At 49.1% G+C, this 57,671-nt stretch carries 47 protein-coding genes and 1 other RNA gene (2 of these 48 only partly in view); 13 read left to right on the top strand and 35 right to left on the bottom strand.

Features of this window, described 5'->3' with window-relative positions; genetic code table 11:
- The 10 genes from GYMC10_RS01525 to GYMC10_RS31695 form a co-directional block, all read right to left on the bottom strand.
- Positions 1-1,764 carry the 5' portion of a pectate lyase gene (locus GYMC10_RS01525; protein WP_012818513.1) on the bottom strand. The gene continues 288 nt to the left of window position 1, outside the view, so only the first 1,764 of its 2,052 coding nucleotides appear in the window; its start codon is at positions 1,762-1,764; the stop codon falls past the left edge of the window.
- 390 nt (positions 1,765-2,154) lie between these two features.
- Positions 2,155-2,949, bottom strand: coding sequence for a sensor domain-containing protein (locus tag GYMC10_RS01520; protein WP_012818512.1), 795 nt, complete (start codon positions 2,947-2,949; stop codon positions 2,155-2,157).
- 198 nt (positions 2,950-3,147) lie between these two features.
- Positions 3,148-3,513, bottom strand: coding sequence for a hypothetical protein (locus GYMC10_RS01515; RefSeq protein ID WP_036672764.1), 366 nt, complete (start codon positions 3,511-3,513; stop codon positions 3,148-3,150).
- 172 nt (positions 3,514-3,685) lie between these two features.
- Positions 3,686-4,282: a hypothetical protein gene (locus GYMC10_RS01510; protein ID WP_012818511.1), complete on the bottom strand. Its 597-nt coding sequence runs from the start codon at positions 4,280-4,282 to the stop codon at positions 3,686-3,688.
- A 165-nt stretch (positions 4,283-4,447) separates the two neighbouring features.
- Positions 4,448-5,305, bottom strand: a complete 858-nt coding sequence (locus GYMC10_RS01505) for a hypothetical protein (RefSeq protein ID WP_012818510.1) — start codon at positions 5,303-5,305, stop codon at positions 4,448-4,450.
- Between the two features lie 666 nt (positions 5,306-5,971).
- Positions 5,972-6,577, bottom strand: coding sequence for a response regulator transcription factor (locus tag GYMC10_RS01495; RefSeq protein WP_012818509.1), 606 nt, complete (start codon positions 6,575-6,577; stop codon positions 5,972-5,974).
- On the bottom strand, positions 6,578-7,750 hold the full coding sequence (locus tag GYMC10_RS01490) for a sensor histidine kinase (protein WP_012818508.1): 1,173 nt from the start codon (positions 7,748-7,750) through the stop codon (positions 6,578-6,580). It lies immediately after the preceding gene.
- Positions 7,751-8,494 carry an ABC transporter permease gene (locus tag GYMC10_RS01485; RefSeq protein WP_012818507.1) on the bottom strand — a complete coding sequence of 248 codons (744 nt, stop codon included), beginning with the start codon at positions 8,492-8,494 and terminating at the stop codon, positions 7,751-7,753. It abuts the gene before it with no gap.
- A gap of 26 nt (positions 8,495-8,520) precedes the next feature.
- Positions 8,521-9,426 carry an ABC transporter ATP-binding protein gene (locus GYMC10_RS01480; RefSeq protein WP_012818506.1) on the bottom strand — a complete coding sequence of 302 codons (906 nt, stop codon included), beginning with the start codon at positions 9,424-9,426 and terminating at the stop codon, positions 8,521-8,523.
- A gap of 791 nt (positions 9,427-10,217) precedes the next feature.
- Positions 10,218-10,679: an HNH endonuclease gene (locus GYMC10_RS31695; protein ID WP_012818505.1), complete on the bottom strand. Its 462-nt coding sequence runs from the start codon at positions 10,677-10,679 to the stop codon at positions 10,218-10,220.
- A gap of 255 nt (positions 10,680-10,934) precedes the next feature.
- Here GYMC10_RS31695 and GYMC10_RS01470 point away from each other — a divergent pair, with 255 nt between their 5' ends.
- Positions 10,935-11,726 (top strand): nucleotidyltransferase domain-containing protein, encoded by a 792-nt coding sequence (locus tag GYMC10_RS01470; protein WP_012818504.1) that lies wholly within the window; start codon positions 10,935-10,937, stop codon positions 11,724-11,726.
- Positions 11,727-11,984: 258 nt separating this feature from the next.
- Here GYMC10_RS01470 and GYMC10_RS01465 read toward each other — a convergent pair whose 3' ends face one another.
- Positions 11,985-12,251: a DUF6809 family protein gene (locus tag GYMC10_RS01465; RefSeq protein WP_012818503.1), complete on the bottom strand. Its 267-nt coding sequence runs from the start codon at positions 12,249-12,251 to the stop codon at positions 11,985-11,987.
- A gap of 150 nt (positions 12,252-12,401) precedes the next feature.
- Between GYMC10_RS01465 and GYMC10_RS01460 the strand changes: the two genes are divergently transcribed.
- Together GYMC10_RS01460 and GYMC10_RS01455 are read left to right on the top strand one after the other, a co-directional pair.
- Entirely contained in the window at positions 12,402-12,638 is a 237-nt protein-coding gene (locus tag GYMC10_RS01460) for a helix-turn-helix domain-containing protein (RefSeq protein ID WP_012818502.1), read from the top strand.
- A gap of 98 nt (positions 12,639-12,736) precedes the next feature.
- The gene (locus GYMC10_RS01455; RefSeq protein ID WP_012818501.1) at positions 12,737-16,183 is read left to right on the top strand and encodes an ATP-binding protein; all 3,447 of its coding nucleotides are present in this window, start codon (positions 12,737-12,739) and stop codon (positions 16,181-16,183) included.
- Positions 16,184-16,502: 319 nt separating this feature from the next.
- Here the strand turns inward: GYMC10_RS01455 and GYMC10_RS01450 are convergent, their stop codons facing one another.
- The 12 genes from GYMC10_RS01450 to GYMC10_RS01400 all read right to left on the bottom strand — a co-directional run bounded on the left by GYMC10_RS01450 (position 16,503) and on the right by GYMC10_RS01400 (position 36,289).
- Positions 16,503-18,059, bottom strand: coding sequence for a TIR domain-containing protein (locus GYMC10_RS01450; protein ID WP_012818500.1), 1,557 nt, complete (start codon positions 18,057-18,059; stop codon positions 16,503-16,505).
- A 483-nt stretch (positions 18,060-18,542) separates the two neighbouring features.
- Positions 18,543-20,213, bottom strand: a complete 1,671-nt coding sequence (locus GYMC10_RS01445; RefSeq protein ID WP_012818499.1) for a reverse transcriptase domain-containing protein — start codon at positions 20,211-20,213, stop codon at positions 18,543-18,545.
- 552 nt (positions 20,214-20,765) lie between these two features.
- Positions 20,766-21,130, bottom strand: a transfer-messenger RNA (tmRNA) gene (ssrA, locus tag GYMC10_RS31690).
- 310 nt (positions 21,131-21,440) lie between these two features.
- A complete protein-coding gene (gene smpB / locus GYMC10_RS01440) occupies positions 21,441-21,920 on the bottom strand; it encodes an SsrA-binding protein SmpB (RefSeq protein ID WP_009593386.1) in 480 nt (159 codons plus the stop codon).
- A gap of 151 nt (positions 21,921-22,071) precedes the next feature.
- The gene (rnr, locus tag GYMC10_RS01435) at positions 22,072-24,702 is read right to left on the bottom strand and encodes a ribonuclease R (RefSeq protein WP_012818497.1); all 2,631 of its coding nucleotides are present in this window, start codon (positions 24,700-24,702) and stop codon (positions 22,072-22,074) included.
- A 192-nt stretch (positions 24,703-24,894) separates the two neighbouring features.
- Positions 24,895-25,125 carry a preprotein translocase subunit SecG gene (gene secG, locus GYMC10_RS01430; protein WP_009593367.1) on the bottom strand — a complete coding sequence of 77 codons (231 nt, stop codon included), beginning with the start codon at positions 25,123-25,125 and terminating at the stop codon, positions 24,895-24,897.
- Between the two features lie 303 nt (positions 25,126-25,428).
- Entirely contained in the window at positions 25,429-25,878 is a 450-nt protein-coding gene (locus GYMC10_RS01425) for a PaaI family thioesterase (RefSeq protein WP_012818496.1), read from the bottom strand.
- 98 nt (positions 25,879-25,976) lie between these two features.
- Positions 25,977-27,653: a long-chain-fatty-acid--CoA ligase gene (locus tag GYMC10_RS01420; protein WP_012818495.1), complete on the bottom strand. Its 1,677-nt coding sequence runs from the start codon at positions 27,651-27,653 to the stop codon at positions 25,977-25,979.
- Between the two features lie 101 nt (positions 27,654-27,754).
- On the bottom strand, positions 27,755-29,545 hold the full coding sequence (locus GYMC10_RS01415) for an acyl-CoA dehydrogenase family protein (protein WP_012818494.1): 1,791 nt from the start codon (positions 29,543-29,545) through the stop codon (positions 27,755-27,757).
- A gap of 588 nt (positions 29,546-30,133) precedes the next feature.
- Entirely contained in the window at positions 30,134-31,324 is a 1,191-nt protein-coding gene (locus GYMC10_RS01410) for an acetyl-CoA C-acyltransferase (RefSeq protein ID WP_012818493.1), read from the bottom strand.
- Positions 31,325-31,670: 346 nt separating this feature from the next.
- Positions 31,671-34,112, bottom strand: coding sequence for a 3-hydroxyacyl-CoA dehydrogenase/enoyl-CoA hydratase family protein (locus GYMC10_RS01405; RefSeq protein WP_012818492.1), 2,442 nt, complete (start codon positions 34,110-34,112; stop codon positions 31,671-31,673).
- A complete protein-coding gene (locus tag GYMC10_RS01400) occupies positions 34,109-36,289 on the bottom strand; it encodes a heterodisulfide reductase-related iron-sulfur binding cluster (RefSeq protein ID WP_012818491.1) in 2,181 nt (726 codons plus the stop codon). The genes GYMC10_RS01405 and GYMC10_RS01400 overlap by 4 nt, the downstream gene beginning before the upstream one ends.
- 483 nt (positions 36,290-36,772) lie before the next feature.
- Here GYMC10_RS01400 and GYMC10_RS01395 point away from each other — a divergent pair, with 483 nt between their 5' ends.
- From GYMC10_RS01395 to GYMC10_RS01385, 3 genes are all read left to right on the top strand, one after another.
- On the top strand, positions 36,773-37,363 hold the full coding sequence (locus GYMC10_RS01395; protein ID WP_012818490.1) for a TetR/AcrR family transcriptional regulator: 591 nt from the start codon (positions 36,773-36,775) through the stop codon (positions 37,361-37,363).
- Positions 37,364-37,401: 38 nt separating this feature from the next.
- Positions 37,402-38,169 (top strand): electron transfer flavoprotein subunit beta/FixA family protein, encoded by a 768-nt coding sequence (locus tag GYMC10_RS01390; RefSeq protein ID WP_009590186.1) that lies wholly within the window; start codon positions 37,402-37,404, stop codon positions 38,167-38,169.
- A 273-nt stretch (positions 38,170-38,442) separates the two neighbouring features.
- Entirely contained in the window at positions 38,443-39,420 is a 978-nt protein-coding gene (locus tag GYMC10_RS01385) for an electron transfer flavoprotein subunit alpha/FixB family protein (protein ID WP_012818489.1), read from the top strand.
- A gap of 167 nt (positions 39,421-39,587) precedes the next feature.
- Here GYMC10_RS01385 and GYMC10_RS01380 read toward each other — a convergent pair whose 3' ends face one another.
- A complete protein-coding gene (locus GYMC10_RS01380; protein WP_012818488.1) occupies positions 39,588-39,905 on the bottom strand; it encodes a MazG nucleotide pyrophosphohydrolase domain-containing protein in 318 nt (105 codons plus the stop codon).
- Positions 39,906-40,119: 214 nt separating this feature from the next.
- Here GYMC10_RS01380 and GYMC10_RS01375 point away from each other — a divergent pair, with 214 nt between their 5' ends.
- On the top strand, positions 40,120-40,698 hold the full coding sequence (locus GYMC10_RS01375) for a TIGR00730 family Rossman fold protein (protein WP_012818487.1): 579 nt from the start codon (positions 40,120-40,122) through the stop codon (positions 40,696-40,698).
- Positions 40,699-40,877: 179 nt separating this feature from the next.
- On the opposite strand, the gene GYMC10_RS01370 is transcribed toward GYMC10_RS01375, so the two are convergent.
- From GYMC10_RS01370 to GYMC10_RS01355, 4 genes are all read right to left on the bottom strand, one after another.
- Positions 40,878-41,621, bottom strand: a complete 744-nt coding sequence (locus tag GYMC10_RS01370; protein WP_012818486.1) for an SDR family oxidoreductase — start codon at positions 41,619-41,621, stop codon at positions 40,878-40,880.
- Between the two features lie 290 nt (positions 41,622-41,911).
- Positions 41,912-42,514, bottom strand: coding sequence for a TetR family transcriptional regulator (locus GYMC10_RS01365; protein ID WP_012818485.1), 603 nt, complete (start codon positions 42,512-42,514; stop codon positions 41,912-41,914).
- A gap of 275 nt (positions 42,515-42,789) precedes the next feature.
- On the bottom strand, positions 42,790-43,503 hold the full coding sequence (locus GYMC10_RS01360) for a hypothetical protein (RefSeq protein WP_012818484.1): 714 nt from the start codon (positions 43,501-43,503) through the stop codon (positions 42,790-42,792).
- A gap of 98 nt (positions 43,504-43,601) precedes the next feature.
- A complete protein-coding gene (locus tag GYMC10_RS01355) occupies positions 43,602-44,000 on the bottom strand; it encodes a hypothetical protein (protein WP_260871477.1) in 399 nt (132 codons plus the stop codon).
- A 79-nt stretch (positions 44,001-44,079) separates the two neighbouring features.
- Here GYMC10_RS01355 and GYMC10_RS01350 point away from each other — a divergent pair, with 79 nt between their 5' ends.
- Entirely contained in the window at positions 44,080-44,841 is a 762-nt protein-coding gene (locus tag GYMC10_RS01350; protein WP_012818482.1) for a kanamycin nucleotidyltransferase C-terminal domain-containing protein, read from the top strand.
- A gap of 160 nt (positions 44,842-45,001) precedes the next feature.
- Positions 45,002-46,750 (top strand): M28 family peptidase, encoded by a 1,749-nt coding sequence (locus tag GYMC10_RS01345; protein ID WP_012818481.1) that lies wholly within the window; start codon positions 45,002-45,004, stop codon positions 46,748-46,750.
- Positions 46,751-46,871: 121 nt separating this feature from the next.
- On the opposite strand, the gene GYMC10_RS01340 is transcribed toward GYMC10_RS01345, so the two are convergent.
- Positions 46,872-47,318, bottom strand: coding sequence for a DUF3888 domain-containing protein (locus GYMC10_RS01340; RefSeq protein WP_012818480.1), 447 nt, complete (start codon positions 47,316-47,318; stop codon positions 46,872-46,874).
- Positions 47,319-47,550: 232 nt separating this feature from the next.
- Here GYMC10_RS01340 and GYMC10_RS01335 point away from each other — a divergent pair, with 232 nt between their 5' ends.
- Positions 47,551-48,483, top strand: a complete 933-nt coding sequence (locus GYMC10_RS01335) for an alpha/beta hydrolase (RefSeq protein ID WP_313958354.1) — start codon at positions 47,551-47,553, stop codon at positions 48,481-48,483.
- 312 nt (positions 48,484-48,795) lie between these two features.
- Positions 48,796-49,005: a hypothetical protein gene (locus tag GYMC10_RS01330; RefSeq protein ID WP_012818478.1), complete on the top strand. Its 210-nt coding sequence runs from the start codon at positions 48,796-48,798 to the stop codon at positions 49,003-49,005.
- A gap of 205 nt (positions 49,006-49,210) precedes the next feature.
- Here GYMC10_RS01330 and phnX read toward each other — a convergent pair whose 3' ends face one another.
- The 5 genes from phnX to GYMC10_RS01305 form a co-directional block, all read right to left on the bottom strand.
- Complete coding sequence (gene phnX / locus GYMC10_RS01325) at positions 49,211-50,029, bottom strand: phosphonoacetaldehyde hydrolase (RefSeq protein WP_012818477.1); 819 nt, start codon at positions 50,027-50,029, stop codon at positions 49,211-49,213.
- Positions 50,026-51,120: a 2-aminoethylphosphonate--pyruvate transaminase gene (gene phnW, locus GYMC10_RS01320; protein WP_012818476.1), complete on the bottom strand. Its 1,095-nt coding sequence runs from the start codon at positions 51,118-51,120 to the stop codon at positions 50,026-50,028. Before phnW ends, phnX begins: the two co-directional genes overlap by 4 nt.
- Positions 51,121-51,142: 22 nt before the next feature.
- The gene (locus GYMC10_RS01315) at positions 51,143-52,135 is read right to left on the bottom strand and encodes an extracellular solute-binding protein (RefSeq protein WP_012818475.1); all 993 of its coding nucleotides are present in this window, start codon (positions 52,133-52,135) and stop codon (positions 51,143-51,145) included.
- 283 nt (positions 52,136-52,418) lie between these two features.
- The gene (locus GYMC10_RS01310) at positions 52,419-54,035 is read right to left on the bottom strand and encodes an ABC transporter permease subunit (protein WP_012818474.1); all 1,617 of its coding nucleotides are present in this window, start codon (positions 54,033-54,035) and stop codon (positions 52,419-52,421) included.
- Positions 54,028-54,780, bottom strand: a complete 753-nt coding sequence (locus GYMC10_RS01305) for an ABC transporter ATP-binding protein (RefSeq protein WP_012818473.1) — start codon at positions 54,778-54,780, stop codon at positions 54,028-54,030. Before GYMC10_RS01305 ends, GYMC10_RS01310 begins: the two co-directional genes overlap by 8 nt.
- Before the next feature lie 251 nt (positions 54,781-55,031).
- Here GYMC10_RS01305 and GYMC10_RS01300 point away from each other — a divergent pair, with 251 nt between their 5' ends.
- Both GYMC10_RS01300 and GYMC10_RS01295 read left to right on the top strand, forming a co-directional pair.
- Positions 55,032-55,796, top strand: a complete 765-nt coding sequence (locus tag GYMC10_RS01300) for a DeoR/GlpR family DNA-binding transcription regulator (protein ID WP_041621909.1) — start codon at positions 55,032-55,034, stop codon at positions 55,794-55,796.
- 314 nt (positions 55,797-56,110) lie between these two features.
- Positions 56,111-57,169 (top strand): hypothetical protein, encoded by a 1,059-nt coding sequence (locus tag GYMC10_RS01295; RefSeq protein ID WP_012818471.1) that lies wholly within the window; start codon positions 56,111-56,113, stop codon positions 57,167-57,169.
- 164 nt (positions 57,170-57,333) lie between these two features.
- Here GYMC10_RS01295 and GYMC10_RS01290 read toward each other — a convergent pair whose 3' ends face one another.
- Positions 57,334-57,671, bottom strand: the final stretch of a protein-coding gene (locus GYMC10_RS01290) for a GNAT family N-acetyltransferase (protein ID WP_012818470.1). 547 nt of this gene lie beyond the right edge of the window; 338 of the gene's 885 nt are visible here — the last part of the coding sequence; its start codon lies beyond the right edge, outside the window; its stop codon occupies positions 57,334-57,336.

Genomic DNA, 57,671 nt, shown 5'->3' with positions numbered 1-57,671 from the left:
ATCGCTTGCTAATCCGGACGTTGTAAAGTTGTGAACTTGTTCTCCGGTGGACGGTTCTGGTTCCGGCTCCGCCCCGGTTGAATTCCCGCCTACGGATACAAGCCCGCTGGTGTAGCTGCTTATTTTAGCCATAAGAGCTGTATTGAGTGTATAGGATGTGTCGTCTACGGCATCATTGAATTCCCAAGTGAAGTCCCCGTTATTCAGGCGTCCGGCTTGTGCGGTAACGATCTGTTCCACATCGCTCACGTTATCGATGTCGGCGCTATTTACTCCCGTATCGACGGTTGTATCGAAGTTATTATAAGCCGTTCCTCCCACGAATGCTTTGTATGAGCTTGGTACGGTTTCATTTCTTGATGAAGCCAAGTATGCATCGAATGAGGTTGCATTTGCCGGAGCTGTTCCGGTATTGGAGTTTGCATAAATCAGACTGTCCGCATCTACGATCCTATTGTTATAGGCCTTAATCACGCCTCCGTCTTCGCCCGAAAAGGTCCCTTCCCCTAAAGCATCCGTACCTTGCAAGGAACTCAACATCGGGTATTTGGCATGTCTAAAGTAATTGGATTCCACAAAGGCCGAAGCTCCCGTTGTCACACCGACCCCATATTTTGAGACTCCGTCATAGAAGTTATTATAGATATGAACCGATGCCAATCGGATTCGCGGATGGCGGGAGTCCGAGTGATCAAACCAGTTATGGTGGAAGGTGACAAAGAATTCCTCCGATTCACTCAAACCGACCAAAGCCGCTTTTCCCGAATCCCAGTAGTGATTGTAGGAGATGGTAATATAGGTCGATCCTTTTTTCAGATCCGTTGAACCATCGCCCTTGGCCTGGTCGGCATCTCCTCCTGCGGTTCCATAAAATAGATCGTTATTATGCACCCACACGTTGACGTTTCCTGTATCCATGGAAATTCCATCATCAGGAAACAACATGAGCCCGAGGTTTCTTACTTCCACATTCCCTACGTATCTAAGGAGCAATCCCCACCCATAAGCATAAGCGTCGTCTCCGATCCCTTCGATCGTCATATTCATTTCCGAGTAATCGTTCTTGCCTTTTACTTGAAGGTAGCCGCTGCTATTCAGTTGTCCGTTCATGTCGTCATCGGTAACTTTTCCAATAAACCGGATCGCAAGAGGGGTTGTATCGTAGCCTTTTTGTCTTAGCGTCAAAATATCGCCGATCCCCACGCCCGTTTGAACCCCGCCTGAGCTGTTGATTTTCACATCAAGGGTTACGGTTCGTGCCGTCTCGGAGGTCACATAAATAACTTGTGCACCATCTTTAAGCGTACCGTCATCATTGTAGGCACCCGAGCCAGTCCCGTATGGCGAGTCTGAGGAAAAAGCAAATCCGGATCGATCATGCGGCGCTACGGATAGGTTATTCGAAACGACACTTACCGTTGAACCGTCCGACAGCCTGGCTTCAACCTTCATCACATAATTTCCTGCTGCAAGTCCAACGGCATCTGCTCTCCAATAGGAAGGGTATTGCCGGATCAGCTCATTATCCATTTGTTGATAGCTGGAATCCGGCGCATTGGCGTGTTTCACGTAGACATTGTATCCCTCCGCATTACTCACGGGTGACCATTCTATATACGCCGTTTCATTCCAGCCCCCGCCGCCGATAATCGAAAGACCGGCAGCATGGACCGTTGTCTTATTCACCCATCCTCCCGCTATGAGAGATAGCGCCAGAGAAAACAACACCACCATGCCGGTTACCTTTGCAACGCTGTTCTTCATTTCATCTCCTCCTTTTTTTATTCACTTGTGCTTTGTAATCGCTTGCAATAATTTGGAACTTTCTTATCAGCCTCCTCGCTTTATGGACCATGTCTGTCAAAACCAAAGTCCTTGTTTAAAATCAACAAATTTTGGAATTCCACCCACAGCTTATCAGCTGCGAAAACAGTTCCGAAACAATCATTTTGTTATAACCTGCGCATTCCGCGATATTCTGAGTTAATGATTATAGGTCGGGGAAATGACACTTCCTCTTGGACAACATCCATCCGGGATGGTCGTGAACGGCTGAAATCTGTAGATACAAGGCGTAGATCGGGCTATATTTCAGGCTTAAACCGGACGCAAAAACGAAAAAGCGACCGGTTAAGGTCGCTTTGGGGAGATCTTCTAAAGATCTCTATGGGCTGGCTGCATCATCCCTTGAGTGGGGTGATCCTCTTGGTACTCGTAATATTGCGACTGAACGGGCGCATGGATTTGTGCTTCCATCGGCGGCACTGACGGCTGCTGATAGGGCTCATCCACATACATGATTCTGCGCAGAATTTGCATAAGCCCATTCACAACGCGCAGCGCGACCCAGAACAGGATAAGGCCTACGCCTACGTACAGCAGGTATTGCTGATTATAGGTCCAATCGATATGAAAATAACTGAACAAGCTATTCTCCAAAATATCAAGCTGCAATTCATTCATCAAAATGATATGCACGACCGGAAGAGCAATCAATCCGAGTCCCAGTGAAATCACCGTTACCATAATAACAAAGAATACGATGCCAGTAACAAATCTTAGTAATACGAGCAGCAGATTTCGAATAAAGAGCGCTCCGTCAAATCCGCTCACCATTCGTTTCAACCAATTCTGCCCAGCTTCAGACTGGTGATTGTAGGTATACGATACAGTAGGATTAGGTAAACCTAAAATTTGTCTAATCATGCTTTGTTCAAAAACCACAATCCCATTCAACAGCTTAGCTACTCCAAAAAACAGCGGTATTCCGATAAATATCGGAGTCAAACCGATGGATAATGTAAGTCCCGTTATCGCTACTGTAAAATAAATAATCCCTAACGGGAGAGATAGCAATAAATAGAGAATCGTTGCATAGGTTTTCGGATTAAAAAGCACCCAATTCACCTTGCCTGCCCGCGACATGGCAGTCGCTTCTGTTGCCTTCATATTCAAACACCCCTTATGGCTTCATAAGTCACGCTCCGAGTTATAAATCCATTATATCCGCGTTATTTGGCTGACATAACCGTCTTAGGGGGTATCTGAACCTAGACCTTAGACTAGGAATGGGCCTGGCTCTGGTGAATTTATTGAAGCGAAGACACTATGACCAACTCGCCGAACGACATTTAAACACCGTATAGGCTATAGTGAAAAATCGGTAACGCCCTTCTTATAGGCATACTTCAGAGTATAGGTTTCTTCTTCTTTTCCATAGGGCATGGTAGCCATTTTTATGCGGGTATAATCAAGCCGACTCTCTTTTATCACTCTTTTTACCAAGGCTATACCCCGTTCTTCCTCCGTAACAACACAAAATATATTAAGCGCATACTTCTTCGGGTCGGAAATGCATGTCCCCATATCAAAGCCGTCGACATGGCCCAAATCAGCATCCGCTAGAGATAATTCTAAATATTCCATTACTTTTTCTCTTAACCAGTGGTCGCGTTGGCTGCCTTTTGCACTTTTCAGAGGATACTGTACCACTAACCAGAATTTTTCGCTCATTCCAATTCACCAGCCAATCTTCAGTTAATGTGGACATTTCGGGTTATTATACCACAAATGGAAAAGTCACCAACCCGAACATGGGCTGATGACTTTTGCATACATTTTATGGACAATTCATACTTCTAAATCAGCAAATAATCTTTGAGTGGGGAATGGAGCCTCTGTCCTTTCAATTTTTGTAGGTGGCTTCAAGTTCCTTTAAATCCTCGTCAGAAATGTCTTGGTAAGCCCCGTCTTGTTGGGGAAAAGCCAAACTCGCGATGATGTCTGCCTTGAACGTCAATCCTCCATTCCCGTTGTCTCGCTCCGGCGAGATCCTGACCAGAACCATTCCGGTCGGATACCCATCCTGTTTACGAACGACGGTGACCCATGAAGTTTCAATTTCGGCGAGATCAGCCGGAGGGTCCCCGCAGAGAGGGCTCCAGTAAAATTGCTCTCCCGCTTTCCTTGAGGTTCCCGTCTTGCTCATGCTTTCAAGCCTGCCCTTGATTTCCGCGCATAAGTAGTCGGTATCGCCTGATATGTCATACGCGATTTCATCACTGCCGCTCAGTTCAAACGGAATGCCCCGAGTGACGCTGATAGCCGGTGACCATCCTTTATTCCAAAGTATGGCGATCATTTCTTCCGCAGGTACGTTTACAACCTCCGGTTTCACATCTTCCTCCGTCTTCGGAGCGCACCCGGCGCCAAGCAGAATCAATCCCAGGCCCGCACAGATGAACAGTAATTTAAGTCCGCCGACTTTGATTATGTTGGACATCAACCCGGCACCTCCTGTGTACGAATAAGGATAAAATCAACTTCAAATCACCGATAAATTGAAAAGGAAATTCCTTTGAATCCAAAACCTCCAAGAAAAACAATTCCATTCCTTAGGATTAGCTCTTGACGCAGGCGACTACTGGAAAAGAATCGCCTTTTTCACTCAAATTGAAAAATCAATCTTGTCAGGCTGTGGACCGACGTTTTTAGGCCAATAGATGATGTAATAAATGGAGCTATTGTAGGTGATGTCTCCTTGATAACTTACATTATTGTAGGAATATTCATTTGTCCAAGTTTTATACCCAGGCGAAGAATAATTCCATCTCAAAGGATTCGTCCCTCCTGGCTTATGAGTCCAATCCGAAGCCGTCGTCGTTCCTTTCATGAAATGGTAATCGACGCTTCCTTTTCGGATTGCCACCACACGTTCATAATTAGCCAACGATGATGGTTTAGTCGCTGTCTTATAACCCCAATATCCAAGGGCCTCCAGATCATCAACGACTAAATCTGCCATACTTGCAATCGATAGATTCATGTTGAAGCTCTGATTGGAATGATAGCCCGGATTTTGAAAGACATGCACGCCTATGGAATACCCGTAGCAATTATATCCTGTATAGCTGTTCGACCATGTTCCTATTACCGTACTATCTTTTAACGTATAGTTCGCTAAAGCAGATATGCTTTCTTGCCCGGACACATCCAGGATTCTCTTAGCCAGCTCCGCTAACTCCGTATAGTTATACGGTATGCGGTCTACGGTCGTTACTCCTCGCTGAATATCAGCTACGATCGTTTTTACGGCATTTACCGTATACTCGTCCTGTTCAAATGCTTCAGGCAATACGAGTCCATTTTCTAAAAGGGCGTCTAACTGTTCTTCACCGCTTAAATACGACAGCTTTTCGATTGCAACCGGATCACTATCGGCGTTGGCCTGGGCTGCTGGTATAAAGGAAATGAATAGTATGACGAGCGCTAATAACCCAGAAAGTGTTTTTAAACTTTTTTTCACAAGCGTTCCTCCTAATATTGAATTGAAATTTGCTTTATCTTCCTATGTATTGACTGATTTGAGAGTCGCGCACCAAAGTCTTCTTGTTTAAATAGCAAAAAACTGTTTTATTATTCCATAATATGGGTCACCTCCTGTTATTTAGTATATACTATTTTAGCTAAATTGGAATATTTTCCCTCAAAAATCTATTATTTGAACTCATATCAAATTAAAAGATTGCCCAAAAAGACGTTCTTCTTTTAACTTATACAGAACCATAATTACAACGAGAAAAAACCCGCTCAATGAGCGGGTTTTTATGGGGGTATGAAGGGAGAAGGTATAATATCACATAGGCTTCTAAGAGTGTAATGACAGTTTTGATGTCACCCAAGAAACTCCCCGGTACATGGGCAATGAAGAGCGAGTACATTCAGTATTTTGGCAGCTGGGAGACATACCCCTTCACAGCAAAAAATCGACCATATTCAGTCGCTTTTCTGATGGTATATATGGAGGCGAACCGTGGCTATGCAAATCCACAATTCGCCGCAGTGTATTGATTAGGTTACGGTATGCTAAGTAGCGGATCATAAAAAAGAGAGCTTCTAAAGCTCTCTATGGGCTGGCTGCATCATCCCTTGAATGGGGTGATCCGCTTACCTCCATACCTCGGAGTTCTCCTTAATCCAACCATCCCTTGCTACGTGCGATATCGATTGCCTCGATCCGTGTATTCGCCCCAAGCTTCCCAATCGCCTCTGACATATAGTTCCGTACCGTTCCATAGGATAGAAACAGCTGTGCTCCAATATCTTGAAGAACTAAGCCTTGGGCAGCCAACTTCATGACTTCACGTTCCCTGGGTGATAATGGACATGGATCATCCCATATCGCGAGCGACAATTCTGAATTGATGACACGTTTCCCATCATAGACCCGACGAATCGCATCAGCCAGTTCCTCGCTGCCCGTATCTTTAAGAAGATATCCATAAACTCCTGCCTGCATAGCCCGCTGGAAATATCCAGGACGCGCGAATGTCGTCAAGATGATGACACGACAAGCTGACTTATTTTTTTGAATTAATTCCGCAATATCTAACCCCGTTTTCAGCGGCATCTCAATATCCAGAACAGCTACATCGGGTTCATATTGCTGAATCATGGACATCACTTCTTCCCCATTTTCAACTTGACCGACTACTTCAATATCATCTTCTAACGAGAGTAAAGTTGCCAATGCTCCCCTTAATAACTTTTGATCTTCTGCCAAAACAATACGAATCATCTAAGCACTACCTACCTTTTCATTTCGTATTACCCTAGGTATATGTAAGGTGACTTCCGTCCCCTTGCCTGGGGACGAAGACAGCGACATACGTCCGTCGATCATAACCAACCGTTGCCGTAAACCGGCGAGGCCATTACTGCTAGTATAGAATTGATCCATATCTGCCCCAATACCATCATCACGTACAGATACACGAACTTCCCCTTCCTGAATGTCGAGAAGAACGCTGCAACTTGTTGCTCGGCTATGACGAACCACATTTGTAATCGTCTCGCGAAAACACATCGCCAAAATCGTCTCCTGCAAGGGTGTTAACGGAAGCGGATTGTTCACTAAAGCGTCTTCCGTCCCTACATTAGAAGGTCTGGGATCTGAAATCGATTGATATTGAAATAAAAGCGGTATGCCCGCAGCTGAACATAACGATACAGCATGCTTATATTCGTCAGCGAGGTATGTAACTTTCATCTCCGTAACCAATTCACGCATTTGTTTCAAGGCTGCGCGTGCCGTTTCTCGTATTTCACGAGCCTCTGCTATCGCTCTCTCGGGATGACGATTGACCAGTTTCTCAACAACCTCCCCTTTTAGTGCGATTAATGACAGCGTATGTCCCAATGTATCATGTAATTCACGTGCGATCCGCTGGCGCTCCTCCTGCTGTGCCATTCGTTCAGCAGTTTCTGCCCGCAGCCGCGCAGACTTCTGTTGAAATCGAGTCGACGTTCGAATAATATACGGCAGAATACAGATGCCAAACATAGGCACCAGCCCTATCCATACTAGGCTGCCCATCCGATCCAAGTAAGGAACAGCGATAAATCCCATAGCTACAGTAAAAACGATCGTTATAGAGAGTAATATCGGCAGCTTTTGTTTGCTCAGCGGAACAGCTATCATAAAACCTATAAATGTATACATAGGGTGAAATACAGCTGCTAAAATTAAAAGTATTCCCACCTGAACCATCAAGATTGGCGTGGCCCACTTTGCATAAAAGTAGGATTGTCGAAACAATAGAACGAATATGCCTAACAGAACAAAGCCAAGCCACTGTATACTTGATGGCTCATAGAGTAAAAAGTACATGGGTATCATTAAATTTGTTAACAAAATATAAGGAGCGACTCCTTCCGATTTTGGAAAGAGACGCCACTTTTCTCTATTCAATTAGACCGCATCCCGTCGATTATATATATAGATTGATAGTAGCATAAAGAAGAGACCGCATCCTGTCAAAATTATGAAATCAATACTTGCTGGATTTTGTCCAGCGATCATATTCCATGCCCCATTGGCATAACGGTGAGATGGAAGCCATTCCCCGACCGAGCCCATCCAACTTGGCAAAGTACTAAGCGGCATCCAAAGCCCCCCCACAATGGCAAGCCCCATCTGTAACACATTTCCGATTGCAACGGAAGTATTCGCGTTTTTAAGCGTTCCTAACAAGGCACCAAGCGCCAGAAAAGATATGCTCCCAATCCATAACCATAATCCGCATAAAATCCATTGCCCGGCTGTCAATTGTATATCATGAACAAGGCCAGCAGATAAAAATATAACAACAATGACGATCAAGTGAACCGCCATTTGCGATACAATTTTGCTGCCAATCCAGACTGCAGGAGATAGTGGAGTCAGCTTCAACAGGCGTACCCACCCATCTTGATGCTCAAACGATAGACGGATACCGAATTGAGATACGGCTGTACCGATCAAACTGAATGCAGTCATCGACATCAATGAAAAGACACCCCAAGTTGTTGATTGAATCGATTGATCTACCCCATTCATACTTGCAAATAAAAAGTAGAAAGCAAGCGGCATCGCAATGGAGAAGAGTAAGAAAAATGGACTACGGATAATTCGTATACTTTCTGCTTTGGTCTGGGCAACAAACATATGTAACATGGCTATTTTCCTCCTAAAAATGTTTATTATCGTATAATTGTTTGTTTATTTGAGCCTGTAAGACTTCGGAATGTATCTTCTAAGCTGGCGGATTGTATATCAATATCTGAAATTCCCCATTCAGACTGCATCAGTGTAAATAACAATACATCGGTCTCTTGAGCATACAGACGAATTCGCTCGCCACTACATTCTGCCTTTTCTACACCAGGTAATGTGAGCCATTCCTGCTGGGCTGGCGCGTTCGCCGCTCGAAATGAAACGGTTCTAAGTGCTGTTTGAGCCTTTAAACGTTCTGGAGTCCCTTCCGCAACAACCTGTCCTCTGGCGATGACTGCGATATGATCTGCGACAGCATCAGCTTCATCTAAATGATGTGTAGTCAAGAGCACCGTACGTCCGTCACTTGCCAGCGCTTGGATGGTGTCCCAAAAGCGGCCACGAGCCTCGATATCCATTCCGACCGTTGGTTCATCAAGCAGGAGAAGCTCTGGATTTCCCGCCAAACTCTGAGCGAAGGCTAATCTACGGCGTTGTCCTCCAGACAGGGAGGATGCGCGTCGTTTCTGATCCGCATGGAGACCCGAAATGTCTAACAATCGCTCTAGCGACATCGGATTACGATAATAACTGCGGAACAATTGAAGCACTTCTTTTACCGTAAGTCCATCTGCTGCTTTAACATCCTGCAAAAGCGCTCCGACGCGTTGCCGTAATTCTTTTGTTCCAGACGGCACCCCCAAGACCCTGACTTCTCCTGATGTTGGCTTGATCATTCCGAGTATCATGGAAATGGTTGTTGTCTTGCCTGCCCCATTCGGTCCGAGCAATGCTGTTATTTGACCTTTCTCAAATGATAGATTCATATGATCAACGGCACAGTAATCGCCGAATTTCTTTACTAGATTTATACATTCAATCGCCTTTGTCATTTTGTCCTAACCTCCGCTAATTTCTTCTTTCGTTACTTGATGTCCTCATTATATTGAAAAAGCGCAAGATTCAATTAGTGTGGGTTGTCACAAGCCGGTTATGACAAATGTCAGAAAAAAGGACCGAAAGCAAAAAAGAAGGGCCTAGAGGTCCTTCTTCAGCATAACGTGCATTTGACACTCTTTGATTGTCATTGAGGTTTCTTGCTTTGCAAACTTATAGCTAAGGATTTTACATTTTAGGATATAGCTTTAAGAATGTAGTTTTAAAGTGCCGTTTTCACAACAAATACGTTTGTGCCTTAGACAGAAGAAGTCTGCGTCAACTGCTTTCCGAGTTCAGTTAACATGAGGGGCTTATCGTAAAGCTGCAAGTGTTGTAAAAGCAAAAATCCACAAACTCTTTCGGTTGTGGATTTTAAAAATTGTATGTATGGAGGCGAGGGGGGGGCGAACCCCTGTCCGAAGATAACGACAACGCTTCGAGGACTTAAGGACAGATGACATCCATCCGCTATTTATCCGTCCAACATGATACAACGATATAGCCCGGGGGAACATATTGGAGTTAAGTTCGAATCCCTTGCCATCCTTTCCATAACGCAAATAATTAGACTGCTTTTACAGCACTAGTTGTACTCCTATGCTTTAATGGCTTGCACTTCAAGATGGATGCAAGAAAGCCGAAAATTTTGCAGTGGATATGGTTAACCATCAATTCGATTGTCAACAAACGGCTGCGATCATTGAAGTTCACGTCACCACGATTCCCAAATCATAAATCTAAGCCTTTACTCAAGCGTCCCTTTTTTCATTTGACGATGTCTGTATCTGTATTTAGCTATAAAGATACGCCAGCAAAGCTTCATAAGATTTGGAACAGAGTGTGCGTTTTCTTGGAGATAGGACAATGCAGAACGGTTTCCTCGTTTCGTATTGCATTCGCTGCATGAAGCGATCAGGTTTTGCGGAAGATCCGAGCCGCCTTTGCTTGAGGGGATAATATGGTCCACTGTCGTGGCGTGTCGTCCGCACCACAAACAAGTATGATGATCTCGTTTCAGTGCAGCTTTTCGATAGTCCCGAAATAAGAACGGATTATAAAGCAATTGGATCGTCTGCTCATCAATCCAGACAGCTCGCGATCGCTCAACTTCCCGCCAAGCCCGATGGGGTAAACATGGTGTTAGTTGTTGACCATCCATATTCAGTACCGTTATCAATGGTTCCTCTCCATCATGACTATGATTCATCGATTTCACTCCATCTGTACGACATGTTCTAACCTATAGTATTAATATAAAACAAAAACACCATCCTCATGCGGATGGTGTTCATTATGATGGAACCGAGGGGAGTCGAACCCCTGTCCGAAGATAAGCTTCTACGGCTGTAGTCAGGGTTTTGGTGTCACCTGAGTATCACCCGTTTGACAACGAATTAACCACAATGATATATTGGCGTAATACCCATTTATATATGGGTCCTATCTTTAAGGAGTGCATAGCATGATGTTACCCGTTCACGAACGCTTCATTAAGCAGGCAAAAAAGAAAATCAGTCGAGATAATCGACTTACGGGCCTCCTTGCAGGCGGCTCCATGATCCACGGAGCCATGGACGAGTATAGTGATCTAGATTTAATCATCGTGTACGATAACGCGTATCGCAATGAAATTATGGAGCAACGCATTCAACTCGCAGAAGAGCTCGAACAATTACTGTCGGCATTCACAGGTGAGCATGTCGGCGAACCACGTCTGGTTATTTGCCTATACGGCCCACCGTTGCTTCACGTGGATCTAAAGTTCATTTCGAAATCGGAGCTTAGGATACGAACGGAGAATCCGATTGTGCTTTGGGAGAGAGACGAGGAGATCAGAACGATCCTTGCCGAGACATCCCCTGCCTATCCATCGCCCTCTATGCAATGGATGGAGGATCGGTTCTGGGTTTGGGTGCATTACGGCGCGGCGAAATTAGGAAGAGGCGAGTTGTTCGAGCTCATCCAACATATTACGTTTATTCGCAATGCAGTATTAGGACCGTTGATACTCATGCGTAACGGCCATCTGCCCGCGGGAGTCCGACGGCTAGAGCAATTTGCTGAAATGGAGATGGCTGAGCTTCGGGACACGATTCCACTCCACAGCTACGAAAGTTGTTACCGTGCGTTAAAGGCCACTATCAAGCTATATCAACGTTTACGCCAGGCTTCTGATGGTTGGATACGCAAAGAAGAAGCCGAACGCAATTCGATTGCTTATCTTGAAACCGTATATTCCACTATCCATAAATAAAAACATCTACAAGACAGTGAAATTTATTATTCACACTTATAAGCTATTCTACAGCAAAAACCCGACCTCACGAGGTCGGGTTTTTCATGGTATTGGTGGAGGCGAGGGGAGTCGAACCCCTGTCCGAAGATAACGACAACACAAGGTGCACCCAATTGTGATATCCGAAGTAGGGGCTGATAGTCAGTATTTTACGGTATTAAAAAAGACACAGTTCGTGTCTTTACGGCAATTCTATGAGTGTTCTTACTGATCACATTACTCAGAGTACACCTCGATGATCATCGTCGCTCCCAGCCTAAAACCATCAGTAAAAGAAGCCGCCATTTCCAGCCCTTGGACTTGTCGATATAAATCTAATAACTCCTCAAGCTCATGAAACTCATCGTCAGAAAGCCTCTTCTTCCAGGCATCCATGGACTCGGATATTTGCCTGCTCAATTGGCGATACTGAGGGTCGTTAGAAACAGCCTTCTCTACAGGATTCAAATTTCCGTAATATAGGGATTCCAGGAAGCTTGGCATGGGATTCTCCTTCTTTAACAGATGATATACTGATCGATAAACAATGACAAATTCATAACTGTTACGCATATGAGTACCAGTATTGAAATTATTATACGGTACGCTTATGCGTATAGTCAAGTTGAAATCGATCTTTGAGAGGTGATTATAATGAGGAAAAAAGTTGTCGTTAAAATCTCGGAATTGACCAAGGCACATAATATTTCTTTGCGGGAATTATCCCGAATATCCGATGTACGGCACGCTGCATTAAGTGAACTTGCCAATGGAAAACGGGAAAGTATCAGCTTTAGTCATATCGAAAGAATTGCTGAGGCTTTAAATATAAGCGATATTCGGGAGATTATTGAGTTGGTGGATGATGAGGGAAGGTATTCACATCTATAACGACAAGTATTTAAAATAGTTAGCCCGTAAAATCGCTGACCTATGTCAAATTTCGAATTAGACTATAGCTATTTCCTCAAAAGAATGGAGGTTTATATATGCCTAACTATAACTTTCATGATTTACTAGAGCCCCTCGAATTTGAAAAACTAATTTGTGATATTGTTCAAGTAAGAGAAGGTTATTTTGTAGAAATGTATAAAGAAGGTCGTGATTCTGGTATTGATGGTTCTTATATATTCCACGGCAAAAAAACCGTTATTCAAGCAAAACGCTATAAACAAAATTTCAAACAACTTTACAATAGCTTAAAAGACATTGAACTGCCTAAAGTGCGCAAGTTAAAACCTGACAGATATATCTTGGGTGTTTCAATTACTTTTCAACCAGGTGAAAAAGAACAAATTATAGAATTATTTGAGGGGTTTATAACTAGTACTAATGATATCTTAAGCAAAATAGATATTAATAGGCTGTTGGAAGAACCAAACTACAAATGGGTAGAGTTAGCTCATCCTAAACTTTGGTTACCAAGCATTAATGTGTTTCAAAAATTCCTTAAAGAGTCCACACACCGCGCACTATACAAAGAATCGGCTGAAGAACTTAAAGAGGCATTGAAAGCATCTAACACATTCGCCCCCACTCGAATCTATCGTGAAGCGTTACAAAGATGGTCTCATAATCATGTAATTGTTATTTCAGGAGAACCCGGTGTTGGAAAAACAACGATAGCATATCTTTTAGCATTGGCATACCTTCAGCCAGACGATCTAGATGGGTTTATATGGGCGTACTCTATTAAAGATGTCTATAATATGCTAGAGGATGATAAAAAACAAGTCATTATACTAGATGATTTCTGGGGGAGTATTTTTCACAATGAAAGCACTCGTAGAAATGATGAAAATCAGCTTAATAAACTCATTCAACGTATAATTGACTTTGGTGGAAACAAACGCCTTATCTTAACGACAAGGGAATACGTTCTTCGTCAAGGTCTACAAAGACAACCTATGTTGAAGGAAAAATTAGAGCAGTATGCTCTAATTTGTACTGTGGAGGAATATAGCAATATTGAAAAGGCCAGTATCTTGTTTCAACACCTATATTCATCAAATTTACACTATGAATATGTTACCTATTTATTTCAAAACTGCAGTCGAATAATAAATCATGAGAATTATAATCCCCGTGTACTTGCCCTCTACCTAAACAAGGTACCAGACAAAGAATCTGCCCCAGAAGACTATTTTATTGATCTTTGTGATTACTTCGATAATCCTGGTGCATTCTGGGAGGATATCTTTTTGGAGCTTTCTCAAGAGGCACAGATTGTAGCCATGCTATTGCTAATCTCTTCAACACCCATGTACCTCGAAGATATGAAGTGCTGCTACGCAAAGTATATAGATACTAGTACAAACCGAATGGGGATAAAAAAGCTAAGTGACAGTATCTCTGAACTTGAAAGAACTATGATTAAGTCTTTGTATAGTGATGAAGAAGACGAAGTTTTATTAAAATTCAGCATGCCCTCTGTGCAGGATTTTCTGTATTCATATATCGAAGAACATACTGAACAATTTATTCCTGAACTTTTACAATGCTGTGCTTACTACAATCAACTTCAGTTTCTGTTAGAGCATTTTTCTAAGGGCTCCAGTAAACAAGTCATTGAAATGATAGAGCGGCAATGTATATTACATTACGAAGACTATCCTTATAGCTATCATAATGAGTCAGATAGTAGTTGGAATTGGGGACCTGACTTGGTAGATGATCTACCTAGAGGGGAAGAAGAGCTTCATAGGTTCTTTCATTTGCTCCGTTGTTGTGATCCGCATCTACATTCCTCACTTTTAAATTTTTTAGAAAGTGAAATTAAGATTTACTGTTCAACTATGGGGCATGGAAATATAGAAGCACAGTATATAGATCTTCATAACTTACCTGATATTATAGTTAGGTGTACTAATAAAGGTATGTCGTTTATAGGAAAAGATATTCTGAATCAATTTTATAAGGAAGCATTTAGTGTATATCATTATATGGCCATGGAAAAGTTTCAAGAAGTATTTCCAGGAGCGTATAGTACTTACCACGACACTTATTATAAAAAGATAAAAAAAGAACTAAAAACTATACTATTGGCCGAAATAGAATTACTAGATCATTTAGGTAAGGACATGGAACTTGATCTTCTTGTAGATAATATTCCAGAAATACTCCACCATTTCGGCCTTCGTTACACCGACCAATTCGGAGAGAAGGTTGCCTCTTTGTGTGGACGAGAGCCGTTATTAATAGAAAAGCAGGTTGGAGTTACGAAAGATTACAGTATTTATAATGATGAAAAAGAACAGTCATTAGAAGTTGTTAAACAGGATGCTGAAAATTGGCTTTTTGGACCTAATGAGATCGAACTTGAAGATAAACAGATCTCAGAACTCATAACTTGGTCTGATCTTCGAGCTCCTCTAAAAAAAGAGTTAAAGGAGATATTAACAAGTAACCATTCCCATTATATTCATGACTATTTAGAAACTAGAGAATCAATACAACTACTCTTTGCAGCAATACGCGATCTTGAACGTCTGCCCGAACAAGAAAGTAGTTTATGCATAATTCTAATCGAACATATACACCAACAAAATACTAATTCACAGCATACTAACCTAATCGGTTTCTGTGATGAGGCTTTTTTATTATTTATGTATCGAGATGAACCTGTGATACGTGCATCCGAATTTATGTCAAGCGACATATATAATCACTATTTAAAAAACGATCCTGCTCTTTATGAAGTTGTCTTTGACAATCTGATCCTTCAAGATTCACAATGGGTCCGCTTCCTTCACATTCCTATTTACACTTTCTGTCATGCTTTTATAACATGTATTGAGTTCAGGAGCGAAGACGATTCCAATGAATTCATTCAAGAATATTGGAAAGAACAATTGGGAAGTAACTCTGACAAATTAAAACGTACTATTAATGACGATAAAAGAACTGAAAAAGGCATTTATTATGCTGACTTCGGAACCTACTATTTTAAAAATTATGGTTGGGAAAGGAAATTGTACAGAATGTACGAAGAACTAGATCCTTTTCAATTTAATCGTCTATACGTTGGTCCTAGAATTGAAGAATTTCTATATCAGCTAGGTTATGAGAATGATGAAACCAAAGTATTAAACTTTCTTTCCATCTGTGAATATCAATTTTATTACGAAGATTTTGGAGCCCCTCATTCTTCAATTGCTTCTATTTCTGACGAGCTATCGATGTTTGAGCATTTAAACATCACTAAAGATTGGGCTCCATATCCTAAACAGCTAAGTAAAAAAAGATTTAATGAATTGAAGAAAAATAAAGATATATGCACTGAACATAATGAGAATTGGTCAATTCTAGTATATAAAATTAAGGACGTTGAATTACTGAGAGAGCTTGGGGCCTACGAAGAAGCGCTAGAGATAATACAAGAATTAGAGAAAGTCCATGCAAAATTTTCTTCGGGAGATTATTCATCGATTCTGTGAATCGATACTGATGAATTTTTTCTTTAGGAGAAACAAAACAGTTCAGAGAGAGCATTGTGGCTAAATTCACCTTTAAGATTAATGAGTTATTTGTTCTCATCTAAATACTTAGTGTCATAGTAACTATGCATAGTTTCAACATTAACTGAAAAATAAAGAGCGACCGACACGGTCGCTTTTTGTTTGATTATAATTGTGGTAAGGGGAGTCTAACTTCTGTCCGAAGATAACGTGTCTACGGGTGTAGTGACAAATTCAATGTCATCACTCAGGCTCCCCAACCAAAAAATTCCTCATAACGCGAATGAAGTCTCTCATTTTAAAAGAGGGTGAGTTGTACTCCTATATCATCTTTATTATTTTTAGACTTAGTAATTTTGCCTACATTAGAAGAAATTCTATTATCGGCCAATTTTTTCATGAGCGTTTCCGTGATATAGTTTATTTGTAATGTAAAATCACCATCACGATCAAACTCTATGCCTCCAATTTTCGCAGTTGAATCAAATGATCCAACAGGAGCATCCTTAAACCAGATGGGTATAACACTACTTTCACCAAAGCGGTCCTTGAATTGCTGAGATTCAAACTGGGTCCAAATCCTTCTAGGATAATTAGAACCTAATAAAACTACAACATACTGTGCCTCGCTTCTATAAATTGGACCTAAGTACTCTTCCACATTCTCTGCTAATATCCTATGTTGCTCGTTTTTATCGTAAAATACAGAGACCTCTTCTTCGCATAATCTTGTAAATAAACCTTCTGCCACATCTCTGTCACTTCCAGCAAAGGAAAGAGCAAAATCATAAATAGACTTAAAATTAATTGTTTTGTATCCAACTTCTCGAACAAACTTCTTCCATTGAATATTTCGTATATAGTAAACGAATTTAGGATCTTCAACACTTATTACATTAGTATTAGCCTCGTAATGAATACACTCGGCAAATAATTCAGCATACTCTCCATTTAAAAAACTTTCCAAATATCCCTGCTCCATTACAGTATTAACGCTACTTCTATGCTCAGGGTATTTCCTTATTGCCTGATTAAGATCTAAAGCCCATTCATTACTGATTGCAAGCCAAAATAAAATATGTAAGTATGGGGCTCTACCATCTTTTCTCAATTTTGGTCCTGTAGCAAATGCTCTAGCTATTTCATTAAATGCCCTGCTTAAGTCATCAAAAACTTTTTGTTTAATCAACTCCAAACTAGTAGTTATAACTGTCGTATTTTTACATGACTCAAGAACATCTCCATGGATACAAATTTCCTTACATAACATTTGGGCAATATGAAAGCTACCCTGTGCCTCTTTAACAATATCACCCTTAATATTTATCTTAATGTTAAGGGCTTTTTCTCCATTTTCTATAAGTTCAACAATTTTTTCCTCAGGATTAGATTCAAATCTAATTGTGTCAATCCTATTATTCAGATCCCTAGCGAATTTCACCAATGAATCTCCCGCTTTATTTATTCCCACAACAACTAGTTTAGTAGTAGCCGATTCTTCATCAGCAAGCGTTTTCATATAATCTGCAATAGAACTTTTAGTTTCTGGTTCAAGCCTGTGAAAGTCATCGATTATTATTATCCCATCTAAACTATCACCAGGTATAGTCTTAATGATTTTCAAGTCCTTAGCTTTTCTTGCAGTAAGCTTTGTGATTTTTGTTTCTATGCCCAATTCTTCAAGGCCTTTTGTAATACTAGAAGTCTTACCGATTCCTGACGGCCCCTCAACTACAAGCCCTTTTCCTGGGGTTCGCAAAGATACAAGCAACTTTCTATATTCCATCGGTTTAACAAAAGTATATGTTGGCACTCCGGAATCCTTATAAACCTCATGTAAGTAAGGCATTGCCATGCTGACTCACCCAATCTTTCATTATATATATGACAATAATACTATTCAAAATTATAGATGGCAATATGTGGATTTCTAAACATTTTCCTTGTTTTGTTTACAGATGCATGAAAGGATAATACGCAATACAGAATCCAATTGTTAGATTCCTTCCCTAGATAGGATATTACTAACTGCCCACGGTTAATATCTCTTTTCCCGTGTCTTCCTGTATAACTGATCTGCGTAGCCAGCTTAAGATTTGCTTCGGTTGCCCAGAACGATTAAATTAATTCGATCAAATAAGCAAAAATCCACAACCGAATTAGGTTGTGGATTATATGTATGGAGCGGTGTAGGCGGTCACCTAACCAAAAGTCCGGAACCGGCTTTCCATTAAGTCAGTCTAATTATCTTCTTCAGCTAAAGTTAAGCCCTCATCCCGGAACATAGACGATACGAGGTTGAAGCACGCTCACAGATTATTAAGCTCTCTCGCATTTATTAAAATGAATGCGAAAACAATTGTCTTTTAGCTAATTCTATCACTTCAGATATTGGTATAACTTCGTTTGGCACGACCCCGTTCATTGTTGCTCCTTTTACAGCAACTGCAATGACTTCACTTTTGTCGTTAACTATAGGCCCACCACTGTTTCCGCCATAAATGGTAGGAGTTATTTCATAACGTTTATGTGCAACTGTTTTGTCACTGCTATCAGTATGCATCCTTATGCCCCTTACAAAACCATTATCTACTCTTATTTCCTGACCCCTTCTATAGTCCGGATAACCAACTAAATCAATAAGTTGATCGTTTTGTATAAGTTCATTATAATTAAATCCTTCTGCATTATGATCTAAGCTATTAGATCTTAATATTGCAATGTCTTTTTCAATATCATAACATTCAATTCGCATCATATGCACGTTAATATCATTAGAGTTAAAAACTCTCACATAATAAGGTTCTAGGATCGGCATTCCGAGTTCAATTGCATCGACTATATCTTTTAGAACGTGGGCATTGGTAACGAGCCCAAATCCTTTTAATAAGAATCCAGTGCCTTGATTATGGTATATAAGTTCGAATTCATTTCTTTGTTCAGAAGTAAACGCTACAACAGGACTTTCCTGCTCAATCACATAAGTATAATCTTCATACATTTTTCGTTTGCTACTTTGTTCATCTACAGATTTTATAACTTTGTGTTCTGGAGAGATACCATTAAAACGATTAGCTAACTTTAAATAAACTGGGTCGCTCTTACCTTTTACATGTCCCACATGATTAATCATACCCCGTAATACTGAGAACATTTCCGGATAATTTTCATTCGCTCTTTGTCGAAATGGATATTTACGTTCAAAAACTTCCTTCGCAACATCAAGATCATCAATGTTCTTTTCTATACAATTCAGTATGGAACGAATTCTACGAATATATGTCCTGCTTATGTTTAATTTCTCATTCACTGTTATCCCTGTTACAGATTGATTATTTTTACTATCTTGCAATCTTACTTTTTGTCTGTTCACATTGAAACCATTCTTCTTAATGATTTGCATTAATCTCTCACTTAACTCTACCTGCCCATCCTCATTCAGAAATGCGATACTTCTAGGAAAAACTCTCTTATTTGTAGAAAATGTAATATCATCTGCATATCGTGTGTATTTAACCCATTTACTTTCAATAGAGAGCTGTTTTAGTTCTTTATCCAAACTTTTAGCGAGGATATTAGAAATTATTGGAGATGTTGCCGCCCCTTGCGGTAAAAACCCCTCAGGATGAATACATATATTTGCAAGAGTTGTGGCGACTGTTTCACCCAACTTAAAGTAAGAAGTAAACATACTCCTCACCCTTGCAAAAGATATACTCTCAAAGAAGTTTTCCAAGTCTATATTTAATACAAAAGATTTTTTTAGATGCTCTGAAGCATTAGTAACAATACTTCGCTTTTCTATAAAACCATGTGCTCGATTATGGGGAGTAAAGTTTAGAGAGAGGATATAGGCAAGCTTTGTTTGGAGAATTGCGAGGTTTTTGGAGGGAGAATGAATTGTACGATAACCACCACTCTTTTTACCCAAGGGAAATGATTTATAGTTAATCTGTTTGTCTCTTATAAGAATCTTCCAAAGAAATTCAGTAGGAATCTCCAGAAGCAATGCGACATCTTCGAAATCAACTAACCTTTTAAATTTATTTTTTATTTCTTCATCTGAGCTATTTAGTGAAGGTTCGATTAAAATACTGATAGAAACTCACCTCTATTAAAGAAGTAGGCAAACAAGTACAGTTCTACCTTTCTAAATCATACCGTTGATACCATATGAGACAATTGGATAAACAACGAGAATAGAGCGTGGAGATGTGTAGATACATTAAATTATAAGATAGCGATTATCACCATCAAAAGTTCAACTGCACCTTGTTTGCCTAATAATATTATTATACTACAGCCGATACCTACTTGTCTTTGTTTCATCAGCATCAACACTTAAACAGCTTATTCTCTTATAAAATATCCCGTCGATTTAAGATCATTAGCCGACTCTTTCACATGAAAATCGGATGGATACCCATCCCATCTCTAGCTGTCGTTGATGAAAAGGAGGCTAAAGAGAAGCCCAAAATCTTAGAGTCGAAGCGGTTTCCCCAACCTCTTCGAGTATGAACCCCGCAAAAAAGCGACCATTACGGTCGCTTTTTTATAGTATGTATGGAGGCGAGGGGAGTCGAACCCCTGTCCGAAGATAACGACAACACAAGCTTCTACGGGTGTAGTGACAGATTTGATGTCACCCTAGAGACTCCCTGTCACCGGATTCCCTTCAGGTCAGCCTGATTGTCTTCTTCAGCTAGCCCCAGGCGGAGACTAGACAGCGTATCCCACTAAAGTTGAGCCCTCATCCCGGTACATGGGCGATACAGAGCGAGAGCACGCTCACAGGTTATTAAGCTGCGAAAGCGTAGTTGTTTTGTTGTTTGCCGTTTAATTGGCTTTAGCGTTGATGAAGTGGACGCGTCCCCACTACCCGCTACTCATGCCCGAACTATCCCCGTCGAATCCAAAAACGCCCCCTTAAGTTGGAGAAATGCCGGTGTATTGCACCTTGGCGTTCCTGCCAAAAAGGGCTATCGGATTAAATCAAGAATATTCAGCCATAGCAGTCGATCTATGCCGCAGACTCTTTCCCTCCAAGAAAGAAGAATGCGCCAACTGTATGCTGATTGTCAAAGATCTTATTGATCTCTCTTACATCAATTAGTATATCACATTTGACATCAAAATGATATATACATTGCAGGTAACACAGCTAAAAGCTGCCATCCCACAACGGTCATTAAACATGATGCCGATTTCTTAAACGGCATACCATAGATAACCGTAATTACCTTGCAATCTTCTGCTTCTCGCGCAGTGCACGCTGGATATCGCGCTGTGCGTCCTTCTTGGCGGCATCGGCACGCTTGTCGTACTGACGCTTACCTTTACCGAGGCCCAGCAATAACTTCGCATAGCCGTTACGGATGTAGATTTTCAGCGGTACAATCGCGTAGCCATCCTGCTTGGACAGGCCCAGCAGCTTGCGGATCTGCTCCTTATGCAGCAGCAGCTTCCGTGTCCGCGTAGGGTCCGTCGGATTGTTACGGTTCCCCTGTTCGAACGGGCTGATATGCATGTTATGGATATGAATCTCGCCATTCCGAATGGTGGCGAACGCATCTCCAATATTGGCCCGGCCATTCCGTATGGATTTGATCTCCGTTCCGGTCAGCACCATCCCGGCTTCATACGTATCCTCGATGAAATAATCATGGGAAGCTTTTTTGTTCTGGGCCAGAACCTTCCCGTCACTTTTCTTACCCATGGTCTCACCCCTTGTCATCAACAATGATAATGGAAAAAGGACTTCCGGCAGACCGCCAATTGCAATCTCACCAGAAGTCCATTGTATCAAACGTCAGCCTCTAAAAGCAAGGTGGGGCAAGCGCCTCCAGCGTAAGATCAGAAGGAGAGGCTTACTTTTTCTTCTTGCGTACAAAAGCGGCCGTGCCGTTTCCGCCCTTACTCTTCCGTTTGCGGCCACCGCCGCCGGAATTACCTCCAGCACTACCGCCGCCCGGCGTTGGACCTTCGCCGATGAAAATGCCGCTGCCCGACGTCTTCTTCCGTCGGCCCTTCCCGCCGGCGCCGCCGGAGCGCGCGTTGCGGTCAAAGCCGAGGGCGCCGCCGCTGGCGGAGCTGTATCCGCCTTTGCCGGAGCCAAAGGCGAAACTCGACGCCTGCTGTTCGCCAGCGCCAGCACTCGCTCCAGCTGGCGCCTCGCCGCCGCGCTTGCCGCGGCCGCCCTGGCCGCCGGCGCTGTCACTGCGGCGCCCGCCTGGCGCGCCGCCTTCAGCCGCGCCGCGTTTACCGCCGCGGCCCTTGCCCCCGCGGCCTCCGCCGTCGCGGGCACCGAACCCGCGGCCGCCATTGCCGCCGCGGTCGCCTTCGCCGCGCCCTTGGCGGCGCGGCTTCATGTCCACCATCTCAAAATCGATGGTGTGCTCATCCATGTTCACGTTCGCCACGCGAACCTTCACATCGTCGCCGATGCGGTATACCTTCGACGTACGCTCCCCGATGAGAGCCATATGGCCTTCATCGAAATGGTAATAATCGTCGGTCATCGCGCTGAGGCGAATTAAGCCTTCGACCGTGTTCTCCAGCTCGATGAACATGCCGAAGCTGGTGACGCTGCTGATAATGCCTTCGAATTCTTCACCGACCTTATCCAGCATAAACTCGGCCTTCTTGAGCGCTTCCGTATCGCGCTCCGCATCCACGGCTACGCGCTCGCGTTCCGAGGATTGCTGCGCAATGTCGGCCATCCGGCCGGCCAGCTGCTCATGACGGCTCTCATTCAGCGACCCGCCGCTCTCCAGCACTTCCCGGATGACCCGGTGAATGACCAGATCGGGATACCGCCGAATCGGGGACGTGAAGTGAGAATAGTATTCCGCGGCGAGGCCGAAGTGACCCGTGCTCTCCGCATCGTATTTCGCCTGCTTCATCGAACGGAGCATCATCGTGCTGAGGACGGTCTGCTCCTTCGTGCCTTGAATGGCTTCCAGCAGGTTTTGCAGGGCGCGCGGATGGATCGCATTGCCCCGTCCCTTCACGTGATGCCCGAAATTCGCCGCAAACGCCATGAAGTTCTGCAGCTTCTCCTGATCCGGATCCTCGTGGATCCGATAAATGAAGGGAACCTTCATCCAGTGGAAATGCTCCGCCACCGTTTCGTTGGCCGCCAGCATGAATTCCTCAATGATCTGCTCCGCAATGGAACGCTCTCTTTTGACGATATCCACCGGTTTGCCGTTCTCGTCCACGATGACCTTCGACTCCACGAAGTCGAAATCCACCGCGCCCCGGCGCATCCGGCGGTTCCGCAGCTTCAGGGCCAGCTCGCGCATCAAGCGGAAATCCTCCACGAGATCGCCATAGCGCTCGATCAGCTCGGGATCCTCATCCACCAAAATTTTGCGCACATTGTTGTACGTCATCCGTTCTTTCGTGCGGATAACACTAGTGAAGATGTCGTGCTTCACGACCTTCATCTGCTCATTGAATTCCATCTCGCAGGACATCGTCAGACGATCCACCTGCGGATTCAAGCTGCATATGCCGTTAGACAAGCGATGAGGGAGCATCGGAATGACCCGATCCACCAAATACACGCTGCAGCCGCGGTTATACGCTTCCTTATCCAGCTCGGACCGATCGCGCACGTAATAGCTGACATCGGCAATATGAACGCCCAGACGGTAATTCCCGTTCGGCAGACGCTCCACGTTCACCGCATCATCCAGGTCCTTGGCATCTTCGCCGTCAATCGTCACGATGTTCAGACCGCGCAGATCGCGGCGGCCCTGCTGCACGATCTCTTCTTCCGTAATCGCATCGGGCGCTGCGTCCGCTTCGGCCAGCACTTCCTCCGGAAAGCCCTCCGGCAGCTGATGCTTGCGGATAATGGACAGGATGTCGACGCCCGGATCATCCTTGTGACCCAGAATCTCCACGATTTCGCCTTCTGCCGCAGCTCTTCCTTCCGGATAGCTCACCAGCTTCACGACGACCTTCACGCCGTCAACGGCGCCATTGATCGCATGCTTCGGAATGAAAATATCCCGGTTAATCCGTTTGTCGTCCGGCAGCACGAAGCCATAAGCTTCATGGTTCTGGAACACGCCCACCACCTGGGTAACGGCCCGCGTCACGATGCGGACCACTTCGCCTTCCATTTTGCCGCCGTCGCTGCTTTTGGAACTGATCCGAACCAGCACGGTATCTCCATTCATCGCACTCTTCAGGTCATTGGCATGAATGTACACGTCCGGATGCTCGCGGTCATCGGGAATCAGAAAAGCAAAACCCTTCGCATGGGCCTGCAGCCGTCCGCGCAGCAAAGACATCCGTTCCGGCACGCCATAACGCTCGGTGCTCGTCAGAATGATTTTTCCGGATTGCTCAAGTTCATTCAGCAGCTTCAAGAACTCCCTGAATTCATGGGCATCCTCAATCGCAAAATGCTGCTCCAGCTCCTGGTACGTCATCGGTTTGTATGCAGTTTCCCGCATAAAGTTCAGTAATGTTTCTTCAGTTATCATGTTATCACCTCGGGAACCTGCAATTTCATCGTTCCTCTATCCATTCTTTACCTTTATATACTCATACCCTAGTATACACGAATTTAATCCCCGGTATCCTTCCGAACACCGCCCTTACCTATGTAATCCGAAATTCAGGCAATAAAAAACCCCCGCTCTTCCAAGAGTGAAAAAGCGAGGGTAACGCAATTGTTATTTCAACATGGCAACAACGATGGCCAAAATCATAAATCCTGCTGCAAGACCTACCGTTGTACGTTGCAGTACGAGATCCATACCGCGAGCCTTCGTTTTACCAAAAAGATGTTCCGCACCGCCGGAGATGGCACCGGCAAGACCTGCGCTTTTCCCTTTTTGGAGAAGAACGACAGTAATCAACCCGATGGAGAAAATAACGAGCAATACTTCAAAAAATACAACCATGACTTCCACCTCCTACGTATGTAAACATCCAAATTTATGATCTTAAGAGACATTCTAGATTCTACATGAAAAACAGCATTCTTATTGTACCACAGCTTTAGTGGTCTGACAAGAAGTGCGGAGAACAATCCCGACAGAAAATCTGCTCTGCCAGCGGGTTGGAAGTCACCTAACATCGTCTATTGGCTGCATGGACAGACGCTTTATATCCGGCAGCACCATGATTCGCTCTCGCCAAAAAATAAATGGCCTGCCCCCTGCTGAGATGACAGACCATCCGTTTCTTGGCAGCAGAAAGCTGCATTATTTCACTCGGAACGACCCTGTGCTGATCGCGACTAACTCGCCCTTATCATTCGTTATCCTGCATTCCGTCGTGACCGAACGGTGCGTCTGATGCACGATGTTTGCCGTAACCGTAAGGACCCCGGCCCTGGCCGGCATGACAAAATGCACGTTCAGATTGCTTGTCACCGTCGATTCGCCGGGACGCTCCAGCATGACGGCAATGCCCATGGCGTTATCCATCAGCGAGGAGAGTACGCCGCCATGCACGATGCCCATCATATTCATATGATGAGGCTGCGCATCCAGCGTGACAACAACCGCCTCCGAGCTGGCTGACGCAAGCTTGCAGCCAAGATATCCCCAGAAGGTGGGCTCTGCCGCTTTGGTCATGTCCTCGATGTACGCCTCCCGGTCGAATGCCGGCTGTTCGGCCTTCGCGTCGGGGTTGACATTGGTATGATTCATCAGGCCGCCTCCTTTTTACTTCTGACGTCGTTAGATACTGTATCCATTCCTGCGGGATAACATGAATCGTCGGTCGTGCCGACTCCGCTATTCTGCGCTTAGCCTGTTTTGCCTTCCTCTTCTTCCTCCAGCAGCTTGCGGCGTAGCACCTTGCCTACCATCGTCTTTGGCAGCGAATCGCGGAACACGTACTCGCGCGGCACTTTATAGGCCGCCAGCTGGCTGCGGCAGAATTTCTCCAGGCCCGAAGGGTCCGGAGACGCGCCGTCCTTCAGTACAATATAAGCTCTTACGGTTTCGCCGCGATAATCGTCCTTCGTTCCGACCACGACGGCTTCCTTCACGGACGGATGCTCATACAGCACTTCCTCGATCTCCCGAGGATAAATATTGAAACCGCTTGCAATGATCATGTCTTTCTTACGGTCGATGATCGTAAAATACCCCTCTTCGTCCATCGTGGCCATGTCGCCCGTGAACAACCAGCCGTTGCGGAGCGTATCAAACGTCTCCTCCGGCCGGTTCCAGTACCCCATCATCACCTGCGGTCCCTTCACGATCAGCTCGCCAGGCTCGCCGACCGGCATTTCTTCGCCCGTCTCCGGATCCACGACCTTCGCGTCCGTATCCGGAACGGGGACGCCGATGGTGCCGATCTTCCGCCTTCCCCATATCGGATTCACATGGGTAACCGGGGATGCTTCGGTCAGGCCGTAGCCTTCGATCAGCCGCCCTTTGGTCAGCTCCTCGAACTTATCCTGCACCTCGACCGGAAGCCCGGCAGAGCCGCTGACGCAGGCATTGATCGAAGAGAGGTCGTATTCCCTGATCTTGGGATGATTAATCAATGCGATATACATGGTCGGGGCGCCCGGGAAGAGCGTCGGCTTCATTTTTTTGATCAGGTTCAGGATCATCGTCACTTCGAATTTCGGTACCAATATCAGCATGCCGGCACGATAGATCGCCTGGTTCAGCAGCACGGTGAGACCGAACACGTGAAAGCACGGCAGAACGGCTAAATACCGCTCCTTCCCGTCCTCCACCTGAAAGCACCAGTTCGCGGACTGCACGGTGTTGGCGATCAGATTCATATGCGTCAGCATGACGCCTTTGGGAACGCCTGTCGTGCCGCCTGTATACTGGAGCAGGGCCAAATCCTTCTCCGCTTTCACGGATTCGCAGACGGGATCATTCGGCGCGCCCGCAAGCAGCTTTTTGAAAGCATGGACGCGGCTTCCATAGTCGACGACCGGAAGAGGGCCTTCCTTCTTGGCTTTGATCGGGTAGAGAAGATTCTTGGGGAACGGCAGATAATCTGCCACGGACGTGACGATCATATGCTCCAGTTCCGTCTCCTCGATGACTTTTTCAACGCGGGATACGAACATATCCATCGTAATGATGATCTTGGCACCGGAATCCTTCATCTGATGCGCAATTTCCCGCTCCATATAGAGCGGGTTGGTCATGACGGCCACGGCTCCTGCGAGCAGCACGCCATAATAGGAAATAACGACCTGCGGGCAGTTGGGCAGCATGATCGCTACCCGGTCGCCCTTCTTGATCCCTTTGCTGCGGAGCGCGTTCGCCATCCGGTAGGACGCATCCAGCAGACTTCTGTAGTTGATCGTCTTTCCCATGAAATACAGGGCCGGACGATTCGGAAACTTCTGCGCCGAGGTTACGAGAAATAATGCCAAATTCTGTTTCGGATAATCAAAAGCGGGGGCTACTTCGGGCGGATAAAACGGCAGCCAAGGCTTTGTATCCATACAAAACCAACCCTTTCCTAAGGAATGCTCCTTCTTTCCTACTCCAAGAAAAATCTCTCTCTTTTGCGGTTACTTACGCATCGTATTGGCGTTGACGCGTGTTACACCGTGTACCGCTCGTTCTTAACCACGCGGGCTGCGATGCTGCGCTTGAGGGCCACCGTATCGACCGGCGTGCAACGTGTCAGTTTCTTGAGCACCGACAGCTGCATGCGCAGCATATCCCCGGTTTCCACCGAGGCCAGCGTCTCTTTCGCGAGTGCTTCAATGCGCTGGAACGCCTCGTATGCAAACACCTGCGTCATCTCGATCATGCTGGCTGCTTTTTCCTCGGAGGTGCGTTCGATTTGCTTGCGGGTACGCAGCAGCGCACTCTCGAGGGCATAAATATCAATCATCATATCCGCCAGATTGGACAAGGCCTCCTGCTCTTTCTCCAGCTTTGTGCCGAACTTCTGTACCGCCATACCGCCTGCAAGGAGGAAAATCTTCTTGCTCATGTCCAGAAAGTGCGCTTCCTGCTCCAGCGTGCCTTCGAAGGTTTGACCAGGTACCAGCTGCAGCAGCTCACCCTGGAGGCCTTGCGCTTTTTGCAGGAGCGCGATTTCGCCTTTCATGGCCTTCTTCACAAGCGTGCCCGGAATCAGGAGCCGGTTGATCTCGTTCGTGCCTTCGAAGATGCGGTTGATGCGGGAGTCCCGATAGATGCGTTCCACTTTGTACTCTTGGATATATCCATAGCCCCCGTGAATCTGTACCGCTTCGTCTGCCACGTTATCGAGTCCTTCCGAACAGAACACCTTGTTGATCGAGCATTCGATGGCATAGTCGGAAATGGCCGCAGCCGAGTGGATTCCGGCATCCTCGCTGTTGTAATCGATGTCCTGCATCGCTTCGTCCAGCAATCCTGCCGTACGGTACACCATGCTCTCCATCACGAAGGCGGTGATGTTCATCTCGGCCAGCTTCTTGCGCATGAGCGGGAACTGCGAGATGGGCGTATCGAACTGTTTGCGGGTGTTAGCATATTTCGCGCTCAGCTCGATCGATTCCTTCGCTGCACCGACGGTGCCGGCTGCCAATTTGTACCTGCCGATATTCAGGATGTTGAAGGCGATCCGGTGGCCCTTGCCGATCTCGCCAAGCAGGTTCTCCTTCGGTACCTTCACGTCTTCGAAGAAGAGCGGACGCGTCGACGAGCCCTTGATGCCCATCTTCTTCTCCTCCGGCCCGAGCGTGAAGCCTTCCATCTCCTTCTCAACGATGAACGCGGTGAAGTGCTCTCCGTCAATCTTGGCGTAGACGATAAAGATATCCGCAAATCCGGCGTTAGTTATATATAGCTTCGATCCGTTCAAAATATAATACTCCCCGTCGTCGGACAGGCGTGCCGTCGTTTTGGCGCCCAGCGCATCCGAGCCGGAGGTCGGCTCCGTCAAGCAATAAGCCGCGATTTTCGCGCCGGTCGAGAGATCCGGCAGGTACTTCTGCTTCTGCTTGGTGGTGCCGAAGAACACGATCGGCAGTGTTCCGATGCCCACATGAGCCCCGAAGGAAAGCGCAAAGGACGATCCCTTCGCCAAGTTTTCGTTAATAATCGTAGAGCTGACCTTATCCAGTCCGATCCCGCCGAACGGCTCCGGCACATCGGCTCCGAGCAGGCCCAGCTCGCCTGCTTTGCGAAGCAGGTCTACCGTCATCTCGTAATTCAGCTTCTCCAGCTCTTCATCGTGCGGCACGACTTCGCCGTCAATAAAATCGCGCACCGTCTCGCCGATCATGCGATGCTCTTCCGTAAAATCCTCCGGTGTCAGGAGGCGCTGCATGTCGGGGTTGTCGATGACAAAGCTGCCGCCTTTGATTTTCGGTTCTTTGGTTTGGTTATCGCTCATGATTGGTTTCCCCTTTCGGAATTGGAATAAGGTGGAGTGCAATGGTGGCCTTGGTGTTGCTAGGTTGCGAACTTGCTGGTTGATCATAGATGGTGTATGTGTTACTCCGGCGCAATGTTGGCGCTCCGCGTGCGGATTGTACTTCCGATCGCTGTTGAGTTTGGATTTCCGGGAATGAATTGATCCATAGTAGAAATCCAAACTCAAAGGCGAACACTACGTTTCTCCAGTACAATTCCGCCCTCTCCGCTAGGTTTGCGCACAAGTGAATCCTCTAAGTTCACCCCGTGCTTCCGGCAATCCTTGCACTCCACCTGTGGATGGAGTGAGTGGTGCCGTGTCCGGTCCGTGTACGGAGCAGACACGGGTACATCGTGCATACTGCTCCCTGTGCGCACGGTGCATGGTCCGGGGCATGCTTGGATTGGCTGTCGACCCTGGTGACCTTGGCGGGCCACAATTCCCTCCTCGGGACCGGCTCCGCCTCTCCCCCAATCAAGAAGGAGGCTGCTTCCCTGGATCTGACAACTGACAGGATTGGTTTTTATTTCAATAACGAACGAGTTACGACTCCTTCGGAAGAGGCAATTACGCCCCGGCTGCGTGCACCTCGAACACCCCCGCGGCGCCCATACCGCCGCCGATGCACATGCTCACGACGCCGTAGCCGCCGCCGCGGCGGGCGAGCTCGGAGACGAGGCTGACGGTCAGCTTGGCGCCGGTGCAGCCGAGCGGATGGCCAAGCGCAATGGCGCCGCCGTTGACGTTGACCTTGCTCTCGTCGATCCCCAGCGCGCGGATGATGTGGAGGCATTGCGAAGCGAACGCTTCGTTAATCTCGAACACATCCACCTGATCCAGCTCAATGCCCGCCATGCGTAGTGCCTTCGGAATCGCTTCGACGGGGCCGACGCCCATTATCTCCGGCTCCACGCCTGCCAGGGCAAACGATTTGAAGGTAGCCAGCGGGGTAAGGCCCAGCTCCTCCGCTTTCTCGCGGCTCATGACGGCTACCGCCGCCGCGCCGTCGCTCGTCTGCGATGCGTTGCCTGCGGTAACCGAGCCGCCGAGGGCAAAGGCCGGCTTCAGTCTGGCCAGCACATCCGGTGTTGTGTCCGGACGAACTCCTTCATCCGTATCGATGGCTAAGGTTTTGCTGCGCACTTTGCCCTGCTCATCGGCGGCAGCCAGCGTTACGTTCACCGGTACGATCTCGTCCCGGAACTTGCCTTCGGAGATAGCGGCTGCGGCCTTGCGGTGGCTGCTGGCCGCGAAGGCATCCTGCGCCTCGCGGGTGATGCCGAAGCGGCGCGCTACCTCTTCCGCCGTATGGCCCATGCCGATGTAAACCTCCGACATCTCTTCGACGATCGTCGGATGCGGTGCCGGCTTGAAGCCGGTCATCGGCACATGGCTCATGCTCTCGACGCCGCCGGCGACGATGACCTCGGCATGGCCGAGCATAATGCGTTCCGCAGCAAAAGCGATCGCCTGAAGTCCGGACGAACAGAAGCGATTGACGGTCAAGGCCGGCACCGTGACCGGATAACCCGCATACAAGGAAATAATCCGCGCAACGTTAAGGCCCTGCTCGCCTTCCGGCATCGCGCAGCCGAGGATAATGTCCTCGACGTCCTCTTTTTTCAGGCCCGGCGCACGCTCAATGACGGCTTCCAGTACGGCTTTGCCGAGATCCTCTACGCGCGTCTGGGCAAAACTGCCCTTCTTCGCCTTCCCCACCGGGGTGCGAGCAAGGGATACTATGACTGCTTCTCTCATGCCATTCACCTCATCAACTAGAAATGGTTGGATCCAATACCGATATGATTGCTGGCCGTTCATCGGCCTTGAAATGAGTACGTAACGGGTGGGACTGATTAAAGTGCCGCCATCACCCAAACATCCAGCAGCGCGGACAGTTTGCCACATGTACCGTATGCACGTTTGATTTGGCGAATCCTACGTTGCGGATGATAGCTGATCTGTTAGCTGTGAAGTTTTAAGGACTATACCAACATTAGCGTTCGTCATGTCCTGATTGCTTTTCAAGATGCCGAAGGCAAGGAGAGACCGGAAGGCAAGACGCTCAAAATTGCCAAGGAAGTACAGTCCAAGCTGAATCGCCTTAATTCCGCAGCGGCTTGCCTTTTGCCAGCATATGCTGCATGCGCTGCTGGGTCTTGACCTCCCCGAGCAGGCTGAGGAATGCTTCGCGCTCCAGGTCGAGCAGATGCTGCTCGCTCACGACCGTTCCTGCAGGGACGTCGCCGCCCGTCAGGATATGCGCCAGCTTCTTCGCAATCAACAGATCGTGATCGCTGATATAGCCGCTTCGCTTCATGTCGATCGCGCCCATTTGGAGCACGGCCCGGCCATCGCGGCCGACAACGCGGGCTTTGCCCGGCTGCGGCGGGACATAACCCGCCCGGTCCATCGCTAACACGGCCTGCTTCGCTTCATGGATCCGGTAATCCTGATTCATGACCACCGTATCCCCGCTGCGTCCATACCCCATGCGGATGGCTTCATGTCCGCTGGTCGATGCCTTGGCCATCGCCACCATCTCGAAGATTTTGTTGATCTCCGGCTGGAGGTCGCTGTCCTTGTCGGGATGGCGGTTGCTGGTCATCAGCGCCAGCTCCTTGCAGCCGCCGCCTGCCGGTATCAGACCGACCCCCGTCTCCACCAGGCCGAAATAGGTCTCCGCCGAGAAGATGATCCGGTCCGCCGGCAGACACGCCTCCACGCCGCCGCCCAGCGTCATCCGGTGAGGCGCGGCCACAACCGGCTTCTCCAGCCCCTTCAGCTTCATCATGCTGCCCTGGAACAGACGGATGATGTCATCCACCTCATCCCAGTCGCCGCTCTGCGCTTCCATCAGCATGAGCATCAGGTTGGCGCCGACGCAGAAGTTCCGGCCTTCGTTCGCCAGCACCAGCCCGCGGTAATTGGCCCTGACCTCTTCCACGCTCTGCTGAATCATGACCAGAATATCGGCGCCGATCGCGTTGTTCGGCGAAGTGAATTCAAGGCATGCAACGCCATCCCCAATATCGATCAGATTCGCCCCCGTATTCGAGCGGATGATCCGGTTTTGCGATTTGAGCGCTTGCAGCGAGATCAGCTCAGGCTGAACCTCAACGCCCTTATATTCGCCTTTGAAATAATGGAACACCTCGCCGTCCTTCTCCTGATAGAAGGACTTGTTGCCTGCGGCAACCCACTCCTTCACCCACGCCGGGACGGTCACGCCCTCTGCTTCCATGCGCTGCACGGATTCCGGCAGTCCGATCAGATCCCAGGTCTCGAAGGGACCGAGCTCCCAGTTGAACCCCCATTTCATCGCGTTGTCGATGTCCTGGATGGAATCGGCGATCTCTCCCAGCTTGCCGGCCGCATAGACGAGCACTTGCTTCAATACATTCCAGGCCAGCTCCGAGTAACGATCCTGCGTTCCCAGGAAAGCCTTGATCTTCCGCTTGGCTCCCTTTACCGCTTTGGCGGCTTCGATGGAAGCGGAGCTCACTTTGGCGCTCGGATTGTACTCCATCGTGGACAGATTGAGCGATAGGATTTTGCTGCCTTGATCGCCTTTTACTTTTTTATAGAAGCCCTGGCCGCCCTTTTCCCCGGTCCAGCCGCGGGCGACAAGCTCATTCATGACGTCAGGCACCGTGAACACGTCTTTCTCCCCGCCGTCCGGTACGGAGTCGTACACGTTTTTGGCTACATGGACAAACGTATCGATGCCAACCAGATCTAGCGTGCGGAAGGTGGCGCTCTTTGGACGTCCCAGAACGGGACCCGTGGCCGCATCTACTTCCTCCACGGTATAGCTGTTCTTCACCATCTCCTGCAGCGTGACCAGAAGTCCGTAGGTGCCGATCCGGTTCGAGATGAAATTCGGCGTGTCCTTCGCAAGCACAACCCCTTTGCCAAGGCGCTTCGTGCAAAATTCAACCATGAACTTCGTAATGTCCGGATCGGTATCAAAGCCCGGAATAATCTCCAGCAGCTTCATATGACGCGGCGGATTGAAGAAATGCGTCCCCAGGAAGTGGCTGCGGAATTCCTCGCTGCAGTCTTCGACCATCGCATTGACGGAAATGCCCGAGGTGTTCGTGCTGACGATCGATCCTTCCTTACGCACGCCTTCAATCTGCTTGAAAATGCTCTTTTTGATTTCCAGGCGTTCCGTAACAACCTCGATGATCCAGTCCACATCCTTCAACAGGCTTAGATGGTCCTCGGTGTTTCCCGGCGTGATCCGGCCCGCAAAATCAGCGCTGTAGAGCGGAGCGGTGCTTGATTTAGGCAGAGCCGCAATCGCTTTGGCGGCAAGCCTGCTTCTTACCTTCGGATGATCCAGCGTCAGGCCGGCCTTCTCCTCCTCGGGGGTCAAGGAATTCGGAACGATGTCGAGCAGCAGGCAGGGAATGCCTGCGTTGGCAAGATGGGCGGCGATCCCCGATCCCATGACGCCCGAGCCGATCACGGCGGCTTTGGTGATGTTTCGACTTGCGACCCCGGAACCGCTGACGGCTTCTTTGGTAATGGTATTACTCATTGCACAACGACCTCCTGTTCATGGATTTCGGATAGACCGAATACGGATAACTCCAGAATTTCCGCAATATCTCGCGTTTTCACGCTTTCTTCCACTTCCTTCAGCTTCGTGCCGTCCTCCAGCATCGTCAGGCAGAACGGACAGGCGGAGCTGATCATCGTCGGAGATACGGCCAGCGCCTGCTCGGTACGCGCCAGATTCACGCGCTTGCCTGCGTCCTCCTCCATCCACATCTGACCGCCGCCGGCGCCGCAGCACATCCCGTTCTCGCGATTCCGCTCCATCTCCAGCAGCTCGACGCCGGGAATGGCGCGAAGCACGCTGCGCGGCTGATCGTATACGTCGTTATACCGTCCCAGGTAGCAGGAGTCATGATAGGTGATTTTCTCCTGAACCTGATACTTGGGCTTAAGACGCCCTTCCTTCACCAGTTGATCCAGCAGCTCCGTATGGTGGACGACCTCAGCCTCCAGTCCAAATTCCGGATATTCGTTCTTGAAAATATTGAAGGTATGCGGGCAAGCCGTGACGATTCGTTTCACATCGTATTTCTGAAACGTCTCGATGTTCTCCATGCACAGCTGCTGGAACAGAAATTCATTGCCCATCCGGCGCGGAGTGTCGCCCGAGTTCTTCTCCTCGTTGCCGAGAATGGCGAAGTTGACGCCCGCTTCATTCATGAGCCGGACGAAGGCCCGGGTGATCTTGCGGCTGCGATTGTCGTAGGAACCCATGGAACCGACAAAGAACAGAATGTCGAAGTCCGGATTTTCCTTCACGGTCGGGATCTTCAGATCCAATGTCCCTTCCGGGTCAACCTCCTTCACCCACTTGCTCCGGTCCGCGCGACTGATTCCCCAAGGGTTGCCTTGTCGTTCGATGTTTTGCATGGCTCGCTGGCCTTCCTGCGGCACGCTGCCCTCCATCAGAACGAGATGTCGCCGAAGATCCACGATTTTGTCGACATGCTCATTTGCGACCGGACACTGATCCTCGCAGTTGCGGCAGGTCGTGCACGCCCAAATCTCTTCCTCGGTCATGACGCCGCCAATCAATTGAATATCCTTCGGGTCTACGCCCTCGACTTGGTGCCAGGAACGCTTCTGCACATCCATCGTCGGTCCGATGTCGGTGATGCCCTCGCCCTTCCAGCCGACAAGCGCCAAATCCGTTGCGCCCATGGAGTGGACGCCCGGCGACCCAAACACGGAGGCAGGCATCCACGCCGATTTGGAGGTGAGCGCGGCACCTTTTTCCGTGAGATGATCCCTCAGCTTCACGATCATGTGCATCGGCGACAGCAGCTTGCCCGTGTTCGAGGCCGGGCACACGTTGGTGCATCGTCCGCATTCAACGCAGGCATAGAAATCCAGCATCTGCTTCTGCGTGAAGTCCTCGATTTTGCCTACCCCGAACTCCTCGGCTTCTTCATCCTCCAAGTCAAGCTTGCTGAGCTTGCCCGGGGGATCCGTGCGACGAACCAGAATGTTGATCGGCGCCGTAATGAGGTGAAAATGCTTCGATTGCGGCACATAAATAAGGAAAGACAGCAGAATCAACAGGTGAAGCCACCAGAATACGTAATAACACACCGTTACTGCCACCGGCGGCATCCAGGCAAACGCGGCCGCGATACTCGAGGAGATCGGTGCCATGGCCGACCACGCCAGATTTTCCATGAGCCGTTCAAAGGCCATCGTCAGCAGCACCGAAGCCATCAGCGTGGTGATGAAAAACACGACAATGCTTGGCTTCCAGCCTCGCTTGAGCCGTTTCAGCTTCTCGCCATAGCGGCGATATGCCGCATAACCGATGGCCAGCAGAATCAGCGCAACCGTAATCTCCTGCATGAGGATGAAGCCCGCATGGCCCGGAATCGGCAAGCTGTGACCCGACAGCCCTTTCCAGATGATATCGAGCGCCCCGAGCTGCAAAATGATAAATCCGTAAAACACGATAAAGTGCATGATGCCGCTCTTGCGGTCCTTAAACAGCTTGCTCTGTCCGAACACCTGGATGGCGAACTGGCTCAGGCGCTCCTTCAGATCCTTCTTCAGATTCGCCGGCTTGCCCAAACGGATATACAGGTAACGGCGATACACCACGGTGGCGAACATGTACACTGCCCAGCCCGTGATCAAGACAAAGAGCAGCGCGTTGATTAATGTTGGAATCATCCCTCTCAGCCCCTTGCGTTAAAAGATCCTTCTTCCACACCCTTCATTTCGTCTCTGCAGCGTCCAATTCTACAGCTCCTGTCACTCCTTCCAGAACCGGCTCGTCATTGTGTCAAGATTGGGACAATATATGAAGCGCTTTCATTATAGAGACAAAAATAAGACCTCCACATCGTGCCGTGCCGACCACTCTAAACCGAACATCATGACTGCTAGCTGCATCTCTTCCTCTGTACAACGCTACATCCGTATTTGTGTACTTGCCTGCGGATACCCAGCTATTCGTTTCTTCCGGTTAAACTGCCGTCTATTGCTCTGATATGAACGCCTTATTGTGCTGCTCTTCCAAGTCTGCTTCATCCATTTTACGCGTCATCGATAACCCATCGTTGACAATGACATGAACGTATTTTATGATGGATACAAGAAATGAATGAGTATTCATTCATAATTTTAACTGTATTCTAACACCGGGGTGAGCATATGACAAGTAAAAAAAATGAAAAATACCACCTGATCCTCCAGGGCGCCCTGAAAGTTTTTGCCGAAAACGGCTATCACCGGTCCCAGGTATCCAAGATCGCCAAGGCTGCCGGCGTGGCCGACGGCACCATCTATCTGTACTTTAAGAGGAAGGAGGATATCCTGATCCGCCTGTTCCAAGAAAAGCTTGGGGAGCTGGTCGGCAAATTCCACGAAAGCGTGGAAGGAACCACGGACGCCGTGGAAGCGCTGCGGACGGTGTGCAGCATCCATTTCTCGGAGCTGGAGAGCAATCCCGAACTTGCATATGTCACGCAGATTGAGCTGCGGCAGAGCGATTTGGAGCTGCGCAAGGAAATCGGCAGCGCGCTCAAGCCATATATCGTACTGATCGAGAATATCCTGGAACAGGGCATCCAAGAACAGAAATTCCGTTCCGATCTGAACGTCAAGCTGGTCCGCAACCTGATTTTTGGCGCGATGGACGAAGCGGTAACCTCTTGGCTGATCTCCGGCCGTAAATATTCGTTGTCCGATCAAGCGGAAGAGACGCTAAGCTTTTTTCTGAGCGGTGTTTCCGGCGGACAATAAGTCCTGCTGATATTCATATTGAAGGGAGAGTTTAACCGATGAAGATTGTGGTATTGCTTAAACAGACCTTTGACACGGAGGAAAAAATCACGATTGAGAACGGATCGATTGCCGAGGATGGGGTGAAATTCGTCATCAATCCGTATGACGAATATGCGGTAGAAGAAGCCGTGAAGCTTCGGGATGACCACGGCGGCAGCGTGACGCTCCTGTCCGTCGGACCCGACCGTACGGCAGAAGCCCTCCGGACCGCCCTTGCGATGGGGGCGGACGATGCGGTGCTGATCTCCGACGAACGGATTCCGGACGATGAATATGCGGTATCGAAGGTGCTGCATGCGTATTTGTCCAAGGAAAGCCCGGATCTGATCCTCGGCGGCAACTTCTCCGTGGACCGCGGTTCGGGCCAAGTGGCCATCCGCCTGGCACAGCTTCTCGGCATTTCGCACACCGGCTCCATTACCAAGCTTACGCTGAACGGGACCACCGCTGAAGTGCATCGGGATGCCGAAGGCGATCTGGAAGTGCTTGAGGTTCAGCTGCCGGCCATCTTCACCGCACAGCAGGGATTAAACGAACCTCGCTATCCGTCGCTGCCGGGCATCATGAAGGCCAAGAAGAAGCCTTTTCAGACGCTGACCCTGGATGATCTCGGATTATCCGAACCCGATATTCAGCCGGCAACGAAGCAAAGCGAGCTGTCCTTGCCGCCGGAGCGAAGCGCCGGGCGCATTCTGAAGGGCGAGCCTGCCGAAGTGGCGCATGAGCTGGTATCCTTGCTGCGAACGCAGTCGAAAGTGATTTAATAAAAGGACAAATTGAACCTGTGAATTCCTTCGGTTCTCATTATTGAATGCGGTTACACGGCAGCGACAGAGCCCCTGCCATCGTGCCTTATGTATTCTGATTGTATGGTTTACGGGATGTCCGTCATGCACGCTTTTCGCTTAATGCGTCTTGGAAATCGGGGGCAGCAGCGATTGTAGGAATGACCCGCATGCGCTTTGGACGCTCAGGCTGGCCGACATCGTAAAACTCTCTTTTCTTTCAACCCCAAATGGATCTTAGGAGGTTATGATATGAGCAAAACGATATTAGTGTATGCCGAGAACCGGGATGGGAAGCTGCGTCAGGTTGCTCTCGAGACGCTTGGCGCTGCCCGTTTAATTGCAGAAGATGGCGACAGCATCCGTATTCTGGTTGCGGGCTCCAACATTACGGAGGCCGTATCGGCCCTGAACGGCTATGGTGCCGATACCATCTATACCGTCGAGCATGAGGAACTGGAGAGCTATAATCCCGAAGCTTATATGGCCGCCATCGAAGCGGTAATCCGTCTGGCACAGCCCGATGCCGTCCTCTTCGGGCATACGGCCATCGGCCGCGACTTGGCACCGCTGGTGGCCGCTTCCTTGAATGCCGGACAGATCTCCGACGTCACCGCCATTGACAACGAAGGCGGAGAAGCGGTATTCACGCGTCCGCTCTATGCGGGTAAAGCCTTTGAGAAACGCGTCTTTCAGAACGGACCGTGGGTGGTCACGGTTCGACCGAACAATATTCCCGCGGCGGAAGCCATCGAAGGCGCCAGCGCCGGCATTGAGGACATCGCTTACCCGGCTCCTTCCCTCCGCTCCGTGGTAAAGGACGTCGTCCGCAAAACCACGGGAAAAATCGACCTATCAGAAGCCAAAATCGTCATCTCCGGCGGGCGCGGCGTGAAGAGCGCGGACGGCTTTAAGCCGCTGGAGGAGCTCGCCGACCTGCTCGGCGGGGCTGTCGGCGCATCGCGCGGCGCCTGCGATGCCGGCTACTGCGATTACGCGCTCCAGATCGGGCAGACCGGCAAAGTCGTCACGCCCGAGATCTATATTGCCTGCGGCATTAGCGGCGCGATCCAGCATTTGGCCGGCATGAGCCAATCCCGGGTCATTATCGCCATCAATAAGGACCCGGAGGCGCCAATCTTTAAAGTTGCCGATTACGGCATCGTCGGCGATCTGTTCGATGTCGTCCCGCTGCTGACGCAGGAATTCCGCAAGGTGTTGGTATCCTAGGACTTCATAACGATTTATCATATTCAAAAAAAGGCTGCTCCAAAAGGTCCGGGAACCTGGAGCAGCCTTTTTCCTTCGTAAGTTTTGCGCCTGCAGCGTCCTTCGCCTATGAAGCATTCCGAAGGACTACCACAAACTGAATGGGAACCGGCACTAGCCTGTCAACTTTAAGAACCAAACCGTTTCAACAACTTCTGCTGATGAGCCGTAAATGCTTCTTCCAGCGAAATATCATAGAGATCCGCCAGCAGCGAAATGTTGCCGAGCACGTCGCCGATCTCCTCCACCAGATCCTGCTTGAGCCGTTCCCTCGACTGAACCTCCTCATCGGGGCGGTCCCTGCCAATCTCATAAGCGCGTACGGCGCGCGCCGTTTCCCCTGCTTCCTCCATCAAAAAACCGACCCGGATAAAGGGACCGTACCCGGCCCAGCCTCTATCACCGTAGAACTGTTTAATCCATTGCTGCGCTTCGTTCATATCCATGACGTGTGTTACCTCCGCGATTTCTTGGGATGACTGCATCTTCTTTTTACACAATCCGAGATTAAATCCATGATAAAACGAACATGCATGCCATAAAATAAAAAGGTGCTATGTCGGCGCCGAAAGGATATGCCGAACATTCCATGACACAAATCACTATATATAGTATAATTACTCGAATGAAATATCAACATCTGGGTAAGGAGTGTGCAAATTGAAATCCATATGCGTATTTGCAGGATCGAACATGGGCGAGCATCCGGACTATAAAGCAAAAGCGGCCGAACTTGGCAGGCATATTGCCCACAACCAATACAAATTAGTGTACGGCGGCTCCAACATCGGATTGATGGGTGAAGTTGCCAACGCCGTATTGCAAAATGGCGGCGAAGTGATCGGGGTCATGCCGAGAGGGCTGTTCAAGGGGGAAATCGTACATACCGAGCTGACCCAGCTCATTGAAGTAGCCGACATGCATGAACGCAAAGCGACGATGGGCAAGCTGGCCGACGGGTTTATCGCCATGCCGGGCGGCTTTGGAACCTATGAGGAATTGTTCGAGGTGCTGTGCTGGTCGCAAATCGGCATTCATCAGAAGCCGATCGGGCTGCTCAGTATCCGCGATTATTTCGAACCGTTCATGAAGCTGATTCAGTACAGCATTACCGAGGGCTTCTCCAACTCCTCTCACTTGAACCTGATCAACATGTCCGATGATCCGCTCAAGCTGTTAGAGCTCATGGATAGCTACACGCCTCCGACGCTGGACCTGAAGTGGAAGGACCTGGATTAAGCTTACTTGAGTGTCTTAAAGTGTCTTAAAGTGTCTTAAAGTGTCTTGAGGGAATAGCGCTCTCTATGGAAAAATGTGTTGCAGGTCATTATGACCATTTAAGTGGTCTGCTGTATTTCAAAAAAATGCACCGAAATCCCGGTGCATTTTTATTTTTCGCCATCGAAATAGAGGCGATATTATACAAACCCGCCGTTCACCCGCAGCGTTTGACCCGTGATCCATTTCGACTCTTCGCTTGCCAGGAACAGCACGACACCTGCGATATCATCCGGTTCCCCCAGACGTCCGAAGGCATTCATTTTGACAATCCCCGCAATCTGTTCCTCCGATTTACCAACGGTAAATAGCTCCGTATTAACCGGACCGGGCGCCACTGCGTTAATCGTGATCCCTTTGGGCCCGAACTCCTTGGCCAACTGACGCGTAAACTGCTCCACAGCTCCCTTCGTCCCTGCATACACGCTGTAAGTCGGGAACATCTGCCCAGCGACCGATGTCGAGAAATTGATAATGCGTCCGCCCGAATTCATATGGCGAAAAGCCTGCTGGATCGCAAAATATGTCCCCTTCACGTTAATCGCAAACTGCTGATCGAAATCCTCCTCCGTCATGGCCGCAATCGGCTTGGTGGTCATGATGCCGGCATTGTTCACGAGAATATCGATTCCGCCATAGGCTTCGATCGTTTCACGAAACAGCCGTTCAATCTCCGCTACCTGACTAATATCGGCTTGAATGGCCCGTGCTTCGCCGCCGCCCTGCTTAATGCGGCCCACCACTTCCTCGGCTTTAGCCGGACTGCTTGCATAGTTTACGACAACCTTGGCTCCGTTCTCCGCAAGTCTCTCTGCAATTTCACGCCCGATGCCTCTCGATGCTCCCGTTACGATAGCTACCTTGCCCGATAAGCCCTTTGTCATGATAAAACCTCCCGCATATGAATTGAGAAACACGAATCTCTCCCCAGATGGATGTTCTGATCGGCAATTTCTTATTAGTAATTTGATTATATGTCGCTTTATAACAAATTACAAGTGACAGATTTATAATTTTGTCATTTGTAAACGAATCAAAACAAAAAAGACGCTATCCCATGCGAGTTTCGCCAAGAATAGCATCTTTTTTACATAAGGAATGATCTCATCATGCTAGCTCCCAAAGTGCCCTGCCGCATTCTGCATGAAGGCGGTTGGCCATATCCCTATTCCCGCTAACCGTTCGTCGAAATCCCGGCCAACAGTAACGTCCACACTGACTCAAAGGCGGCTTCGATCCCATCCGAAGTCCATTGATAGGCATGGGCCGGATGGTGAAACAAGGAGGTTGCCATGAAAAATGCCTTCGCCGCCGACTCCGGCCGGCCTTGCTTGAATTCACCGGCACGCATCCCTTGATCCATGATCTGGGTGATCTGCCCGATTAACAAATTCACATGCGTATCAATGATCTTGACGGCTTCCAGCGTCACGGACGCGTACATGGCAAACATCTCGGGATCCTCGAGAACGTAAGTCCGCTTAGCCCGGATCAGGGTATCCGTCCATAACCGCAAGCGATCGGTGGCGCTGCCGTCCGTCCCGTCTGCAATGATCTGCAGCGGATCCGCAATCCGCTGAAGCCACCGCTCCGTGACGGCTTCTCTGAGAGCGGCCTTGCTGGGAAAATGCCGATAAAGCGAGCCGTGGCTCACCTGCAGCGCTTTGGCCACATCGACAACCGAAGTCTTGTCTGGGCCATAACGTCGAAGCGTCTGCTCGGCCGCGTCCAATATGGCTTCTTTTGTTAATGGTTGGTCATGTGACATAGGTTCCATAAGCAACGGGATTCCGTTTTTGCCCGCTGCCCACCTTCACGCCCCCTCTCTGTTGAACACATTATAGCAAACAACCTCATCATATCAATATTGAGTTTTTGTCATTTGTCCTCCACCATGAAGACCATTCTCCGTGCTTCTATAAGACAGAAACATACATTGGGTCAGTGAATGTGAACACGGCACACCCTGCTGATCTGGCGATAATCACCATCCCCAGAGAAAAAGGAAGCCGGCACATTGCCGGCTTCCTCGCTTCTTACCTTCTCAAACTTCTATATCTTGCGAATGCTTAGCAGCGAATTGCCGTTCTTCATAAATTCATAAGGTACTTTAACTTCCGCTACCCGAAAGCCTTCTGCCTCCAGCTCATGAATCAGACGGTCCAAATGGACGTAGCGGCTCCCCGATAAATCGGTCAACGGGAAGATGCGCACCTCTTCCGAGGCCACTCGCAGCAGCTCCCGAACCGTCTGGACATGAAAGTCATAATCCAATCGGTCGCTATACATGAACAGAAAATGGGCGGACAGCACCAGGTGAAACTGTTCGTTATCAAAAGGCAGCTCCGGCAGTACCGCAGCGACATAGCGATCCGGAAACTCCCGCATATCCCTAACGCAATCGCGGAGCGCTTGCTCGCGATGCCGGCGGAGCCCCTCTACACCCCCGTAATAATCCCAGACATAATTGCTTTTTGCCTGCTCCATCGTTTCCATGGCATGCCCGATATCCTGCAGTCCCTTCGTCTCCAGATCATCCGGTTTGTGATCATAAGCAATATCGCTGGCCGTTATACCGAGACCCTGCTTCGAACCGTGAGCGGTGAACGAACACGCGCCGGAAGGGCAATCCAGCACCCTTTTACCGGCAAGCTCCGGCATCTTCAAATCAAACATGTGTGCGTACTCTTCAAATGTGCGGCCAATGAATACAACCCGGTCCAATTCCTGCTTGGTCTTGCCTCTACTCTGCTCAGCTTTACTCATCTCTTCTCACCTCAGCTATAGATTGGCTGCGGATGCGGCAGCTCCTGCACACTCCGCAAGGATATACTACCATAATATGGGGTAAGGGAATTGGAATATTATGATCCCTGCCTGTTCTTTTTAAGAGAATCTATAACATCATCTAAGTCATCCGTTTTCAAGACGATTTCCTTATCATTCACCAATACAATAATCGGAAATCTGGTTAGTCCTATAGCATCCGCCCTTTGCCTGCCGGTCTCGTCCCTTACATTATGCAACATGGCAGCCTGCAAAACCTCTCGATCGGCATCGGACATACGGACCTCTTCACTCCACCATGCAACATGCGTCTTCTCATTCGGCCCTTTCGCGGCATTCGCATCTTCATAGAAATAATGAATTCGCAATTCGTCTTCTTCCGCCAGCAGTTCCTCAGGAACTTCTATCTTGCTCAAACCGGAACAACCGATCACCATCGCCAAGACGAACCAAGACATAACGCTCCTAAACTTCAATAACCCGTCACCCCCTGATACACTTATCCTGTTTATACTATAATATAGATAACTAACTTTCTTCGGAGGGGATTTCCTTATGCTATCTTATCCTGCGGCTACGACCAGAGAAGAGAAAATGAACATCATTCATCACATCAAAGACCGGCTGCTTCACTTGCACGGCGATGACATTCTGGCCATCGGCCTGTACGGCTCGATTGCGCAAGGGATCGATGGCCCTTACTCGGACATTGAGCTTCGGGTTGTTACGCAGGACGGAGTCTCCCTGCCCGGGCACGAATTCATATATCCCCCTTTCAAAATCGAAATCGGAATGAAACAGAAACAGGACATCTTCAAGGCTGCCGCGTCTGTGGATGACTCCTGGGCAATTAAGGCCGGCGCCTATGTATACCTGCAGGAAATCTACGATCCGGGGAACCTGCTCGCCGAGATTCGGAAGCTGCCCCTCGAGGTTTCGGACGAAGCGATCAAAGAAACGATGCGGGAATTCATGATTTGGGAGCCCTACGAAACGATGGGCAAAATCCGAAACAACGTCCAGTCCGGGAACCTTAACTATCTCCCGCTTGGCGCTAAGGACCTGACCTGGCAGACGGCCAAGCTGATTGGACTTGCCAACCGAACCTTTTATCATACAAGAGCGCGGACGTTGGAGGAATCCCTGTCCCTCCCGTCCCGACCTTCCGGTTATGACGAGCTGGCACAGTTGGTCATGCGTGGACAGCTTCTCCAAATCGATCATGTCTATGAACTCTGCGAGCAGCTCTGGACCGGACTAAACGCATGGTATGAACAGATGAATATCGAATATAAATTAAAGGAGCTTCCATTCTGATGGAGGCTCTTTTGTTAGGTAAGGAGCCATCGTTCTCAATCTTATATTGACACATGTCATATTCTGGAACTACGCTGTGTAAGGGCCTATTTCTTACATACGATGAAAGATCACACCGCGAATGACCCTGAATGATCCTAAAAGGAAGTGAGTATTGATCATGCAAATTCAATTGAGCAGACCGCCGGACCGCAGACCTCCTTATTGGCTGCCGCTTACAACCATCCTGGCCGTCATACTCTTTATCTCCCTCATGCTGTGGTTCGAGAAGCCGCCGGAAGCCAGAAATATCGATGCACCCGCAACCGAGTTCTCGGCGGAACGAGCCATGGCACATGTCGAACGGATTGCCCAAGAGCCCCACCCGATGGGGTCCCCTGCCAATGCGGAAGTCCGGGCTTATTTGGTGGAACAGATGAAGCAGCTCGGCTTGAACCCGGAGGTTCAGGAGTTTAATGACCGTCTGACAACCAAGTACGTCGACGCCGACGTGCAGCTTACGAACATTCTTGGCGTCATTAAAGGAACCGGATCTGGTAAACCGCTCCTTCTGATGTCGCACTATGACTCGGTCCCTACCGGCCCCGGGGCGAATGATGCTTCGGTCAGCGTAGCCTCCTTGCTGGAGACGGCAAGAGCGATCCAGGCCGGAACTCCGCCGCAAAATGACATCTGGATCCTGCTGACAGACGGGGAGGAAAGAGGCCTGCTCGGTGCCGAGGTGTTCTTTCAGGATCCGGCGCACCGTGAGATTGGCATGATTGCGAATTTTGAAGCCCGGGGATCGAAGGGTTCGTCCTTCATGTTCCAGACCAGCGACAGCAATGGACGGATCATTGAAGAATATGCCCGGGCCGTATCCAATCCTGTCAGCAACTCCCTCTTGGTGGATCTCTACAAACAACTGCCGAACGATACCGATCTGACGGTGGCGCTGGAGCATGGCCTCCCGGGGCTGAACTTTGCCTATGGCGACGGGTGGGTAGCTTACCATACCCCGATGGACAACACGGAGAATGTCTCCCTTGAGACCATGCAGCATCAAGGCGAGAATGCGCTCGCCATGGCAAAGCATTTTGGCAATCTGGACTTGGCTGACCTGACCTCCACAGGCGACCGCATCTATTTCAATCTGTTTGGCCTGCTGGTTCACTACCCGGCGCAATGGGCGATTCCGATCACTGTGGCGATCGCAGCGCTATGGCTGGCTTTTGCTTGGTTGTTTGCCCGCTTCTCCTTGCTTACCGTTAAGGGAAGCCTGATCGGGCTCGGAACTCCGATTCTGGCCGTCGTGCTCTCAACCGCGCTCAGCTATGGCTTGTGGACGCTCATCGATGCATTGTGGGCAGGCAAAATGACGCAGCCTACAGGCGCAACCTACGATTCGCTTCTATACAGCGTCAGCTTTGTCCTGGTGACCCTCATCGTTCATGTCGCGCTTACCCGCTGGGTGGTGCGAAAAGCAAATGAAGTGGAGATGCTGCTTAGCGGCGCACTCCTGTTCCTGCTGCTGCTCATCGGCTCGACCTGGCTTCTGCCGGGCGCAAGTTATTTATTCGCGATACCGCTGCTGGTTCATTTCGCGGCTCTGACATGGGCGGCATTTACCCGGGACCCGCGCGAAACCTTAACCCATCCGGCCGTCGTGCTGGGAACATCGCTTATCCCGGTTCTGATGTTCACGTCGGTCTTTCACATCGTATTCCTTCTGCTCCCGCCGGGAATTCATCTGTTCAGCGTTGTGCTGATCGGACTGATACTGGCCCTGATGTCCCCGGCAGTCCGAATGCTCGCGCATTCTTGGAAATGGGTGCTGCCGGCCGCTTTCATCGCCATCGTTGTCCTGCTCGGCATCGGCTGGAGCCAAGCTGAACCCGGGCCGGATCGGCCGGTTTATGAGAGCCGATAGGGTTCTCCTAGAGCAGCTGATAGTTGTTACACCTGATAAGTGCACTCTATCCTGCATGCCAAACAAGCAAACGCGAACACCGCGTTTGCTTGTTTTTTTACATGGAACAGCCCAGCCGCCGTTACTTCACGATGTCTTGCCAATGCGAGGGAAGCTCATACGTATTCAGATGCTTGTATTCTACCAGCTTCACCATACCGCCGGGAATCGTCGGGGCGACCTCAAAGACAAGGCGGTCCTTTCCCACCGGGATATGGGGGCCGACCACCGGGCGGGCCTCCAGCGTGATGACGAAATGAAAGCCGCGGAATCCGTTCACTCTCTTCACTTGGATCACGTCCACGAAGTAGGGATAAACAACCGGAAGCTCCTTCAACGTATGGCTATAATGCCGATTGACCACTTCATCGATATGGGGAAGCAGAAACAGCATCAGCAAATCCTGATACTGCAGCTGGGCACTATCCTTTTTCGGTGATGTATAATCGGTCACCTCGGCATGGGACGGCAGAGGCAAGCCGAAAATCGTGACGACGGCAAGGATCAGGCTGATAAAGCATTTGTTCATCTTCCTCTCTTCGCACCTCCTGCCACAGTTCTTATGGATTAGGTTCTCCCAACCGATAAGATTGATGTAACGCCATCCGAATCGAACGTGATCTGCCATATGGATGAATCAAGATACGTACGATATGATAGGTGGAAGGAAGCTATCGATTCGGCGCATTCTTCCTCTCGGCATGCCTTCAGCGCGATCAACACTGACGGGGAGGGTACACATCATTAAGAAAAAAAGGATTATGACCATGTCTGCAGCTATTATCGCATTACTAGCAATCATTATAATTTCAGCCAGCTTCTACTTTTATAACGTCGCTATTGCCCGGGCCGACAAGGCCTTCCTGAACGGCAACCCGGACCTGGAAGCCAACTCGAATATCGACAACCCCTTTGCGGATAGCAAGGATTGGTGGGCCAAGCAAAGCTTCGAGGAATGGAGTCTTACCTCAGACGACGGATTGAAACTGCATGCGTACTATTTACCTGCCGAAGTGCCTACGGATAAAACCGTCATGATCGCGCACGGATACTCCGGCCATTCGGAGCAGATGAGCGGATTCGCCCAAATGTACCATGAGGACCTGGGCTACAACGTCCTGCTTCCCGATGCGCGTGGCCATGGAAAGAGCGAAGGCGATTACATCGGCTTCGGTTGGCCGGAGCGGATGGATTATCTCAGATGGATTGAACGCGTCATCCGGCATACAGGGGAAGACGCCCAGATTGTCCTGCACGGCGTGTCCATGGGCGGGGCAACGGTGATGATGACCAGCGGCGAAGAGCTTCCGCCCCAGGTAAAAGCCATTGTCGAGGACTGCGGGTATACCTCGGTCACGGATGAGCTGACCTATCAGCTAAAGCGCATGTATAAGCTTCCATCCTTCCCGCTGGTTCAATCCACGAGCTTGCTCACCAAGATCCGGGCCGGATACTCCTTCGGCGAGGCCTCCGCGCTGGAGCAGGTGAAGAAATCCAAGACGCCGACGCTGTTCATACACGGCGGCGGGGATCTGTTCGTCCCTACCGAGATGGTGTATGAGCTGTACGAGAACGGTCCGGAGCAAAAGAAGCTGTTCATCGTCCCCGATGCAGGCCACGGCCTGGCACGCCAGTTCGATCCAGAAGGGTACGACCGGGAAGTGAAGGAGTTTATCGGCACGTATGTGCAATAAATTGAAAGAAGAGCAGTCCATGCGGACTGCTCTTTTTTGGTGAGGTGAATATACCCCTGATCAGCTTTGTGGTCACATTTAAGCCCATGTTGGTGAGCTATACCCTTTGAGCGAACTCAGGTTTAGAACATAAATGTTGGATGCATGATATGAGACCACTTGACCTGGTTTCCCTCAAGAGATCAACTACATGTTCCTGTTTAGATTCAGAATCATGCTATAATTAGAATATTCTGTAAACACACATTGTTTTTGGAATGAGTAAATAAATTATAAGGTTTTTAGTTCCATTGTTGAAAGGATGGATTCTTCATGGTTGTTGGAGTACAAGAGCTCATTTTTTTTATCATTATTTTAGCAGCAAATTACTTACTAATTTACCTGATTGTTAGTAATGCTATTTCAAATTCAGGGTTGAAATCGGAAATGGATAGTCTCAAGAACGAATTGAAAGATATAAAGAAATTGCTAGCAGATCATTCGGAAAAAACACTTGGGGATCGTAAGAATAAAGAAATCTAAATGCTACCTCATTCATTTTTAGCGATTTGCGTTAGAAACTTAACTCAATCTAAAACAGACCCGGCAATTCTGCCGGATCTGTTTTATTGAGGTTTAAAGTGAGCACCCTCTCAATGAAGGAAGTCAACAAAAAAGTACAGTAGAAACCGAGACAGAGCTTATGCACCGAAGAATACCATTCGCGGTTTCTTCATTAAATACCATCCTAGCGCTGAATGCCCGGTCTTTTTCCCTCAGCCAGCATGCCGTTAATGCTCTCGATCAACTGCGGCAGCTCGCTCATCGTCCGGATCGTAAAATCCGCCCCGTTACGGATAAACGTCTCTTCGGTTTTCGAGATCGCGGCTTCCCGGTCCGACTCTGACAGGGCATGAAACTCTTCCAAGCCCAAGCCCATTTCGGAGCTGCCGATAGCAACGCCAACCGACCACACGCCTGCGTTCACGCCTTCTTTCACGTCGGAGACGGTATCGCCGACCTTAACGACTTTCCATGAAGCCGATAATCCAAGAAACTCCATGTTCCGGTAGATCATGTAGGGGTAAGGTCTTCCTTGGGAGCGCGTGTCATCCGGCGTGAAATAAACATCCGGGCTGTACCCCTTTTGCCGCGCATTGGCAACCACGACCTCCATCATGACGCTCGTATAACCGGTCGTGGAACCGATTTTCAAGCCTTGCTCCTTCAGCGCTTCAACCGCCTCAATGACACCCGGAATCGGGTCCGTGTACTCGGATAAGGAGACCATCAAGGCCGGCTCGAATTCCGCATACAGCCGTTCTACATCCTGCTCACCGAAAGCTCTGCCGTACTTCGCCTCCCATAGCGCAGACACTCTCGGCATAGACAGCATGGCACGAATATGGTCGATCTTCAGCATCCCCATCGGCGCTCTCGCTTCCTCCATCGTTACCTCAATACCCGCATTCTTGAAAATATCGACAAACACGTTCACGGGCGCAAAACATCCAAAATCCACGGCCGTTCCAGCCCAGTCCAATATAACGCCTTCGATTCGGTTCATTGTGCCGTCACCCCTATATATTCTTCAATAATCGTACATAATTGCTCGATATCCTGCTCATAGATCTCCCCGATATTCCCGATGCGGAAGGTATCCACGTCGGTCAGCTTGCCCGGGTAAATCACATAACCCCTTTCTTTAATATAAGCGTAAAAATGCTCAAAGCTGAACCCTTCGCTCGGGAATAAAAACGTGGTGATGATCGGGGATTGCTTGTCATCGGTGATATACGACCGAATGCCGATCTGCTCCAATCTCTCCCGCAGCAGTCGATTGTTATTCCGGTAACGGCTGAACCTGGCAGGGACGCCGCCTTCTTCATTCAGCTCATCCAACGCTTTGGAGAAGGCCGCCACGACATGGGTCGGCGAGGTATAACGCCATTTGCCGTCCTTGTCCATGCCCTTCCATTGGTCGTACAGGTCGAGCGACAGGCTGCGCGCAATCCCTTCGCAGGCCGTAAGCTTCTCCAGCTTGGCGATCACAAAGCCAAACCCCGGAACGCCTTGAATGCATTTATTCGCGCTGCTGATCAGATAATCGATGCCGAGCCCCTGCACATCGATCTCCATGCCGCCAAAGCTGCTCATCGCATCGATAATGAGGGTTTTTCCATATTCCCTGGACAGCTTCGAGATCATCTCCAGCGGGTTCAGAATGCCGGTGGTCGTTTCGCAATGAACCATCGCGATATGCGTAATCTGCAGATCCTCCTGGAGCCTAGCCCGCAGCTCATCCTCGCTTGGATGTTCATCGTAATTCACCTTGTACTCCGCGTAATTCAGTCCGATATACTCCGCCATCTTCACGATCCGTTCGCCGTAGGCGCCGTTCGTTACGATCAGTACCTTATCGTCTTTCGAAATGGCGGTCGTCATGACGGCTTCAACGGCAAACGTGCCGCTTCCCTGCATCAGCACGGCGGTGTACAGCTCTGGATCCGCTCCGGCCAGTGCCAAGAGCTGCGATCTGATTTTTTGCGTAATGGATTTATATTCATCATCCCACGTGCAGCGGTCAAAGAGCATTTCCTCTTTTACCGCCTTGGTTGTGGTCAAAGGTCCCGGTGTCAAAAGCTTGTAGGTTTTCATGTCGCATCGCTCCTAATTCGGCTTATTCTTTGGATCCGTTGAAGAATTGCTGATGCTCTTCCAGCAGCTCCACGGTCAGCGGCTTCTCGAAGGTCATCGAGTATGCAGGTTTGTTGACTTCATCGACGGTCTCCCCTTCGTACAGGGCCACCGGGTAGTTCGCAATCAAATCTTTGCGGGCATCCTTTACAATGGTCTCGGCCATCTTCATCGCCAGATCCGTCGTTGCATTCTTCTTGTCCACGACCGCAACCGATTCGGTCAGCGAGAAGTTTCCTTCGACCGGATCCACGTAGTCAATCGGTGCACCGGTGGCTTTAGCCGCTACCGCCTGATGGCGAAGGCCAAACCCGGCCGCCACTTCGCCAGCCTGCACTTTCTTGATCGGACCGGAACCCGAGCTCTCCAGATGCGGTCCCACGTTGGCGATCAGGTCATGAAGCACCTTACGTCCCGCATCTTCGCCGTATTGCGTAATAATGGCCTGAACGAGCAGCCAGCCGGTGGAAGAATCCATGATGTTCGGAATCGATACGAGTCCGCTGAATTCCGGTTTGGTCAGGTCCGTGATGGAGGTGGGCATCGGCAATCCTTTATCCTTCAGCACTTCCGTATTCACGAAGATGGAGCCGGTATTCGCCAGAATCGGCGTGTAATATGCCGGATAAGAATCGGTAGCGCCTGCGTCAAAAGCCAGATCCTTAAACATCGAATGCTTGCTCTGCGAGCTTTCGATGAAGTAGGAGCTCATCGTGACAAGATCGGCCTCGATTTTGTTCCCCTCCGCCATCAATTTGCCCCCGAGTTCGGAGGTGCCCAGGGATTGGACAAGGTACTGTCCTTCATATCCGGCATTCTTCAACGAGGTCTCCATTGCCGCAACGGCTTCTTCATCCCCGTTGGTGTAGATGACTACCTTCTTCGCTTCCCCCGCGCTGCCGCTGCCGCAGGCGGCCAAAGCAAACACCATACTGACTGCGATCAATGACAGCAGCATTCCCTTCAGCGTCTTCATCGTGATTAACTCACTCCTTGAATTTTTTATTTAGTAATGATGTGAAATAATGAATTAGCCATCGTATTCCCGCTTCAAAATGGCTGGTGGTAAATTAGCAAGAAGCTCCTCGCTTCCAGTGCCAATACCCAGCGGAGAGGACGGAATCGTATTGGAGAAGCGCATGCGTTCGCCTTTGTCTTCGGATTTCTACCGCTTAGTCATCTCAATCCGAGAAATCCGAAGACAACAGCGATCGGAAATACGATCCGGCATCGTAGCGGACAGGCGTGATGGGGCAGCTTTAGCGCTGCGCGGTTCTCCTCTGCCATGCGTCGCACACCAGCTTGATGATCAGATTCGTGAAGAAGATCAGCATTGACAGCACGAAGATCTCATTAAACTTGGCGAAATGCTGCAGCTCTTTGATTTTGCTGGCGACGAGCGACGTCTGGGCCGATACGAGAAAGATAATGCCGCTGATCGTTACCATGGCGTTGATGAAATAGTAGCTGAACATCTCGATGACGGTTGAGGCCGAGTTCGGCAGGATCACCCGATACACGGTCTTGAACCAGCTGTCCCCCAGCAGTTCTCCCGTGGTTTCCCAGGAGGGATTCATCTTGGACAGGGAGTTCTTGGCCATCAGGTACGGCGTCGTAAAGAAATGAACGATGTTGCACAGAACGATAATGAAAAAGGTCCCCTTCAGGCCGCTCCCGTTAAAGAAGAGCAGGTAGGATATCCCCAGCACCATGCCGGGCACCGTATTGGTTATCATGGATACGATGTCTACCGCGGACCGGGCCTTTAACGATGTACGCACATTGAGCAGCGCGGATAAGTACGCCATCAAGGTACCGAACAGCGCCGTCAAGAAGGCGACCCAGAGCGAATTGCGATATACCCCCGTCAAGTCACTCGATTGAATCACATCCCGCACATGCTGGAACGTGAAGGTCATGTCATAGGGGTAACTGCTCAACCAAGGAGCGATGAACATCACCGCAAAAATGGACAGCATGCCCGTCACAATGGCCGACGACATCACGCCGAAGGCGATATCCCGAACGCGCTGCCGCGGCAGCTCGATATCCGACAGCTTGTCATAGTGGAAATTCCACTTTTCCAGATAATTCAGCAGCCAGATGCCGAACACGGCCGGAATCAGCATCATCACCGCAATGACAGCGCCTTGATTGAAGTCCGGAATGGAACCCAGCATCACCTGGTACAGCTGCGTCGCCACGACCGGGTAGGTACCGCCGACGGAAGCCGGAATCCCAAAATCCGTAAAGCTTAAGATAAAGGACAGCACAAAGGCCCCGCCAAGGGCTCCCGCAAGGGGACGCATAATCGTATTCATGAAACTTCTCATCGTGCCGTCACCCATTAACTTGGATACGATGATGAATTTTTTATCAATGTACTTAAACGCGTTATGAATCAGCAGGAATACCGGCGGCAGCGTGTAAATGACGTAGCCGATGAGCAACCCGTTCCATCCGTAGATATCGAACAGATTGCGCCCGGCAAGCCGGGTGATCAAGCCCTGGTTACCGAACGAATACATGATGGCGAACCCATAGGTAATGGTCGGAAGCAGCATGGGGACCATGATGACGGTTTTCAGCAGGCCTTTGACGGGCCGGTATATTTTGGTGCAATGAATGGAATACGCGAGTATGAACCCCAGAACGGTCGTGATCACGGCCGTTACGCCCGATACCTTCACGCTGTTGCCGATCGCCTCGACGAATTCCCGATTCGCCCCTATGGATGCATAGTGTCCAAGGGTAAATCCCTGATCGGATCCGAAGGAGCGGACCAGCAATATGAGCAGCGGCAGGAACAGAAACACGGCGAACAATAACAGGATGACGGTGAAAATAACCCGCATTTCCGGCTTCGTGCTACGCATACTGTTCACCGAACAGGTTGTAGATGTTCTGCCTTTTGATATGCAGCTGCTTGATAATGAACTGCTTCACAAAATCATTGCTCGGATGATGGACAATCTCCTGGGGCGTGCCGAATTGGGCAATCTGTCCCTGATGGATGATCAGAATTTTGTCCGAGAGCGTCAGCGCCTCTTCCGGGTCATGCGTCACAATGATCGTGGTCAGCTTGAATTCCCTGGCGATCGACTGGATCCGCTGCTTGATCGATTCCTTGATCACGCCGTCCAGCGCGCTGAGCGGCTCATCGAGCAGCAGGATTTTCGGTTTCGTGACTAGCGTTCTGGCCAGGGCCACTCTCTGCTTCTGCCCCCCTGACAGTTCGCCGATCCGCTTGTCCAAGTGGGGCTGGAGCTCGAGAAAATCGATATATTCCCGGACCTCCTGCTCGCTCACGGTTCCCTTCTTATTGCGCAGGCCGTATACGATATTGTCGTAGGCATTCAAGTTGGGGAATAAGGCATAGTCTTGAAACACGATATTAAATCCCCGCTTCTTCATCGGTACGTTGCTCAGATCTTGACCCTGGAACACGATTTTTCCCTGATCCATTCGGGTGAGTCCCAAAATAATATTCAGCAATGTGGTCTTCCCGCTCCCGCTCGGACCGAGCAGCGATACTATCTCGCCGGTGCCGATTTCTACGTTGATGTCATCCAAAACCACTTTATCGTCGAATTGTTTGCAAATATGCTCTAGCTTCAGCAAACGGCTCACCTCCTTAAACACATCCTCAGTATAGAAACCATATGTAAATAAGAATCATGGGAACTGTTAAATTTAAGTAAATTATGCATATATCATTCATAAATTAATACTAACTATTGACCATATTCACTCAAAACTGATGCCTAACTTATGAATAATATAGGTAACTCTATTGAACATGGCCGTGCGAATCGGTAAACTAGACATGAATACAGGCATCAACCACTAATGCGGATTGAATGGGTGAGCGAATGTTTCCATTGGAGAGGCAAAAGAAAATACTTGAGCTGCTTACGATTCGAAAAGTACTGAAGATCACGGAGCTTACGGAAGAGCTGAACGTCTCCGTGGATACGCTGCGACGGGATTTGAACACCCTGACCAAGCAAGGGCGGATTGAGAAGATCTATGGCGGGGTGAAGCTCGTGGAGTCCCGGTTCGGCGAATCCTCCATGGATGAGCGCATGGTCAGCCAGCTGGAAGAGAAGGACCGGATCGCCCGCAAATGCAGCGAATTCGTTCATGACGGCGACTGCATCTACATCGACAGCGGCTCGACCACGTACCAAATCGCCAAATACGTGAAGCATAAGAAGAAGCTGACGGTGGTTACGAATTCGCTTCCGGTTGCGATCGAACTGATGGACAGCGACGTGGAGCTGATTATGATCGGCGGCAAAATCCGGCGGGAGGAGCAATCCGTCGTCGCGTATGAATACATCTTCAACTTTCATGAGCTGAATGTGCTGAAGGCGTTTATCTGCTGCAGCGGCATCACCATCGAAAAAGGCATCTCCGACTACAACCTGGAAGAAGCCATCACGCGCAAAAAAATGATCGAGCTGTCCAAAGAGGTGATTGTCATGGCGGACAGCACCAAGTTTGGCAAAGACATTACCATTTCCATCGCTCCGCTCGACAGAATCGATACCATCGTGACGGATGCGAACGTCCATCCAAGCTTTATTCCAACTTTCAAGAAGACCAATACAACGCTTGTGATTGCAGATGAATAGAATAGAGAACCACGCCAAAAACGGACATTTCCGATCGCCGAACGACAGCGAGTATGGGAATGTCCGTTTTTTATTTCACACTTGCGGAGACCGTGCTAACTTATATGTATCGAGCCTTTTCCAGTATCCCGTATCCATACGGACCAATCTTCTTTGCATGCATCTCCATCTCTTTATTATGTGGATGACGGACAAAGCCCCCTTTGTAAGCGGTTGTACATTAGAAGGGAAGTCCATATAATGATGAAGGAATGAAAATTAGGATATTTTTGTTATGTTCTGCGACACCATGCAGATAGAGGAGGAATCTGATTATGAACGTTGGATCAGCACGAGCAGCGGCAACGGATTGGGTCTTGCAGCATGCCAGCAGGGAGCCTGGATTCATGGGTGCCTATTTCAGCGGCTCCACGGTCGGCAAGCCGGACGATGCCGAGATGGCTCCGTCATCAGACATTGACGTCGTTGTAGTCACCGCGGATCCGGAGCCCCCGCTGAAACCGGGGAAGTTTATCTACCAGGACGCCTTGATCGAGGTCACCTATCTGTCCTGGCAGGACCTAGCTTCGCCCGAGAAAGTATTAACGTCCTACCATCTGGCCGGCAGCTTCCGCGTAGACACCCTGATGTCCGACCCGACCGGGCAGCTGCGCAAGCTGCAGACGGACGTCTCGCGGCATTTTGCCGACCGGATCTGGGTCACCCGCCGCTGTGAGAACGTGCGCGAACGTATCATGAACGGCCTCCAATCCATAGATCCTTCCGCTCCTTGGCATCGCCAGGTGACCTCGTGGCTGTTTCCTACCGGCGTAACCACCCATATGCTTCTGGTCGCCGCGCTTCGCAACCCCACGGTCAGACTCCGCTATGCGGCCGTTCGCGACGTGCTGAAGGAATATAACCAAGAGGAGGTCTACGAGGAGCTGTTACGTTTGCTGGGCTGTAAAGACATGTCTGCCGAGCAAGCCATGAATCATCTCAACGGACTGGCCCGCACCTTCGACGCCGCTGCTGCGATTGCCAAGACGCCCTTCTTCTTCAGCAGTGACATTACGCCGGAAGCAAGACCGATTGCCATTGACGGCAGCCGCGAGCTGATCCTAAACGGAAGCCATCGGGAAGCCGTCTTCTGGATGGTGGCCACCTTCGCCCGCTGCCACAACATCTTGGAGGTTGACGGGACTCCCCAATTTCAGGAGCAGTATGTACCCGCTTTCGATGCGATTCTGGCCGATCTCGGCATAACGTCCACCGATGACCTGCTCCAGCGGGCCGAAGAGACCCTCCGTTTCCTGCCGAAGCTGTGGGATGTCACGGTAGGCATTCTGGATGCCAATCCGAATGTATCCGGCGGCGAAGAATCGACCTCATAACTCCTCATTTCATATAGAAAAGACCACGCCAGGATTCGTTCCTGGCGTGGTCTTTGTTTTGTACATCGTGCGTATTACTCCTTATGCTTACGGTGCGTGGTCCGGGCAGGCTTCGATGGCTAATCGGCCAACATGCTTGACGCACGCATGGCTGTCGATCCTTCTTAGTGGCTTTCCTGCTCCATCGGCAGGTAAAACCGCTGCTCCTCTTGGTCTTTGGCAAAGCCGACCGACTGATAAAGTGACAACGCCGTATCATTGGCTGCCTTTACTTGCAGCTTGACCGTGGCGGACCCATGAGCCTGAAGATAAGACATGGCGCGGCAAAGCAGATATTTGGCGATCCCCCGCCGTCTCCACGGTTCCCGCACAAACACATCTTCAATCACGCCATCCCCCTCCTCCTGCCATGCCATGGTACTGCCGACGATCATATCCCCTTCCAGGACATTCATGGCGATCCAATTGGAAAGCCCCTTATATTCCCGTAATCGTTCGAGAC

The sequence above is a fragment of the Paenibacillus sp. Y412MC10 genome (assembly GCF_000024685.1).
Lineage (GTDB): Bacteria > Bacillota > Bacilli > Paenibacillales > Paenibacillaceae > Paenibacillus_AQ > Paenibacillus_AQ lautus_A.
Note: the sequence above shows the minus strand (reverse complement) of the source record. Positions and strands in the feature narration are given on the sequence as shown.

What these genes read in the sequence shown, in the direction of transcription:
- GYMC10_RS01455 (WP_012818501.1), top strand. Translation starts at nt 12,737, where the DNA reads ATGCCTAACTATAACTTTCATGATTTACTAGAGCCCCTCGAATTTGAA.
- GYMC10_RS01345 (WP_012818481.1), top strand. Translation starts at nt 45,002, where the DNA reads ATGCAAATTCAATTGAGCAGACCGCCGGACCGCAGACCTCCTTATTGG.
- GYMC10_RS01520 (WP_012818512.1), bottom strand. Translation starts at nt 2,949, where the DNA reads ATGAAGGCAACAGAAGCGACTGCCATGTCGCGGGCAGGCAAGGTGAAT.
- smpB (WP_009593386.1), bottom strand. Translation starts at nt 21,920, where the DNA reads ATGGGTAAGAAAAGTGACGGGAAGGTTCTGGCCCAGAACAAAAAAGCT.
- GYMC10_RS01515 (WP_036672764.1), bottom strand. Translation starts at nt 3,513, where the DNA reads ATGAGCGAAAAATTCTGGTTAGTGGTACAGTATCCTCTGAAAAGTGCA.
- GYMC10_RS01380 (WP_012818488.1), bottom strand. Translation starts at nt 39,905, where the DNA reads ATGGATATGAACGAAGCGCAGCAATGGATTAAACAGTTCTACGGTGAT.
- GYMC10_RS01410 (WP_012818493.1), bottom strand. Translation starts at nt 31,324, where the DNA reads ATGAGAGAAGCAGTCATAGTATCCCTTGCTCGCACCCCGGTGGGGAAG.
- GYMC10_RS01360 (WP_012818484.1), bottom strand. Translation starts at nt 43,503, where the DNA reads ATGAGTAAAGCTGAGCAGAGTAGAGGCAAGACCAAGCAGGAATTGGAC.
- GYMC10_RS01450 (WP_012818500.1), bottom strand. Translation starts at nt 18,059, where the DNA reads ATGGCAATGCCTTACTTACATGAGGTTTATAAGGATTCCGGAGTGCCA.
- GYMC10_RS01340 (WP_012818480.1), bottom strand. Translation starts at nt 47,318, where the DNA reads ATGAACAAATGCTTTATCAGCCTGATCCTTGCCGTCGTCACGATTTTC.
- GYMC10_RS01300 (WP_041621909.1), top strand. Translation starts at nt 55,032, where the DNA reads ATGTTTCCATTGGAGAGGCAAAAGAAAATACTTGAGCTGCTTACGATT.
- GYMC10_RS01335 (WP_313958354.1), top strand. Translation starts at nt 47,551, where the DNA reads ATGACCATGTCTGCAGCTATTATCGCATTACTAGCAATCATTATAATT.
- GYMC10_RS01510 (WP_012818511.1), bottom strand. Translation starts at nt 4,282, where the DNA reads ATGTCCAACATAATCAAAGTCGGCGGACTTAAATTACTGTTCATCTGT.
- GYMC10_RS01420 (WP_012818495.1), bottom strand. Translation starts at nt 27,653, where the DNA reads ATGGATACAAAGCCTTGGCTGCCGTTTTATCCGCCCGAAGTAGCCCCC.
- GYMC10_RS01400 (WP_012818491.1), bottom strand. Translation starts at nt 36,289, where the DNA reads ATGATTCCAACATTAATCAACGCGCTGCTCTTTGTCTTGATCACGGGC.
- GYMC10_RS01395 (WP_012818490.1), top strand. Translation starts at nt 36,773, where the DNA reads ATGACAAGTAAAAAAAATGAAAAATACCACCTGATCCTCCAGGGCGCC.
- GYMC10_RS01425 (WP_012818496.1), bottom strand. Translation starts at nt 25,878, where the DNA reads ATGAATCATACCAATGTCAACCCCGACGCGAAGGCCGAACAGCCGGCA.
- GYMC10_RS01365 (WP_012818485.1), bottom strand. Translation starts at nt 42,514, where the DNA reads ATGGAACCTATGTCACATGACCAACCATTAACAAAAGAAGCCATATTG.
- secG (WP_009593367.1), bottom strand. Translation starts at nt 25,125, where the DNA reads ATGGTTGTATTTTTTGAAGTATTGCTCGTTATTTTCTCCATCGGGTTG.
- rnr (WP_012818497.1), bottom strand. Translation starts at nt 24,702, where the DNA reads ATGATAACTGAAGAAACATTACTGAACTTTATGCGGGAAACTGCATAC.
- GYMC10_RS01480 (WP_012818506.1), bottom strand. Translation starts at nt 9,426, where the DNA reads ATGACAAAGGCGATTGAATGTATAAATCTAGTAAAGAAATTCGGCGAT.
- GYMC10_RS01330 (WP_012818478.1), top strand. Translation starts at nt 48,796, where the DNA reads ATGGTTGTTGGAGTACAAGAGCTCATTTTTTTTATCATTATTTTAGCA.
- phnW (WP_012818476.1), bottom strand. Translation starts at nt 51,120, where the DNA reads ATGAAAACCTACAAGCTTTTGACACCGGGACCTTTGACCACAACCAAG.
- GYMC10_RS01310 (WP_012818474.1), bottom strand. Translation starts at nt 54,035, where the DNA reads ATGCGTAGCACGAAGCCGGAAATGCGGGTTATTTTCACCGTCATCCTG.
- GYMC10_RS01315 (WP_012818475.1), bottom strand. Translation starts at nt 52,135, where the DNA reads ATGAAGACGCTGAAGGGAATGCTGCTGTCATTGATCGCAGTCAGTATG.
- GYMC10_RS01465 (WP_012818503.1), bottom strand. Translation starts at nt 12,251, where the DNA reads ATGCCAAGCTTCCTGGAATCCCTATATTACGGAAATTTGAATCCTGTA.
- GYMC10_RS01460 (WP_012818502.1), top strand. Translation starts at nt 12,402, where the DNA reads ATGAGGAAAAAAGTTGTCGTTAAAATCTCGGAATTGACCAAGGCACAT.
- GYMC10_RS01495 (WP_012818509.1), bottom strand. Translation starts at nt 6,577, where the DNA reads ATGATTCGTATTGTTTTGGCAGAAGATCAAAAGTTATTAAGGGGAGCA.
- GYMC10_RS01385 (WP_012818489.1), top strand. Translation starts at nt 38,443, where the DNA reads ATGAGCAAAACGATATTAGTGTATGCCGAGAACCGGGATGGGAAGCTG.
- GYMC10_RS01295 (WP_012818471.1), top strand. Translation starts at nt 56,111, where the DNA reads ATGAACGTTGGATCAGCACGAGCAGCGGCAACGGATTGGGTCTTGCAG.
- GYMC10_RS31695 (WP_012818505.1), bottom strand. Translation starts at nt 10,679, where the DNA reads ATGAATCATAGTCATGATGGAGAGGAACCATTGATAACGGTACTGAAT.
- GYMC10_RS01370 (WP_012818486.1), bottom strand. Translation starts at nt 41,621, where the DNA reads ATGACAAAGGGCTTATCGGGCAAGGTAGCTATCGTAACGGGAGCATCG.
- GYMC10_RS01470 (WP_012818504.1), top strand. Translation starts at nt 10,935, where the DNA reads ATGATGTTACCCGTTCACGAACGCTTCATTAAGCAGGCAAAAAAGAAA.
- GYMC10_RS01485 (WP_012818507.1), bottom strand. Translation starts at nt 8,494, where the DNA reads ATGTTACATATGTTTGTTGCCCAGACCAAAGCAGAAAGTATACGAATT.
- GYMC10_RS01415 (WP_012818494.1), bottom strand. Translation starts at nt 29,545, where the DNA reads ATGAGCGATAACCAAACCAAAGAACCGAAAATCAAAGGCGGCAGCTTT.
- GYMC10_RS01390 (WP_009590186.1), top strand. Translation starts at nt 37,402, where the DNA reads ATGAAGATTGTGGTATTGCTTAAACAGACCTTTGACACGGAGGAAAAA.
- GYMC10_RS01405 (WP_012818492.1), bottom strand. Translation starts at nt 34,112, where the DNA reads ATGAGTAATACCATTACCAAAGAAGCCGTCAGCGGTTCCGGGGTCGCA.
- phnX (WP_012818477.1), bottom strand. Translation starts at nt 50,029, where the DNA reads ATGAACCGAATCGAAGGCGTTATATTGGACTGGGCTGGAACGGCCGTG.
- GYMC10_RS01350 (WP_012818482.1), top strand. Translation starts at nt 44,080, where the DNA reads ATGCTATCTTATCCTGCGGCTACGACCAGAGAAGAGAAAATGAACATC.